Annotated in this window: 58 protein-coding genes, 3 tRNA genes and 1 pseudogene; 23 read left to right on the forward strand and 39 right to left on the reverse strand. The window is 64.7% G+C overall.

The features are described from left to right. Positions 1–302, forward strand: a pseudogene (locus AC0L3A_RS08310) (serine hydrolase); the annotation flags it as partial. Positions 303–466: 164 nt separating this feature from the next. Here the strand turns inward: AC0L3A_RS08310 and AC0L3A_RS08315 are convergent. Together AC0L3A_RS08315 and AC0L3A_RS08320 are read right to left on the reverse strand one after the other, a co-directional pair. Continuing rightward, positions 467–1,234 (reverse strand): SDR family NAD(P)-dependent oxidoreductase, encoded by a 768-nt coding sequence (locus AC0L3A_RS08315; RefSeq protein WP_219683752.1) that lies wholly within the window; start codon positions 1,232–1,234, stop codon positions 467–469. A gap of 74 nt (positions 1,235–1,308) precedes the next feature. Further along, positions 1,309–2,007, reverse strand: coding sequence for a histidine phosphatase family protein (locus AC0L3A_RS08320; protein WP_219683753.1), 699 nt, complete (start codon positions 2,005–2,007; stop codon positions 1,309–1,311). Between the two features lie 134 nt (positions 2,008–2,141). On the opposite strand from AC0L3A_RS08320, the gene AC0L3A_RS08325 reads away from it, so the two are divergent. Next, the gene (locus AC0L3A_RS08325) at positions 2,142–2,927 is read left to right on the forward strand and encodes an SDR family NAD(P)-dependent oxidoreductase (RefSeq protein ID WP_473254072.1); all 786 of its coding nucleotides are present in this window, start codon (positions 2,142–2,144) and stop codon (positions 2,925–2,927) included. A 377-nt stretch (positions 2,928–3,304) separates the two neighbouring features. Beyond that, complete coding sequence (gene argE, locus AC0L3A_RS08330; RefSeq protein ID WP_354128764.1) at positions 3,305–4,477, forward strand: acetylornithine deacetylase; 1,173 nt, start codon at positions 3,305–3,307, stop codon at positions 4,475–4,477. A gap of 140 nt (positions 4,478–4,617) precedes the next feature. Here argE and AC0L3A_RS08335 read toward each other — a convergent pair whose 3' ends face one another. The 3 genes from AC0L3A_RS08335 to AC0L3A_RS08345 all read right to left on the reverse strand — a co-directional run bounded on the left by AC0L3A_RS08335 (position 4,618) and on the right by AC0L3A_RS08345 (position 7,763). Next, positions 4,618–5,244: a LysE family translocator gene (locus AC0L3A_RS08335; RefSeq protein WP_219683760.1), complete on the reverse strand. Its 627-nt coding sequence runs from the start codon at positions 5,242–5,244 to the stop codon at positions 4,618–4,620. Positions 5,245–5,336: 92 nt separating this feature from the next. Beyond that, complete coding sequence (locus tag AC0L3A_RS08340) at positions 5,337–6,395, reverse strand: phosphotransferase family protein (protein ID WP_473254075.1); 1,059 nt, start codon at positions 6,393–6,395, stop codon at positions 5,337–5,339. Positions 6,396–6,527: 132 nt separating this feature from the next. Continuing rightward, a complete protein-coding gene (locus AC0L3A_RS08345; protein WP_219683761.1) occupies positions 6,528–7,763 on the reverse strand; it encodes an acyl-CoA dehydrogenase family protein in 1,236 nt (411 codons plus the stop codon). 223 nt (positions 7,764–7,986) lie between these two features. On the opposite strand from AC0L3A_RS08345, the gene AC0L3A_RS08350 reads away from it, so the two are divergent. Then, positions 7,987–8,649 (forward strand): TetR/AcrR family transcriptional regulator, encoded by a 663-nt coding sequence (locus tag AC0L3A_RS08350; RefSeq protein ID WP_219683762.1) that lies wholly within the window; start codon positions 7,987–7,989, stop codon positions 8,647–8,649. 174 nt (positions 8,650–8,823) lie between these two features. Here AC0L3A_RS08350 and AC0L3A_RS08355 read toward each other — a convergent pair whose 3' ends face one another. The 6 genes from AC0L3A_RS08355 to AC0L3A_RS08380 form a co-directional block, all read right to left on the reverse strand. Beyond that, on the reverse strand, positions 8,824–9,228 hold the full coding sequence (locus AC0L3A_RS08355) for a RidA family protein (RefSeq protein ID WP_219683764.1): 405 nt from the start codon (positions 9,226–9,228) through the stop codon (positions 8,824–8,826). A gap of 96 nt (positions 9,229–9,324) precedes the next feature. Further along, complete coding sequence (locus AC0L3A_RS08360; protein ID WP_007602925.1) at positions 9,325–9,540, reverse strand: hypothetical protein; 216 nt, start codon at positions 9,538–9,540, stop codon at positions 9,325–9,327. Between the two features lie 191 nt (positions 9,541–9,731). Beyond that, positions 9,732–10,961 carry a CaiB/BaiF CoA transferase family protein gene (locus tag AC0L3A_RS08365; RefSeq protein WP_354128763.1) on the reverse strand — a complete coding sequence of 410 codons (1,230 nt, stop codon included), beginning with the start codon at positions 10,959–10,961 and terminating at the stop codon, positions 9,732–9,734. A 170-nt stretch (positions 10,962–11,131) separates the two neighbouring features. Continuing rightward, entirely contained in the window at positions 11,132–12,337 is a 1,206-nt protein-coding gene (locus AC0L3A_RS08370) for an MFS transporter (RefSeq protein ID WP_219683766.1), read from the reverse strand. 114 nt (positions 12,338–12,451) lie between these two features. Then, the gene (locus tag AC0L3A_RS08375; protein ID WP_354128762.1) at positions 12,452–13,300 is read right to left on the reverse strand and encodes a 3-oxoadipate:acetyl-CoA acetyltransferase; all 849 of its coding nucleotides are present in this window, start codon (positions 13,298–13,300) and stop codon (positions 12,452–12,454) included. 122 nt (positions 13,301–13,422) lie between these two features. Next, positions 13,423–14,814 (reverse strand): MFS transporter, encoded by a 1,392-nt coding sequence (locus AC0L3A_RS08380; protein ID WP_473254076.1) that lies wholly within the window; start codon positions 14,812–14,814, stop codon positions 13,423–13,425. 368 nt (positions 14,815–15,182) lie between these two features. On the opposite strand from AC0L3A_RS08380, the gene AC0L3A_RS08385 reads away from it, so the two are divergent. Together AC0L3A_RS08385 and AC0L3A_RS08390 are read left to right on the forward strand one after the other, a co-directional pair. Further along, a complete protein-coding gene (locus tag AC0L3A_RS08385; RefSeq protein ID WP_007602915.1) occupies positions 15,183–15,440 on the forward strand; it encodes a type II toxin-antitoxin system Phd/YefM family antitoxin in 258 nt (85 codons plus the stop codon). Next, positions 15,437–15,820 (forward strand): type II toxin-antitoxin system VapC family toxin, encoded by a 384-nt coding sequence (locus AC0L3A_RS08390; RefSeq protein ID WP_007602914.1) that lies wholly within the window; start codon positions 15,437–15,439, stop codon positions 15,818–15,820. The genes AC0L3A_RS08385 and AC0L3A_RS08390 overlap by 4 nt, the downstream gene beginning before the upstream one ends. Positions 15,821–15,878: 58 nt before the next feature. Here AC0L3A_RS08390 and AC0L3A_RS08395 read toward each other — a convergent pair whose 3' ends face one another. The 6 genes from AC0L3A_RS08395 to AC0L3A_RS08420 all read right to left on the reverse strand — a co-directional run bounded on the left by AC0L3A_RS08395 (position 15,879) and on the right by AC0L3A_RS08420 (position 21,301). Then, positions 15,879–16,049 (reverse strand): hypothetical protein, encoded by a 171-nt coding sequence (locus tag AC0L3A_RS08395; protein ID WP_219683770.1) that lies wholly within the window; start codon positions 16,047–16,049, stop codon positions 15,879–15,881. Between the two features lie 36 nt (positions 16,050–16,085). Beyond that, a complete protein-coding gene (locus tag AC0L3A_RS08400) occupies positions 16,086–16,289 on the reverse strand; it encodes a hypothetical protein (protein ID WP_007611681.1) in 204 nt (67 codons plus the stop codon). A gap of 18 nt (positions 16,290–16,307) precedes the next feature. Beyond that, the gene (locus AC0L3A_RS08405) at positions 16,308–17,642 is read right to left on the reverse strand and encodes a PQQ-dependent sugar dehydrogenase (RefSeq protein ID WP_219683772.1); all 1,335 of its coding nucleotides are present in this window, start codon (positions 17,640–17,642) and stop codon (positions 16,308–16,310) included. Beyond that, positions 17,639–18,091: a DUF2231 domain-containing protein gene (locus AC0L3A_RS08410; RefSeq protein ID WP_219683774.1), complete on the reverse strand. Its 453-nt coding sequence runs from the start codon at positions 18,089–18,091 to the stop codon at positions 17,639–17,641. The genes AC0L3A_RS08405 and AC0L3A_RS08410 overlap by 4 nt, the downstream gene beginning before the upstream one ends. Positions 18,092–18,455: 364 nt before the next feature. After that, positions 18,456–18,529 (reverse strand) — tRNA-Gly (locus AC0L3A_RS08415). Between the two features lie 369 nt (positions 18,530–18,898). Then, positions 18,899–21,301, reverse strand: coding sequence for an ATP-binding protein (locus tag AC0L3A_RS08420; protein ID WP_219683775.1), 2,403 nt, complete (start codon positions 21,299–21,301; stop codon positions 18,899–18,901). Positions 21,302–21,683: 382 nt separating this feature from the next. Here AC0L3A_RS08420 and AC0L3A_RS08425 point away from each other — a divergent pair, with 382 nt between their 5' ends. After that, positions 21,684–22,397 carry a substrate-binding periplasmic protein gene (locus AC0L3A_RS08425; RefSeq protein WP_219683776.1) on the forward strand — a complete coding sequence of 238 codons (714 nt, stop codon included), beginning with the start codon at positions 21,684–21,686 and terminating at the stop codon, positions 22,395–22,397. 50 nt (positions 22,398–22,447) lie between these two features. Here the strand turns inward: AC0L3A_RS08425 and AC0L3A_RS08430 are convergent, their stop codons facing one another. After that, positions 22,448–22,639 (reverse strand): hypothetical protein, encoded by a 192-nt coding sequence (locus AC0L3A_RS08430; RefSeq protein WP_219683778.1) that lies wholly within the window; start codon positions 22,637–22,639, stop codon positions 22,448–22,450. Positions 22,640–22,836: 197 nt separating this feature from the next. Between AC0L3A_RS08430 and AC0L3A_RS08435 the strand changes: the two genes are divergently transcribed. Further along, a complete protein-coding gene (locus tag AC0L3A_RS08435) occupies positions 22,837–23,217 on the forward strand; it encodes a YciI family protein (RefSeq protein WP_007602906.1) in 381 nt (126 codons plus the stop codon). Positions 23,218–23,226: 9 nt separating this feature from the next. Here the strand turns inward: AC0L3A_RS08435 and AC0L3A_RS08440 are convergent, their stop codons facing one another. Continuing rightward, positions 23,227–23,817 (reverse strand): TMEM175 family protein, encoded by a 591-nt coding sequence (locus AC0L3A_RS08440; RefSeq protein ID WP_007602905.1) that lies wholly within the window; start codon positions 23,815–23,817, stop codon positions 23,227–23,229. A gap of 127 nt (positions 23,818–23,944) precedes the next feature. Between AC0L3A_RS08440 and AC0L3A_RS08445 the strand changes: the two genes are divergently transcribed. Then, positions 23,945–26,002: an ATP-dependent helicase gene (locus tag AC0L3A_RS08445; RefSeq protein WP_219683779.1), complete on the forward strand. Its 2,058-nt coding sequence runs from the start codon at positions 23,945–23,947 to the stop codon at positions 26,000–26,002. A gap of 6 nt (positions 26,003–26,008) precedes the next feature. Here AC0L3A_RS08445 and AC0L3A_RS08450 read toward each other — a convergent pair whose 3' ends face one another. The 3 genes from AC0L3A_RS08450 to AC0L3A_RS08460 are packed head-to-tail and all read right to left on the reverse strand — an operon-like array spanning position 26,009 to position 29,126. Next, entirely contained in the window at positions 26,009–27,256 is a 1,248-nt protein-coding gene (locus AC0L3A_RS08450; RefSeq protein WP_219683781.1) for a metal-dependent hydrolase family protein, read from the reverse strand. A 17-nt stretch (positions 27,257–27,273) separates the two neighbouring features. Next, positions 27,274–27,771: a GAF domain-containing protein gene (locus tag AC0L3A_RS08455; RefSeq protein WP_219683782.1), complete on the reverse strand. Its 498-nt coding sequence runs from the start codon at positions 27,769–27,771 to the stop codon at positions 27,274–27,276. Next, positions 27,768–29,126: an MFS transporter gene (locus AC0L3A_RS08460; protein ID WP_219683784.1), complete on the reverse strand. Its 1,359-nt coding sequence runs from the start codon at positions 29,124–29,126 to the stop codon at positions 27,768–27,770. Before AC0L3A_RS08460 ends, AC0L3A_RS08455 begins: the two co-directional genes overlap by 4 nt. A gap of 106 nt (positions 29,127–29,232) precedes the next feature. On the opposite strand from AC0L3A_RS08460, the gene AC0L3A_RS08465 reads away from it, so the two are divergent. Together AC0L3A_RS08465 and AC0L3A_RS08470 are read left to right on the forward strand one after the other, a co-directional pair. Next, positions 29,233–30,162 (forward strand): LysR family transcriptional regulator, encoded by a 930-nt coding sequence (locus AC0L3A_RS08465; RefSeq protein WP_354128758.1) that lies wholly within the window; start codon positions 29,233–29,235, stop codon positions 30,160–30,162. 149 nt (positions 30,163–30,311) lie between these two features. Continuing rightward, the gene (locus tag AC0L3A_RS08470; protein ID WP_354128757.1) at positions 30,312–31,343 is read left to right on the forward strand and encodes an LLM class flavin-dependent oxidoreductase; all 1,032 of its coding nucleotides are present in this window, start codon (positions 30,312–30,314) and stop codon (positions 31,341–31,343) included. Positions 31,344–31,454: 111 nt separating this feature from the next. Here the strand turns inward: AC0L3A_RS08470 and AC0L3A_RS08475 are convergent. Continuing rightward, positions 31,455–31,540, reverse strand: a tRNA-Tyr gene (locus tag AC0L3A_RS08475). 206 nt (positions 31,541–31,746) lie between these two features. On the opposite strand from AC0L3A_RS08475, the gene rlmB reads away from it, so the two are divergent. After that, positions 31,747–32,577, forward strand: a complete 831-nt coding sequence (rlmB, locus tag AC0L3A_RS08480) for a 23S rRNA (guanosine(2251)-2'-O)-methyltransferase RlmB (RefSeq protein ID WP_219683789.1) — start codon at positions 31,747–31,749, stop codon at positions 32,575–32,577. Positions 32,578–32,638: 61 nt separating this feature from the next. Here rlmB and AC0L3A_RS08485 read toward each other — a convergent pair whose 3' ends face one another. Together AC0L3A_RS08485 and AC0L3A_RS08490 are read right to left on the reverse strand one after the other, a co-directional pair. Next, positions 32,639–33,172: a hypothetical protein gene (locus tag AC0L3A_RS08485; protein WP_219683791.1), complete on the reverse strand. Its 534-nt coding sequence runs from the start codon at positions 33,170–33,172 to the stop codon at positions 32,639–32,641. A 43-nt stretch (positions 33,173–33,215) separates the two neighbouring features. Continuing rightward, on the reverse strand, positions 33,216–33,701 hold the full coding sequence (locus AC0L3A_RS08490; protein WP_219683793.1) for a hypothetical protein: 486 nt from the start codon (positions 33,699–33,701) through the stop codon (positions 33,216–33,218). Between the two features lie 283 nt (positions 33,702–33,984). Here AC0L3A_RS08490 and AC0L3A_RS08495 point away from each other — a divergent pair, with 283 nt between their 5' ends. After that, positions 33,985–34,485, forward strand: coding sequence for a hypothetical protein (locus tag AC0L3A_RS08495; RefSeq protein ID WP_007602678.1), 501 nt, complete (start codon positions 33,985–33,987; stop codon positions 34,483–34,485). A 165-nt stretch (positions 34,486–34,650) separates the two neighbouring features. After that, positions 34,651–34,725 (forward strand) — tRNA-Thr (locus tag AC0L3A_RS08500). A gap of 17 nt (positions 34,726–34,742) precedes the next feature. Here AC0L3A_RS08500 and AC0L3A_RS08505 read toward each other — a convergent pair. The 4 genes from AC0L3A_RS08505 to AC0L3A_RS08520 form a co-directional block, all read right to left on the reverse strand. Next, positions 34,743–35,156 (reverse strand): GFA family protein, encoded by a 414-nt coding sequence (locus AC0L3A_RS08505; RefSeq protein ID WP_219683794.1) that lies wholly within the window; start codon positions 35,154–35,156, stop codon positions 34,743–34,745. 59 nt (positions 35,157–35,215) lie between these two features. After that, positions 35,216–35,878, reverse strand: coding sequence for a class I SAM-dependent methyltransferase (locus tag AC0L3A_RS08510; RefSeq protein WP_219683796.1), 663 nt, complete (start codon positions 35,876–35,878; stop codon positions 35,216–35,218). A 100-nt stretch (positions 35,879–35,978) separates the two neighbouring features. After that, positions 35,979–36,698 carry a class I SAM-dependent methyltransferase gene (locus AC0L3A_RS08515; RefSeq protein ID WP_473254079.1) on the reverse strand — a complete coding sequence of 240 codons (720 nt, stop codon included), beginning with the start codon at positions 36,696–36,698 and terminating at the stop codon, positions 35,979–35,981. Positions 36,699–36,945: 247 nt separating this feature from the next. Continuing rightward, positions 36,946–38,643: a methyl-accepting chemotaxis protein gene (locus AC0L3A_RS08520; RefSeq protein WP_219683799.1), complete on the reverse strand. Its 1,698-nt coding sequence runs from the start codon at positions 38,641–38,643 to the stop codon at positions 36,946–36,948. 246 nt (positions 38,644–38,889) lie between these two features. Here AC0L3A_RS08520 and AC0L3A_RS08525 point away from each other — a divergent pair, with 246 nt between their 5' ends. Beyond that, complete coding sequence (locus AC0L3A_RS08525; RefSeq protein WP_198288282.1) at positions 38,890–39,069, forward strand: hypothetical protein; 180 nt, start codon at positions 38,890–38,892, stop codon at positions 39,067–39,069. Between the two features lie 3 nt (positions 39,070–39,072). On the opposite strand, the gene AC0L3A_RS08530 is transcribed toward AC0L3A_RS08525, so the two are convergent. After that, entirely contained in the window at positions 39,073–39,237 is a 165-nt protein-coding gene (locus AC0L3A_RS08530; RefSeq protein WP_007602663.1) for a hypothetical protein, read from the reverse strand. Between the two features lie 102 nt (positions 39,238–39,339). Here AC0L3A_RS08530 and AC0L3A_RS08535 point away from each other — a divergent pair, with 102 nt between their 5' ends. Together AC0L3A_RS08535 and AC0L3A_RS08540 are read left to right on the forward strand one after the other, a co-directional pair. Further along, positions 39,340–39,714 (forward strand): hypothetical protein, encoded by a 375-nt coding sequence (locus AC0L3A_RS08535; RefSeq protein WP_219683801.1) that lies wholly within the window; start codon positions 39,340–39,342, stop codon positions 39,712–39,714. Positions 39,715–40,018: 304 nt separating this feature from the next. After that, a complete protein-coding gene (locus tag AC0L3A_RS08540; RefSeq protein WP_219683802.1) occupies positions 40,019–40,273 on the forward strand; it encodes a hypothetical protein in 255 nt (84 codons plus the stop codon). A 38-nt stretch (positions 40,274–40,311) separates the two neighbouring features. On the opposite strand, the gene AC0L3A_RS08545 is transcribed toward AC0L3A_RS08540, so the two are convergent. From AC0L3A_RS08545 to AC0L3A_RS08555, 3 genes are all read right to left on the reverse strand, one after another. Further along, a complete protein-coding gene (locus AC0L3A_RS08545; RefSeq protein WP_018455389.1) occupies positions 40,312–40,554 on the reverse strand; it encodes a hypothetical protein in 243 nt (80 codons plus the stop codon). 254 nt (positions 40,555–40,808) lie between these two features. Continuing rightward, complete coding sequence (locus AC0L3A_RS08550) at positions 40,809–41,516, reverse strand: outer membrane protein (RefSeq protein ID WP_219683804.1); 708 nt, start codon at positions 41,514–41,516, stop codon at positions 40,809–40,811. Positions 41,517–41,805: 289 nt separating this feature from the next. Beyond that, entirely contained in the window at positions 41,806–42,201 is a 396-nt protein-coding gene (locus AC0L3A_RS08555; protein WP_473254225.1) for a hypothetical protein, read from the reverse strand. Between the two features lie 100 nt (positions 42,202–42,301). Here AC0L3A_RS08555 and AC0L3A_RS08560 point away from each other — a divergent pair, with 100 nt between their 5' ends. Beyond that, positions 42,302–42,517 carry a hypothetical protein gene (locus tag AC0L3A_RS08560; protein ID WP_473254081.1) on the forward strand — a complete coding sequence of 72 codons (216 nt, stop codon included), beginning with the start codon at positions 42,302–42,304 and terminating at the stop codon, positions 42,515–42,517. 73 nt (positions 42,518–42,590) lie between these two features. Here AC0L3A_RS08560 and AC0L3A_RS08565 read toward each other — a convergent pair whose 3' ends face one another. After that, positions 42,591–43,004 carry a His-rich protein BRANT gene (locus tag AC0L3A_RS08565; RefSeq protein WP_473254082.1) on the reverse strand — a complete coding sequence of 138 codons (414 nt, stop codon included), beginning with the start codon at positions 43,002–43,004 and terminating at the stop codon, positions 42,591–42,593. 252 nt (positions 43,005–43,256) lie between these two features. Between AC0L3A_RS08565 and AC0L3A_RS08570 the strand changes: the two genes are divergently transcribed. Next, positions 43,257–43,799: a tetratricopeptide repeat protein gene (locus AC0L3A_RS08570; protein ID WP_219683806.1), complete on the forward strand. Its 543-nt coding sequence runs from the start codon at positions 43,257–43,259 to the stop codon at positions 43,797–43,799. Positions 43,800–43,907: 108 nt separating this feature from the next. Then, a complete protein-coding gene (locus AC0L3A_RS08575) occupies positions 43,908–45,296 on the forward strand; it encodes a serine hydrolase domain-containing protein (protein WP_219683808.1) in 1,389 nt (462 codons plus the stop codon). On the opposite strand, the gene AC0L3A_RS08580 is transcribed toward AC0L3A_RS08575, so the two are convergent. Beyond that, positions 45,283–46,848 (reverse strand): S10 family peptidase, encoded by a 1,566-nt coding sequence (locus AC0L3A_RS08580; RefSeq protein WP_219683810.1) that lies wholly within the window; start codon positions 46,846–46,848, stop codon positions 45,283–45,285. The two genes, AC0L3A_RS08575 and AC0L3A_RS08580, sit on opposite strands and share 14 nt — an antisense overlap. Positions 46,849–47,103: 255 nt before the next feature. Between AC0L3A_RS08580 and AC0L3A_RS08585 the strand changes: the two genes are divergently transcribed. From AC0L3A_RS08585 to AC0L3A_RS08595, 3 genes are all read left to right on the forward strand, one after another. Then, a complete protein-coding gene (locus AC0L3A_RS08585) occupies positions 47,104–47,883 on the forward strand; it encodes an NAD kinase (protein ID WP_007602648.1) in 780 nt (259 codons plus the stop codon). Positions 47,884–47,971: 88 nt separating this feature from the next. Next, positions 47,972–48,517 (forward strand): response regulator, encoded by a 546-nt coding sequence (locus AC0L3A_RS08590; RefSeq protein ID WP_007602647.1) that lies wholly within the window; start codon positions 47,972–47,974, stop codon positions 48,515–48,517. 31 nt (positions 48,518–48,548) lie between these two features. After that, positions 48,549–49,127 carry an Hpt domain-containing protein gene (locus AC0L3A_RS08595; protein ID WP_219683812.1) on the forward strand — a complete coding sequence of 193 codons (579 nt, stop codon included), beginning with the start codon at positions 48,549–48,551 and terminating at the stop codon, positions 49,125–49,127. 122 nt (positions 49,128–49,249) lie between these two features. Here the strand turns inward: AC0L3A_RS08595 and AC0L3A_RS08600 are convergent, their stop codons facing one another. The 4 genes from AC0L3A_RS08600 to folE all read right to left on the reverse strand — a co-directional run bounded on the left by AC0L3A_RS08600 (position 49,250) and on the right by folE (position 52,940). Then, entirely contained in the window at positions 49,250–50,425 is a 1,176-nt protein-coding gene (locus AC0L3A_RS08600) for a DUF2336 domain-containing protein (RefSeq protein WP_219683814.1), read from the reverse strand. Positions 50,426–50,630: 205 nt separating this feature from the next. Further along, positions 50,631–51,710: a lytic transglycosylase domain-containing protein gene (locus tag AC0L3A_RS08605; RefSeq protein ID WP_219683816.1), complete on the reverse strand. Its 1,080-nt coding sequence runs from the start codon at positions 51,708–51,710 to the stop codon at positions 50,631–50,633. An 87-nt stretch (positions 51,711–51,797) separates the two neighbouring features. Then, the gene (hisI, locus tag AC0L3A_RS08610; protein ID WP_219683818.1) at positions 51,798–52,220 is read right to left on the reverse strand and encodes a phosphoribosyl-AMP cyclohydrolase; all 423 of its coding nucleotides are present in this window, start codon (positions 52,218–52,220) and stop codon (positions 51,798–51,800) included. Between the two features lie 27 nt (positions 52,221–52,247). After that, positions 52,248–52,940: a GTP cyclohydrolase I FolE gene (gene folE, locus AC0L3A_RS08615; protein ID WP_007602630.1), complete on the reverse strand. Its 693-nt coding sequence runs from the start codon at positions 52,938–52,940 to the stop codon at positions 52,248–52,250. Positions 52,941–53,158 lie beyond the last annotated feature (218 nt).

The raw sequence follows: 53,158 nt of genomic DNA on the forward strand, positions 1-53,158 counted from the left end.
CCAGCGGCCCAAAGCGGGGGGAGCTTAGGGCCTCCTTACCGCGCGGGCCCCCCGGCGCCACCACCACCACCCCCCCCCCCCCCCCCCGCGGCGCCGGCGGGGGGGGGGGGGGGCGCCGCTACGCCGGCATCGCGCCCTTCCCCGGCAGCGTCGGCCAGTTTTTCTGGAGCGGAATTGCGGGGACGTTCTTCTGGATCGATCCGAAGGAGGATCTGTTCGTCGTGTTCATGAGCCAAGGCCCGGGACAGCGCGATTTTACGCGGACGCTGGTGCGGTATCTGGTGTACGCGGCGGTGGATTGAGGGCTTCGCCTGATCGCAGCGTCGCACCTCCACACTCTCTGTCATGCCCCGCGAAGGCGGGGCATCCGGTACTCCGTGTCGGATGTGGTGAGAGCGAGCTCTCCAACGCAGGCCGCGGAGTACTGGATCGCCCGCCTTCGCGGGCGATGACAGCTACTGGGGCCTCAACTGATCGTCGCGCCGCCGTCGATCACCATGGTCTGGCCGGTCATGAAGTCGCCGGCCTTCGAGCCCAGGAACACCGCAGCGCCCGCGATCTCGTCGGGGATGCCGATGCGCAGCAGCGGCGAACGCGCGGTCGAGGCTTTCAGATTCTCCGGATTGTCCCACAACGCTTTCGCGAAATCGGTCTTGATCAGACCGGGCGCGATGCAGTTCACGCGGATGTTGTGCGGGCCGTATTCGCAGGCCAAATTGCGCGCGAGCTGCATGTCGGCGGCTTTCGAGATCGCGTAGGCGCCGAGGATGGTCGAGCCTTTCAGGCCGCCGATCGAGGAGACGATGATGATCGAGCCGTCCTTGCGCTCGATCATCTGCGGCACCACCATCGAGATCAGCCAGTTGTTGGCGACGATGTTGTTGTCCAGAATCTTCCTGAACTGATCGTCGGAGATGCCGGCGAGCGGTCCGTAATACGGGTTCGACGCGGCGTTGCAGACCAGCACGTCGATCTTGCCGAAGGCGCGGTTGCTCTCGTCGATGAGGTTTTGCAGGTTTTCCTTCGACGAGATGTTGGCGGCAATCGCGACCGCCGTGCCCTTGCCGAACTTGTCGTTGATGCCCTTCGCGACCTGGTCGCAGACGTCGGCCTTGCGCGAGGAGATCACCACCTTGGCGCCGTGCTCGGCCATGCGCTCGGCGATCGCAAGCCCGATGCCGCGCGTCGAGCCGGTGATGACGGCGACTTTCCCCTTCATGTCGAACAAGGTCATGTTTCTCTCCCAGATTGATCTTCGTGTTCATTGTCATTCCGGGCGGCGAGGCCGAACCCGGAATGACTGCTCAGTCAGGCGAGCTTCTTGACTTCCGGTCCCGCGGGTTGATGCATCGCCGCGTGCGCATCGTCCGCGATCCACGGCTGCTGGTTCACCATCGGCAGCCGCCAGACATTGCGCTCGGGGCTTACGAAATAGTCGAGCCGCGTCACCGAGCAATTGTCGATATCGAACGCGAGCCCCCGCTCCGGCTGATTGTCGAGCGCCAGCCCCAGCGCCGCCTTGATGGTGCCGCCATGTGCGACGGCGATCACGTCCTGCCCGGCTGCCTCGAGATTGATCCGATCGATGACGCGGCGGGCCCGGTTGTAGAGATCCATGAAGCTCTCACCGCCGGGCGCGGGCTCGTTGATGTCGGCAAACCAGCTCGATCCAACGGGACGGCTGGCGATGAACTCGGCGCGATTCATGCCCTGCCATCGCCCGAGATTTTGTTCGGCGAGGTCCGCTTCCCATGTCATCGCCGCAGGCCTCGGGAAGCCGGCCGCCCAGATGGCTTCGGCGGTCTGATGCGTGCGCATCAGATTGCTCGAATACCAGACCGCCTTGCGTGGCAGCACCTTGGCAACAGCATTGAAGACGTAGGTATCGCTGGTGTCGCAGGCGAGATCAGACTGACCGTAGATGTTGCCGCCGTCATTGCGCACGGGCGCGTGACGGACCCACCACCAGCGTGTCGTCACCACTTTGGGCTTGTCTGCACCTGCCATCGAAACCCTTCCATCCCGTTTGATGTCGCTGTACGTCAGTAGCGAACGTGTCTCAAGACACTTTACCGTTTGAAATCTTGTTTGAAATTCCGTCGCGCGGCAAGCGTCGCGTGCGAACCAAAGGGAGAAACCGCATGGGCCGTCTGCAAGGCAAATCCGTCATCATCACCGGTGCCGGCAGCGGCATCGGCCGCGCGGCCGCGCTGCTGTTCACCAGAGAAGGCGCCAAGCTGATCGCGGTCGATCGCACCGAGGCGGTGAAGGAGACCGTCGACGAGGTGAAGAAGGCCGGCGGTGTCGCGGAAGCGATGATCGCGGATGCAGGTTTCGAACAGGACGTCATGGCCGTGATCGACAAGGCGGTGAAGACGCACGGCCGGCTCGACGTGATCTGGGCCAATGCCGGCGTCTCCGGCGGACTCGTCCCGCTCGGCGAGCAGACCGTCGAGCAATGGCAGGAGGTCTTGCGCATCAATCTGATCGGGCCGTTTCTCGCGGTGAAGCATGCGATGCCGCACATGGTGAAGCAGCAGTCCGGCGCGATCGTGCTGACCGCGTCCGTGGCGGGCCTCAAGGCTGGCGCCAGCGGTCATCCCTATGCCGCGAGCAAGGCCGGCGTCATCTCCCTGGTGCAGACCACGGCGTATTCGCTCACCGGCACCGGTGTGCGCATCAACGCGGTGTGCCCCGGTCTGATCGAGACCGGCATGACCAAGCCGATCTTCGACCGCGCCAAGGAGCGCGGCACCGCCGACAAGATCGGCCAGCTCAATCCGCTCAAGCGCCCCGGCCAGCCGCACGAGCTCGCCGCGATGGGATTGTTTCTGGCCAGCGACGAGGCGTCGTATGTCAATGGCCAGGCCTTCCCGGTGGACGGCGGACTGACGGCGTCGATGCCCTATACGGGAAAGCCGGTTTAGTTCACGCGCTCTCGCGTCGCGGACGCGCCGCAACGTTCTTGGCGTTGCGCAGCGTCCGCGGCACGAGACAGGAGTTTTGTCGCGCAACTGCTTCAGCACCGTCATTGCGAGCGCAGCGGCGCAGCGAAGCAATCCAGAGTCTTTCCGCGGCCGCCCAGCGTTGACCGACAATTAGGGAGTTTTGCCCGACGGGCAATACAACGTCTCGTAGCCCGGATGAGCGAAGCGACATCCGGGATTCCGACTACGAGCTGTCCCGGGTATCGCTTCGCTCACCCGGGCTACGGGACCGACATGTTGATTTGCTCACAGGAGCACGACGTTGGTATGGTTCGTGCAAGCATCTCAGCTTCCATCCCCCTGACAAGAACGTGAAAATGCCGAGCTCAAGACCCGACCGTATTCGCAAGCTGCTCGCCGACCTCGTCGGCTTCGACACGATCAGCGATCGCTCCAACCTGCCCCTGATCGCGCATATTGAAAGCTATCTCGCCGCGCATGGCGTCAAGGGTGAGCGCATCGTCGACGAGACCGGACAGAAAGCCTCGCTATGGGTCACCATTGGACCCGAGGACCGCCCCGGCCTGGTGCTGTCGGGCCATACCGACGTGGTGCCCGTGGTCGGCCAGGACTGGAGCCACGATCCGTTCAAGCTGGTCGAGCGTGACGGCAGGCTCTATGGCCGCGGCACCACCGACATGAAGGGATTCGTCGCGGTGTGCCTTGCCATGGTGCCCGAGATGCTGGAGGCAAAGCTTGCGACGCCGATTCATCTCGCCATTTCCTATGACGAGGAGATCGGCTGCGTCGGCGTGCGGCCGATGCTGCGCGAGGTCGCAAAAAAACGGATCAAACCGCTCGGCGCCTTCATCGGCGAGCCGACCGAGATGAAGGTCATCATCGGCCACAAGGGCAAGCACGGCGTGCGCGCGACCTTCAAGGGCCTCGCCCGCCACTCCTCGATCGCGCCTGAGGGCGTGAATGCGATCGAATATGCGGCCGAGCTGATCGTCGAAATCCGCCGCCGCGCGCTGCAACTCGCAAGCACGAAAGCAACGAACAGCCTCTACGACGTTCCGCACTCGACGCTGCTCACCAGCATCGTCCATGGCGGCGCCGCGCTGAACATCGTGCCGGATAGCTGCACGGTGGATTTCGAATGCCGCGGCATCGGCATCGCCGAGTCGCGGGAGGTCACGGATGCGATCGTCGCCTGGGCCAAGGCGGAGATTGAGCCGGCGATGAAAAAGCAGAATCCGGAGTGCGGCATCGATTTCGAGGAGATCCTCGACTACCCCGCGCTCGACACGGCGGCCGATGCGACCATCGTCACGCTGGCCAAGAGCCTTGCGGGGCGCAACGACCACGCCAAGGTCGCATTCGGCACGGAGGCAAGCCTGTTCGCCAGCATGGCCGATATCCCGTCCGTCGTGATCGGCCCCGGTTCGATCGCACAGGCTCATACACCGGACGAGTTCGTGGAAATCGCGGAGCTGGAGAAATGTGCAGGCTTCGTGGAGAAGCTGATCGCGCATTGCGCGAAGGGGTAAAGCTTCTCCTCGTCATTGCGAGCGAAGCGAAGCAATCCAGAATGGTTCCGCGGGGGCAGTCTGGATTTGCTTCGTTGCAAGAGCTCCTCGCAATGACGGGAGTATGTGGGGCAGCGCGTATCCCACGTGAGCGGTGCGCCTCATCGCTCCTGCAACGCCAGCCGCACGCCAATCGCGCAGTAGATGGTCCCGACCACCTTGCCCTGCCACTTAACCACGGCTGGATGGCGGCGTAGCAAATTGCCGAGGCGGCCGGCGCCGACGGCGAACACCACCGTGCTGACGAGGCCAAGCAACACGAACACAGCGCCGAGCAGCGCGAGCTGCAGCGTCGTCGAACCATGTTCGGGACGAACGAACTGTGGCAGGAACGCAAGGAAGAACAACGCGGTCTTCGGATTGAGCACCTCGGTCAGCACGGCCTGCCGGAATGCCCGCGCCGCGCTAATCGCGGGCGCGCCGCCATTCACCTCGAGCGGCGTCTTGTCGAGCATGGCGCGAATGCCGAGGTAGATCAGAAAGCCTGCGCCCGCGTATTTGACGACGCTGAACAGCAGCGCTGACGTTGCGATGATCGCAGAGAGGCCGACGATTGCCATGGTGGTGTGGACCACGTCACCGGCCGCAATTCCCGCGCCCGTCGCGATGCCGACCCTGGTGCCCGAGCTCGCGGCACGCGCCATGGTGAGGAGTGTCGCCGGTCCGGGAATGAAGACGAAGCCGAGGACGATGAGGATGTAGGTGATGAGGGTGGCGTGATCAATCATGCGGCCAGCTCTCTCGTCATTCTGTCCCGTGTCCCGGACACGAGAGGAACGCAAGCAAAGGCGCGGCCATCAGCCGCGCCCCTTCGGATTCCTTAAACTGCGCCCGCCTTCTGCGCGTATTCCCATGACGACTTCGACAGCGGCACGGTGCGCTTGGCTGACTCCAGCGCCTTGGCGTTCGCGGCGGTGCCGTCGCGGACCCGGCCGGCGATTCCTTGCGTGATGCCGGCGAGGCGGAACAGGTTGTAAGCAAAATACCAGTTGAGATTAGGCACCGTCATCTTGGTGACGTTGCAATAGATCTGCGCGGCCTCATCCACGCTCGGAATGTTGAGCGCCTTGAGGTCGGCGCCGTCCAGGCCGGGCATGACCCACTGCATCAGCAGATAGGTGAAGTCGGCCATGGGATCGCCGAGGGTCGACAATTCCCAATCGAGCACGGCCTGCACGCGCGGTTCCGTCGCATGGAAAATCATGTTGTCGAGGCGATAGTCGCCGTGGACGATCGAGACGCGGGCCTGCTCCGGCACGGTCTTCGGCAACCATTCGGCGACCTTCTCGAACTCCGGGATGGTCTGGGTCTCGGACGCGCGATACTGCTTCGTCCAACGATCGATCTGGCGCGCGAAATAATTGCCGGGCTTGCCGAAGTCGCCAAGACCGATTGCGACGGGATCGAACATATGGAGCTTGGCCAGCGTCTCGATCTTGCTGGCGAAGATTTTTCGACGATCTTCCGGCGTCTGGCTCGGCAGTGTCGGATCCCAGAACACCCGGCCGTCTTCCATCGACATGATGTAGAAGGCCGAGCCGATGATGCTGTCGTCCTGGCACAGCGCATAGGCCTTCGCGACCGGAAAGCCCTGCTTTCCCAGCGCCGCGATCACCCGATATTCGCGATCGACCGCATGCGCCGACGGCAACAATTTGCCGAACGGTTTTCTGCGCATCACATAGGAGCGGTTCGGCGTGTCCAGCCGATAGGTCGGGTTGGACTGGCCACCCCTAAACTGGAGGACGACCAGCGGTCCCTCATAGCCTTCGACGTTGTCGCGCATCCAGGCTTCGAGCCGCATCTCGTCGATACGATGACGCTCCTCGACGGGCTTGGTACCCGAGAATTCTTCGTCTTTCCTGACGCCGTCAGCCACGATGACGCTCCCTCTTCAGTCCGGACATGATCCTAATCGGTAACCCCCAGCGCACTTGCGTCAAGCGGTCATCCGATCACGGATCATGCCCTGTCGTTTCTTCAAATCGGGAGCGCCAGCATGCTCTCCCGCTTAATGACTGGAAGAGTTTGCATACTTCCGAACCTCGAGCCTGGCAATGGCGCGATTGTGCACCTCGTCCGGGCCGTCGGCGAGACGGAGCGTGCGGATGTGGGCGTAGTCCTTGGCAAGGCCGGCTTCGTCCGAGACGCCTGCACCGCCAAAGGCCTGGATCGCCTCGTCGATGATCTTCAGCGCCATGTTGGGGGCTGCGACCTTGATCATGGCGATCTCGGCCTGCGCGGTCTTGTTGCCGACCTTGTCCATCATGTCGGCGGCCTTGAGGCACAACAGCCGCGTCATCTCGATATTGGTGCGGGCCTCGCCGATGCGCTGCTCCCACACCGAATGCTCGACGATCCGCTTGCCGAAAGCGGTGCGCGAGGTGAGCCGCTTCACCATCTTCTCCAGCGCCTCCTCGGCCTTGCCGATGGTGCGCATGCAGTGATGGATGCGGCCGGGACCGAGGCGGCCCTGTGCGATCTCGAAGCCGCGGCCCTCGCCGAGCAGGATGTTCTCCTTCGGCACCCGCACGTTCTCGAGCAGCACCTGGGCGTGGCCATGCGGCGCGTCGTCGAAGCCGAACACGGGCAGCATCTTCTCGACCTTGATGCCGGGGGTGTCGAGCGGAACCAGAATTTGCGACTGCTGCTGGTGCTTGGCCGCCTTGAAATCGGTCTTGCCCATCAGGATCGCGATCTTGCAGCGGGGATCGCCGACGCCGGACGACCACCATTTGCGGCCGTTGATGACGTAATGGTCGCCGTCCTTTACGATGCTGGTCTCGATGTTGGTGGCGTCAGACGAGGCCACCGCCGGCTCCGTCATCAGAAAGGCGGAGCGGATTTCGCCGTCCATCAGCGGACGCAGCCATTTGCGCTTCTGCTCCTTGGAGCCGTAGCGCATGAACACTTCCATGTTGCCGGTGTCGGGCGCGGAACAGTTGAAGACTTCCGAAGCCCAGGAGATGTGGCCCATCTGCTCCGAGAGCAGCGCGTATTCAAGATTGGTCAGTCCCGCGCCGCGGAATTCGTCGTCCTCATGCTCGTTCGGCGGCATGAACATGTTCCAGAGGCCTTCGGCCTTCGCCTTCTTCTTGAGATCCTCGAGAACCGGGATCACCTTCCAGCGTTCGCCCGTGCGATCCTGCTCATCATAGACCGGCACCGCCGGGCGCACGTGCTTGGTCATGAAAGACCGCACGCGGTCGAGCCATTCCTTCTGCTTCGGCGACAGATCGAAATCCATGGGACGCTCCTCGTCTTTGCCAACTTGTTTTGGCGAACTTGTTTTGCGCCGGACTGTCCACCCGCATTGTGCGACCCGCAAGTGCGAATGCGCGGCTTGCGGATGCTCCGGAACCCACTCGCGCATTTGCGAACGAGTCCCGATTGCGGATTGACTTTGCCGACCTTCAAACGATAGTTTCATACAACTGTTTGAATTGCAACTCCCTCCCCGAGGGGCTCCCATGGCCAGCGATCATACCCGGACTGCCATCCTCGCCGCCGCCGAACGGCTCTATGCCGACCGCGGGTTCGGCGACGTGACGCTGCGCGACATCGTCGCGGAGGCCAACGTCAACCTCGCGGCGGTGAATTATCATTTCGGCTCGAAGGACGAGTTGATCGCGGAGCTGTTCGTGACACGCTCGATCGCCACCAACCGCGAGCGCCTGCGCGAATTGAAGGCGGCGGAAGAACAAGGCGGCGGCCGCGCGCCGATCGAGGTGATCCTGCATGCCCTGGTCGGCCCGACGCTGCGCGGCTGCCTTGGCCCCGAGAACCAGCGCTCGACCGCGGCGCGCTTCATGATCCGCGCCTCGATCGAATCCGTGCCGCCGATCCGCCGCATCAAGAATCGCGAGATCGACCATTTGCGCAAGTTCGCCGGCGCGATGCGAAGGTCCCTACCCGACCGCAGCGACATCGATATCTACTGGGGTCTGAATTTCGCGCTCGCCATGGCGCACCACACTATACGCGAGAGCGAGCGGCTGACGAAACTGTCGGAAGGCAAATGCGATCTCGACGATGTCGAGGACGTGGTCGCGCGCGTCGTCAGCGTGGCGACGATGGCGCTGACGGCGGGACGGACGGAGGCGAAGGCACCGTCACGGCTGGCTGCGCGTTAGCGCAACTCGTTGCCGCACTAACGGTGCGCTCCCTCGCCCCGTTCTTACGGGGAGAGGGTTGGGTGAGGGGCCTCTCTCCGCGCATGAGATCGTCGAGGGACCTGCACCCCCTCACCCGGATCGCTGACGCGATCCGACCTCTCCCCGCGAGCGGGGCGAGGTAAGTAAGCGCGGTCACATCATCGCGATGCAGTCGATCTCGACGTCGAAGGGGCCGAACCATTCCGGCGTGCAGAGGAAGATCCGCGCCGGCGGATCGCGCGGGAAATAGCGCGCATAGACGGCGTTGAACGCGGCCAAGTGTTTGGTCGAGGTGCAGTAGACGTTGCACTTCATGACATTGTCGAGGCTCGCGCCCGCCGTCTGAAGGCACAGCTTCATCTGCTCCATGATCAGTTCGCTCTGCCGCTCGATCGGCACGTCCGCGATCTCTCCCGTCTCGGGGTCGAATGGCGGCAGGCCGGCGACGAAGATCATGTTGCCGGCGCGCGTGACCGGCGAGACCGGGGCTTTCCAGCGGTCAAGGAACGTCGAGATCGGGTCGACGTGGAGCGCTTCGCGTTTAATTTCGAGATTCATGCGCGGTCACCTTCGGTGCAAGCGAGATGACGGCTTGCTACATCATCATGCAGCCGTCATGCTTCGCTTCTGATCGAAGTTTGCCCGCCGAGCCGCCTAGGCGTGCTGCGGCATCTCCTCGGCCTCTTCCTTGGCGAGCAGCAGCAGCATCTCGATGCCCATGTCGCCTTCCTGCGGCGAGCGGATGAACTTTATTTCGTCGGCGCTTTGCCGCAATGCGGCAACGATCGCGACGGCTTGGTTGGCCGTTGCCGCCTCGGTCGCCAGAATTGCCTTCTGGTTCTTGGCCTGAAACCCGATCGTGTAGGACATGCGTTCCCTCCCGGACTGAGTGGACCGATCGAATCTGAGTCGCGCGCCAAGCGGAAGCCTGTGTGAGTACGGACCGGGATTATCTGGGGATTGCGCGCAAGGCTCGCACAAGGCCGCAGGCGCGTCATGCTGACGTCACTTTTTTATCCAAATGGCGATCAGGCCAAACTGCGAGGGCCGCTTCGCCGAAGCTAGATAATGCCCTGCTGCTTCAGTGCCTCGATCTTGCCGGCATCGTAGCCGAGCTTGCCGGCGAGCACCTCCTGGGTGTGCTCACCCAGCAGCGGCGGGGCGCGGTAATCCTTGATCGGGGTTTCCGAGAGCGTCAGGGCGTTGCGGATCAGCGAGAGATCGGGCTGGAAGGGATGGTCGACCTTCACCCGCATGCCGCGCGACTGGACGTGCGGATCCGAAAACACCTGCTCGAAATTGTTGATCGGGCCCGAGGGAACGCCGGCCTCCTCCAGCCTGTCCAGCCAGTAGGCGACCGGCTGCTTCAGGAACAGGCCGGCGAAGATCGCCATGATCTCCTTGCCGTGTACGACACGGTCGTTGTTCTTGAGGAAGCGCTTGTCATTGGCGAGCTCGGGCTCGCCGAGCACGGCGCAGGTGCGCTGGAACTGGCCGTCATTGCCGACCACCAGCATCAGCTCGCCGTCGGTGCAGCGGAACACGCCGGCCGGCATGCCGCCATTGCCCCAGGTGCCGCGGCGCGGCGGCGTCTTGCCGTTGACGAGGTAGATCTGCAGCCAGTGCGACAACGATGCGATGACGGTGTCGAACAGGCAAACGTCGATATGCTGTCCCACGCCGTCATTGGCGTCGCGATGGTAGAGCGCCGAGAGAATCCCGATCGAGGTGTTCATGCCGGTCATGTAGTCGACGATCGAGGGGCCGACCTTCATCGGGCCCTCGCCGGGCTCGCCGTCGATATGGCCGGTGACGCTCATCAGGCCGCCCATCGCCTGCAGGATGGCGTCGTAGCCGGCGCGCGGCGCATAGGGGCCGGTCTGGCCGAAGCCGGTCACCGAGCAATAGATAATGCCGGGATTGATCGCCTTGATGGTCTCGTAGTCGAGGCCGTAGCGCTTGAGATCGCCGACCTTGTAGTTCTCCATGAAGACGTCGACGTCCTTGGCGAGCTCACGGATGATCGCCTGCCCCTCGGGCTTGGCGATGTTGACCGTGACCGACTTCTTGTTGCGGTTGGCGCAGAGGTAAAACGAGTTGTTGTTGTTGGCTCCGCCATCAGGGTCGGTCAGATAGGGCGGGCCGAAGGCCCGCGCGTCGTCGCCGGTGCCCGGCCGCTCGATCTTGATCACCTCCGCGCCCAAATCGCCCAGCATCTGGGCCGACAAAGGCCCGGCAAGCACGCGGGTGAGGTCAAGGATCTTGATGCCTGAGAGCGGCAGGGCCGACATGTCGAATTCCTCCGGGAACTGGATCTTGGCGCGGCCGCGAGATCGCGGGCCGCGCTCCCTGCGGATACACCATTTTGGCGGCCCGAGCACTGCACTGTGGGCATACGGCCATCCGCCCGCCCGCCCGGCGCAGGTCATCCGCCCGGTGAATTTCCGCCGCGCGAATATTCTCAGGTTACGGCCGCTGCGGCCACCTGCGGCCGTCGGCGGCCGAGCAGGACCAGGATCAGCACAGTGGCGCAGGAGCAGACCAAGGTGAGACCGAGCGCGCCGCGGCTGCCGAACTGGGTGAGCAGGCCGACAAGGAGCGGCGGCGAGAGCGCGGAGGCGAGATTGAGCGGCAGTGCGATCATCGACATGGCCTTGGCGAACTCGGTCTGATCGTAGAACACGAGCGGGATCGTCGCCCGCGCCACCGCCATCGCGCCGCTGCCGGCGCCATAGAGCAGGATGAAGGCCGCAACCGCCCAGGTCGCGCCCTCGCTCGTCATCAGCAGCAGCATGGCGACCGGGAGCGCCGTGCCGGCGACGAGCCCGGTCGTGATTCCGTCCCACCGCCCTCCGCCGAGAAAATCGAGCCCGCGGGCGCTGACCTGGATCACGCCCAGCATTGAACCGAACGCAAGCGCCTGCGCCGGGGGAAGCCCCTCCGCCCGGAGCAACTCGATCATGATGGCGCCGATGCCGAAATTGACGAAGGCGTTCAGTGTGATCGCGGCGGCGACGAGGCTGAAGGTGCTCCTGGGAATCGCAGGCGGCGGCGAGGATTTCACCGGCTCACCGCCATGATCACCGGCGATTTTCCGGCGCGGTGCGAGGAATGCGTAGAGCGGAAGGTTGATGACGATCATCATCGCCGCGTAGACGAGGCACGTCCCGCGCCAGCCGAGCAGACCGCTGAGGAACGACGTCGTCGGCCAGAAGATGCTGCTCGACAAGCCCGTCACCAGCATCAGCGCGCCGATGGCATTCTTGGCCTGCCGCCCGGCGACCTCGTTCAGCATGATATAGGCGCCGGTCGAAAGCGTGGCGCTGCCGGCGATGCCGAGGACGATCCACGCCGCGAAATACAGCAACGGCTCGCGCGCGAGGGACAGCAGGATGAAGCCCGGCACGGTGAGGACCGTACCTGAGATCATCACCTTTCGTGCGCCGTGCCGCGCAAACGACTTGGCGAGCCAGGGCGCGCACAGCCCCATCGACCCATAGAGAACGGACGTCCCGGCGAACACCGCCGGCAGGCTCATGCCGAGATCGGCCGCGAGATCGCGTCCGACAATGGCGGGAAGGCCGATCGTCCCCCACCCGACAAGCTGGGAGACCGCGAGCACCAGCAGGACCCCGATGAGCCTGCTGTCAGATTTCAGAAACCGCATTCCAACTGTCGCCTGCCCGGCAGGCGCAGATCACGCCTGTGACGGCAGTCTTACCCGGAGACTCAGCGCACGGAAACGCCGGCCGACGAATGGCAGCAGGCGGCCGGGAGCATGTCAGGAGGCGGCAGGAGCTCCCTGCCCCGCGAGCCCGAGCAGGGATCGCGCCTCGGCCGCAGTCGCCACGCGCCGGCCGTGGCGCGCGACAGCCTCACCGGCGATGGCCACGAGCTCCGCGTTGCTGGCCGCAAGGCGTGCCTTGTCGATCCTGATATTGTCCTCGAGTCCGGTGCGGACCGCATCGGCGCCCCGCGCCAGCGCCCAGCCCATGACCTCGGCCTGGTGGCGTCCGATCCCGGCTGCCGTCCACGTCGCCTTCGGGATCAGGCGCCTGAGCTCTCCCAGCAGGATGTCGAGGACATGCTCGTCCGCAGGCATGGCGTTCTTGACGCCCATGACGAACTGCACGTGCGGATGCTGGTCGATCAGCCCCGCCTCGATCAGACGGCGAGCGCCATGCAGATGCGACAGATCGAAGATCTCGATTTCCGGCCGGATGCCATTCGCCTTCATCCCGGTGGCGAGCGTCTCGACCAGCGCGGCACTGTTCTCGTAGACGATGGTCGGAAAGTTCACCGATCCCGTGGACAGCGAGGCCATGTCCGGCTTCAGGTAGAGCGACGATCCGCGCGCCGAGGGATCGCGGCCCCGCCCGCCGGTCGAGAACTGAACGATCATGTCAGGACAGTGCTTCTTGATCCCCGCCTGCACCAGGGCGAAACGTTCGGGATCGGAGGACGGCGTCTCGTCATCGTTGCGCACATGGATATGGGCGAGCGTGGCACCGGCTTCGAACGCCTGGTGCGTCGACTCGATCTGCTCGGACGGCAGGATCGGGACGGCGGGATTGTCCTTCTTGCGCGGAACGGAGCCGGTGATTGCGACGGCAATGACAGCAGGGTTCATCTTGCAACCTCATATTGATTGCGCTCACGCGCACAAATTCGGATCGGCAGCCTGACTATGCAGTGAGGCCCTGCCGCCGCGAACATCATCGATCGCGGCGGCAGTTGCCTCTATCATACGCGTCAGGTCCGAACCGTGGCAGCCCCGCTCACCGCATCGCCGGCGCGCTGACGGTCATAATCTGCCCGCGGCATCGGAACAGCATTGGGATTGCCGAGATCGTCGATCCTGATCCGATAGGTTTCCCGCGCGGTCAGGGCCGCCAGCGCGGCGATGATCGTGATAGCGAAGGCAATCGCCCCCACCGTCAACGGAATGTTGGTCGAGCCGGGAGGCGCGACGGTCGCAAACAGGGCGGGAAGCAATGCAGTGATTGTCGTGCCGATGTTCTGCGAGATCGCCATGGCCGACACGCGGGTGCGGGTCGGAAACAGTTCGGGGTAGAAGCTCGGGAAAATCGCGTTGTAGCCCTGATAGACGACGCCCCACATCAGCAGCGACACCAATATTGCGAGCGGCACATTCCTGATGCTGATGGCATAGAGATAACAAAAGGCGAGCAAACCGGAGAGAAGCGCGCCGACGATGATCGGAGGCTTGCGGCCGACCTTGTCGGAGAGATTGCCGACGAAGGGAATGACGAACACGGCCAGCATGTTTCCGAGGACCGGGATCCACAGATAGACGTCCTTGGCAAAACCGATCCCGTAGGCCGGCTGCACCGCATAGGCCGCGCCGAAGATGGTTGCAACGACAGGAATGACATTCATCAGCGCCATGCAGATGACCCTGAGCATGTCGCGCCAGCTCAGCTTGATAGCCTGAACGATGGGCGCGCGCGGAGCTTCTCCCCGCTCGCCCTCGCGGGCAAAAGCAGGGGTCTCGTCGACTTCGCGACGAATGATGTAGCCCGCGACGATGACGAAGAAGCTGAGGAGGAAGGGAATCCGCCAGCCCCAGCTGTTGAAGGCCTCGGTCGGCATATAGGCCGCCAACGGCAGGAAGATTGCTGCGGCGAGGATCTGTCCGGCCTGCACCCCCTGAAGGGCGAAGCTGGCATAGAAGCCCCGCCGACCGAACGGCGCGTGCTCCAAGATCATCGAGCTTGCGCCTGAGATTTCGCCGGCAACGGCAAATCCCTGCACGAGGCGCAGAATGACGAGCAGAATTGGCGCCAGGATGCCAACCTGCTGGTAGGTCGGCAGGATACCCACGGCCATCGTCGAGATGCCCATCAGGAACATGCAGATGATGAGAACCGTCTTGCGGCCATGGATGTCGCCCCAATGTCCGAGCACGAAGGCACCGATGGGACGAGCCACATAGCCGACGCCATAGGTCGCCAGCGACGCAACGATCGCGACGGTGGGATTCTCCGACGGGAAGAAGATTTGCGGGAAGATCAGCGACGCGGCGGTCGCGTAGATGAAGAAGTCATAATATTCGAGAGCCGACCCGATCCAGCCGCTGGCAGCGGCTTTCCTGGACTGACTCATCTGATGGATCGCGGTCATCTCAAGATTCCTCCCTTGGGTTTTGCTGACGTCCCGTTGACGGGCTTCGCTCAAAATTGGGCAGCACTCTCCGGCCGCTCTGCGGAGTTTCGCGAGCGCTTGTCATTGCCGATGGGTGTCTGCTTGGTGGCGACGATAGGCTTTCGCCGGGCTAACACAATTACCCAGTTATGCGACAAACCTAACATGATGTTATTTGCGCGCCAGGCGCAGATCACGCCTCTAAGGTCCTCTTAGCTGCAAATCGCAGAATAGAGGAATGTCGGTTCCGAATGGTGTGGAGCGCTCTTCGCAGAACAGCGGGGTGAGGCGGTTGACATTGGACCATTGCATGGTCCATTTTATGAAACTTGAGGAAGGACAATGAGATGCGGGTCTCCGTCACCGACGCAAAAGGACAATTGACCGATCTTGTCCGCCGCGCAGAGGCCGGCGACGAGGTGATCCTGACGCGGCATGGACATCCCGCGGTGCGGCTCGTCCCGGTCAGGCTTCCGCCGGACCGCGCCGCCCGCCGGACCGTGCTCGAGGCGGCGCGAAGGACCGGCGGGGCCAAAGCTATCCCCGGACCGAGCGCCGCGCGCAGTCAGGACTTTCTTTTCGGCGATGACGGACTGCCGGAATGATCGCGCTCGATACCTCCGCGCTGATGGCGATCGTGCTCGACGAACCGCAGGCCGATGCTTGCATCACCGCGTTGGAAACCGCCGACGAAATCCTGATCTCGGCGGCCTCCATTGCAGAAAGCCTGATCGTCGCGGCACGGCGGGGCGTCGACGAAGAAATGAACAAGCTGATCAACGATCTCGGTTTGAACGTGATCTCGGTGACCCAAGCATCGGCCGAACGCGTGGCGCAGATCTACTCGCGTTGGGGCAAAGGCATTCGTCCTGCCGGTCTCAACTTTGGTGACTGCTTCGCCTACGATGTCGCCAAGGAGCATGGCTGCGCACTTCTTTACGTCGGCGACGACTTTGCCAAGACGGATATCGTTGCGGCGGCGTAAGTCGACGACTGCCGCGGCGGCGACTTACCGGCCGAACAGAAAAGCCGCGGGGCACCCGTCAGGCTGTATGGCCGGGATCGACGTGCTTCGGCGTTTTCTTGTCGCGTTGGGGCGTCATCTTGGCCGGATCCGGCGCATCCGGCACGCCACGCGGCCCGAGCTGGTCGCGCTGAATGTCGTCTTCGGAGCGGGAGGGTTCAATGCCGTTCGGCTCACGGGGCTTGGTCATCGCAGCCTCCTGAAGTGTTCTGCTCGGAGTGTCCGGTCAAATTCCCAGCGCGTTCTCGCCGGCTTCGCGGCCGGGCACGCTGACATGGACTTCGTGTCCCTCGCGAAGCGCCAGCGATGCTGCGGCAACCGCCGACTCGAAAGCCGCCTCCTTGGTGCTGTATCTGTTCTTGACGTCGCCGTCGTGCAGCACGCCCCATTCGTCCTGCACCGGCACGATCGTGTATTGCGCGAGGCCCATGGTGTAACTCCTCGAGATCTATCGCTGCGTGAGCTGCGGGTGCGCGGCGGTCACGCGCCAAACCGTGTTGCCGCTGTCGTCGGCGACCAGCAGCGCGCCGGTCTTGTCGATGGCGACACCGACGGGCCGCCCGCGCGCGTGGTTGTCGCTGTTGAGGAAGCCGGTGACGACATCCTGCGGCGGGCCGCTCGGCTTGCCGTCCGTGAACGGCACGAACACGACCTTGTAGCCGTTCAAGACCTGCCTGTTCCAACTGCCGTGCTCGCCGACGAAGGCGCCGCCGCGATAGGCGGGCGGCAAACTCGCGCTCGTGTTGAAAGCCATTCCAAGCGGCGCGACATGCGAGCTCAGCGCGTAGTCAGGCACGATCGCTTTGGCAACGAGGTCGGGTCGCTCCGGCTTGACGCGAGGATCGACGTGCTGGCCGTAATAGCTGTAGGGCCAGCCATAGAAGCCGCCGTCCTTCACCGATGTCATGTAGTCCGGCACGAGATCGGGACCGAGCTCGTCGCGCTCGTTCACCACCGTCCATAGCGACCCGGTCTGCGGCTCGAAGCTGAGACCGTTGGGATTGCGCAAGCCGCTCGCGAAGATGCGCCAGCGGCCGCTGGCACGGTCGACCTCGAGGATCGCGGCGCGATTGTGCTCGGCCTCCATGCCGTTCTCGGTGATGTTGCTGTTGGAGCCGACGCCGGCATACAACTTTGAACCGTCGGGGCTCGCGACCAGGCTCTTGGTCCAGTGATGGTCAATCGGTCCGCCCGGCAGCGGCGTCAGTACCGTGCCCGGCGCGGTGATCTTGGTATCGCCTTCGGTGTAGGGATATCTGACGATCGCATCGGTGTTGGCGACATAGAGATCGTTGCCGACCAGCGCGACGCCGAACGGCGAGTTGAGATGGTCGAGGAAGACGCTTTGCGTATCCGGGACGCCGTCGCCGTTGCTGTCGCGCAGCAGCGTGATGCGGTTGCTCTCGCCGGTGTCGCCGCCGGATGTCGCCCAGGACTCGACATATCCCATCACGATTTCCTTGGGCCGCTTGATCGGAGCACCCTTCGGCGCCTTGGATTCCACCACCAGCACGTCGCCGTTGGGAAGCACGTAGAGAAATCGGGGGTGCTGCAAGCCGGTCGCGAAGGCCTTGGCCTGCAAGCCCTGCGCAACGGCCGGGGTCTCGTCCTTTTTCCAGCCGACGATGCGGGCGATGTGCATCGGGGGCAGCCAATATTGCTGGATGTCGGGCAGCGTCGGGTTGGCGCCGGTTTGCGCCTTGGGATCGCCACTGCCGTCATTGCAGCCGGCGAGACACAGCAGCGAGGCGCACAACAGCGCCCTAGCGATTGCGGAGTTCATCGCGCAACTCCTACACCGTGGCGATACACCATGGCCCAGCCGAGCCAGCCGGTGACCGGCAGGATCAATACGGTGATGGCTGAAAGAATGAGCCCGGTCGGCCACACCGAGGTCCAGGCATCGCGCGTGTGGATCAACGCATTGATGGTTGCCAGGATCAGCGCCAGCGCGTTGCCGATCAGATGCGGCCAGGCTGGCGCCTGTGCCCGCACCAGGCGGTTGCCGAGGAAATCGGTCAGGCCGGCGATGGCGGCCAGCACGCCGAAGATGACGCCGACGACCAGAAGCCAGGCCGAAAAATCCGCCCACATGATCTCGGCACTGACGACATAGGCGATGTCGGTCAGCAGCGCCCCGATGAAGCACGCGATTGGGATCGGCACCAGCATCGGATGAATCGGATGGCCTGCGATTTGCGCGGTCGAGCGCACACGCAAATTGTCTTGCACGATTGACCTCGTGTGACTTTCGCCCCGCCCGACGGCCAACTCATGCTGGCGGTGAAGGTTCCTACGCTTGCGCAGTCACCGGCGTGCCGCCTGATACGCCGCGGACGCCCGCTTCCCCGGGCTAACCGACGATTTGCATCAGATGCACGCAGGCATCCGCCATGTCGTCGCGAGCTCGTGCCCTCGAAAAACGCAACGCAATTTGAACTCAGTGATCCCCGATCCCCGCAACGCCGATACCGGTTATCGCAATGCCGCCCACACCGTCACCGGCCGTCCTGTCGAAATGCCAAGCTCCAGCCGACATTGGGACTGACCTGCCCCCGGAGAGGGTCGGTCCATCGAGATGCAACAATTGTTGGGATGGAGCGGGTGAAGGGAATCGAACCCTCGTATTCAGCTTGGAAGGCTGCTGCTCTACCATTGAGCTACACCCGCGACAGGGGCTCCCTAACACGGCCGGGCGGCGGTCTCAACTGCCCAAGATCAACGGCCCAACACAAGATCAACTGCCCAAGAGTCGGCTTTCCAGCGCCTTCCCGGCCCTGCGAACAGCCGCTGGTTCCTCCCGACCCGCCTCCCCTTAACAACACCGGAATTGCTGCCTATATTGAAATCTTCCGCAACCAACGAAAGGAGGTGATCCAGTGTCTTTTACCAAGCGCTGTCACCTCGCTGGGATCGCCCGCTAAGCTTTGAATAAAGGCTTGGCATCGGGGCGCTCTCAGCCCTGGACCAGCGAGCAACAAATCGGGCGCGACGGGGGCCTCTCCGCCGCGCCTTTTTCGTTGGCATCGCGCCTGCTGTTCAGGGGAGCGCCTCGCCGGCGAGCACCTCGCGGATCCTCAGTGACAGGTCCGCCTTCCGGTACGGCTTCCTCAGCAACGCAACGCCGGAACCGAGATGACCCTCGTGGTCGAGGGCGTTGTCGGTATAGCCGGACGTATAGAGCACTCTCATCCCCGGGCGGAGGCGCCGCACGGCCTCGGCCAATTCCTGCCCGTTCATGCCGCCGGGCATGATGATGTCGGTGAACAGCAGATCGAATTGGGCGCCCTGCTGCACCAGCGCAAGCGCGGTTGCGCCGTCGCCGGCCGCGAGGGTGCGATAGCCGAGGCTGCCAAGCTGGGCGATGACATAGCCCTGCACCAGCGGATCGTCCTCGACGACGAGAATCGTCTCGTGCCCGCGTGCCGCCGCGGGCGCCTGCAGTGGCCCGGTCCTCGTCTGCGCTCCGCCCGCAGATCGCGGCAGAAACAGCCGAATCACGGTGCCGCGGCCTTCCTCACTCTCGATCGCAACGCTGCCGCCGCTCTGCTTGGCGAAGCCGTAGACCATGCTGAGGCCGAGCCCGGTGCCGCGACCGACCCCTTTGGTGGTAAAGAACGGCTCGAACACGCGGTCGCGGAGGTCGGCGGGGATGCCATGACCGGTGTCGGCCACCGCGACCATGATGAAGGCGCCGCACGTAGCGTCGCCGTCACCAGCACCATCCAATTCGCGGTTTGCCGTCTCGAGCGTCAGCGTGCCGCCGCCAGCCATCGCATCGCGCGCATTGACGGCGAGATTGATGATCGCCGACGACAGCTGCGACGGATCGGCCATCGCCGCCCAGGCGTCGTCCGCGAGGCGGGTGACGATTTCGACGTTTCCGCCCAGGATCGGCTTCAACAGCTTCGCCGTCTCGAGCACGAGGCCGTTGACGTCAAGCTCGCGCGGCTCCAGCGGCTGGCGACGCGCAAAGGTCAGGAGCTGTGAGGTGATCTCCGCGCCTCGCGCCGCCGCATCGTCGATGAGCTGGGCGATCGCGGCGAGGTCGGGCTTGTCCGCCAGCCCCTCACGGATGATCTCGATGGTGCCGGTGATGACAGTGAGCACGTTGTTGAAGTCATGCGCGACGCCGCCGGTGAGCTGGCCGATCGCATCCATCTTCTGCGACTGGCGAAGCCGCTCCTCGGTCTCGTGCTGCTCGGTCAGATCGGTGGCCGAACCACGATACCCCATGAAGCGTCCGTCGGCGCTGAACACCGGCCGGCCGTTGACGCTGAAATGGCGCGCGCGGCCAGCCGCATCGCGGCCGCGATATTCGAACTTGCGGAACGGCTCGTGGCGATCCAGCGTCGCCAAGTGAGCGCGCCATTTCTGGGGCTCGGCATCGCGGTCGAAGGCGGCGTCTGAACGGCGCCTCCCGATCAGCGCCTTGTGGTCCATGCCGAAAGCATCGGCCCGATCTGAAATGTAGGTGAACACGTGATCCGGGCCGGTCTCCCAGAACCAGTCGGATGCGGTCTCGGCATAATCACGGAAGCGCTGCTCGCTCGCGCGGGCGTTCTCCTCGGCGCGCTGCCGGATCTTCAGGTCACGCTCGAGATTCCCATTGGCCTCGCGCAGCTCGCCATAGGCATGTTCGAGGTTGGCGCACATGGCGTTGAAAGCAACGACCACCTTGTCCAGCTCGTCGGCCTCGTAAGGCGACCGGCGCTCCAGGCGCAGCGGCGGCGGCGGCCGTCCGAGGCTGTATTTGCCGACGTACTCGGCGATGGCGACGAGATGCCGGGTCACCAGCAGATGAAACATGTAGATGATGAACAACGAGACGAGGAACGTCTTTGCCGCCTGGCTTGCCAGAATGACGAGGGCCCTGTTCAGCAATTGCTGATAGACGTCGGTCAGCGTCGCCTCGACCCGCAGCGTGCCGATGGCGCGCGAGGTCCCCTGCACCATGGTGCTCAGCGGAAATTCCCGGGTCATGATCGAACGGGTGTTTCGCTCGCCGACTTCGACACGGATCGGATTGGGCCGATCGACGATCTCGCGGACCTCCGCCGCACGGATGTCAGGCAGCCGCAGAATGCCATCGAGCTGGAGCTTGAGCTGGTTCTGGTCGAGATTCCATAGGCTCTCTCCGAGGCTGCCCGTGGTGCTGCGGCCGATCTCGTCTAGCCGCGTCTCGATCAGTCCGACCTCACGATTGTAATCCAGATAGAGCTGGAGCGCAGTCAGGGTCAGCGTCACGACCGATGAGAACAGCAGCACGGCGGCAAGCAGCCGGGGCCCGACGCCGCTGCGCGACCAGTTGAAGATCCGCGACAGGAGCGCCGCGAACATCGGAGGCGCGAGCGCGGCGCCGATGCCGGTCAAATCCTGCTTCGCAGCCACCGGCGCAATGGCGCGGCGGCGCTTGGTATCATCGTCACCTGCGTTGCCCATGCACCACGTCCCCGAAAATGGCGGCACCTGCTCAGCCGGCCGACCGCAACCGCGAGCAAAGTGAACGGTTGAGGCCCTGCCTCAGCACGCGGTGCGCGTGGCGATCCTGTCGGCCGATGATCCTATCGGCCCTTGATCCTGTCGGCCCTTGGGCGGCCTGAGTTCGACGGGGTCATATCTTGCGCCCAGCAGCAGGATTCCCGGGCAAAGTACCACCTCGCGTGCTAGAATGACATCGGTGAAAGTCCGGAGCTCGCCCGCACAGCGGGAACGTGCTGTCAACGTTGCGGACTGGCGCAGCTGCCATCTCCGGTAGATCGCGCGGCCCCGGAATCCGATGTTAGCAGGGCACGCCCAAAAGGCATGGCCAGGGAGATGCGTCATGAGGCGGATAGTCGTGGTCTGCCTGTTGCTGCTCGCGGCAGGCCCGTCGCAGGCGCAAGAAGTCATCCGGCTCGCACGCATCGCCGATATTCCCGACCAATATGTCGGCGGCGAGATGCTCCGCGCGGTTTATGCCAGGCTGAACATCAAGCTCAAATTCGAGGATGTCCCCGGCAAGCGCGCGCTCGCGCTGTCGAGCACCGGCCAGGTCGACGGCGAGGTCCAGCGGATCGGAACGCTCTCTCGCGACTACCCGACGCTGATCCAGGTGACACCTGCGATCAATTACATCGAGCCCGCTGTCTTCACCACGAAACTGCAGTTCGACGTCGCCGGCTGGAATTCAATCAGGGACTACAGCATCGGCATCGTACGCGGCGTCGGCTCGTCGGAAGCCGGTACGCGCGGCATGACCCGGGTCACGGCGACGACAAGCCTCGACAACATGGTCAAGATGCTCGATGCCGACCGCTTCGACGTGATGGTCACCGACCTCTTCAGCGGGTTGGCTGCGGTGAAGAAACTCAATCTCCAGGCCAGGATCCATCCGCTCTCGCCGCCACTCGAGCGCATCAGCATCTACCACCATCTGCATGAACGGCATCGCGATCTCGTGCCGAAGGTCGGAAGGATGATCGAGCAGATGGAGACGAGCGGCGAACTCGCCCGGTTGCGGGAAACCCTGATCAAGCAGGTGCTGAGCGGGATGTGAGACGCGGTCAGTTCGTGCGAGTCTGCTCCCGCACCGCAACCGCGTCGGGTCTAGAAGCCGCAAACGCTCATTGCGCGCGGGCGCTTGCCGCGCCGGCTTTCGAGGATGCGCTCGCCGCCGCTCTCGGCCGAGCTGCCGTAATAGCGGTGGTGGCCGCTCTGGTCGTGCAGATCCGCGGCGTCCGACTTTCCCGCCCGACGCGCGTCGCAGATGATCTTGCAGATGATCTTGATGGTCGACATGGCCGCCTCCGAAGTGTTCTTAGTGGCCATCAGTCGCGCCGATTTCGAGCGGCGTTCACACCTTTCGGCCGCAATCGGGTTTCGGGAAGGTTTCGTCGCCGCACCCCGCGACGCAATATTTTCCTCAAGCCCATTGTCGGCTGCGACGGTGGTGATACGTCCTTCGGACGCGCGCAGCGAAAATCAACGAGGTGACGATGCTTTACGCCATCCTGGCCTATCACGTGGAAGACGAGATCTTGTCCTGGACGCCCGAGAAGGACGCCGCGGTCGTGGCCAAAGTCATCGAGGTTCAGGCACCGCTGCGGGCAAGCGGGCATTTTGGCCCGGCCGCCCGCCTGGATGAGACCCGAAAGGCCCGCACCTTGCGTGGCCCCGGCGCGGGCGTCGTGCTGGACGGCCCGTTTGCCGAGACCAAGGAGCAGCTTCTGGGCTTCCACCTCGTCGAATACGACACGGACGAGGAGGCGATCGCGGCCGCGCGGACGCTGCGTCAGGTCAATCCGTCAGCGGTCTACGAAATTCGCCCGGTCAAGCTTTACGTGCCGGCCGACGGGTTCGGCACGACGCAAGGCTGAGCCGCGGCCCTACGCGTCCGTCCCGGTCGGCCCGACATAGAAGCGCTGGATCAGCAGGCCGCCGAAGGCGATGAACCACACGAACGGCGCGACCTGCGGCGCGAACGCCGCAACGACCGTGCCCGGAATAAACACCAGCAGCGGAAACAGCGAGGCCATGATCTCGTGGCGCCAGCCGCCCAGGATCCTCCACCACAGCCAGGCATTGAGGCCGGCGATGGTGGTCAGGTGCAGGCCGTAGAGCACGGCGACCGCACTGCTCGTGGGGTAGTTGGTGTAGAGGCCGTTGGTCACCGGCAGCAGCACGATCGACAGCAGGAAAAACAGATTGAGGATCACCGCGCCGCGGCTGCCGACGGGCTGGCGCGCCAGCCGGCGGTGATGGCTGATCCAGAACACGCCGGCGATGATGAAGCTGAGCGCAAGACCCGCGAGCTTGCCGGAATAGACCCGGGCCAGATCGTTCCAGTCGGGCGCGCTTGTGAAGACCGCGGCCCTGGGCAGATCGTAGGCGAGCAGCGTCATGGCAACGCCAAAAATGGTGTTGCTGAGCGATTCCAGCCGTCGCATCTCGAACTGGTCGGATTTGAGCTCGGTCATGCCGGGTGGCGCTTTTCGGAATGGAACCTTGGGCCGTCTTGTCCCTAGGTCTTAACATCGGTCCCGTCCAGACGCATTGCGATTCGCAGCGGGATCGCCGAGTCTGGCTGTTTCACCGGGGCGATTCGTGGCGACATATCTGGACACGCTCAATGCGGAGCAGCGCCGCGCCGTGGAGCATGGTGTGGCCGATGGTGCGACCGTGGGCGCGCCCCTGCTCGTCATCGCCGGTGCAGGCTCCGGCAAAACCAACACGCTGGCCCATCGCGTCGCGCACCTGATCGTCGCGGGCAGCGATCCGCGCCGCATCCTCCTGATGACGTTCTCGCGGCGCGCCGCGGCCGAGATGGCCGGCCGGGTCGAGCGCATCGCCCGAAAAGTGCTTGGCGAGAACAACGCCGCGATCATGCGCGACGCGCTCAGCTGGGCCGGCACGTTCCACGGCATCGGCGCACGGTTGCTGCGCGAATATGCCGAGCGGATCGGCGTCGATCCTGCCTTCACCATCCACGACCGCGAGGATTCCGCCGATCTGATGAATCTGGTCCGGCACGAGCGCGGATTGTCGAAGACAGAGAGCCGCTTTCCCGCCAAAGGCACCTGCCTGTCGATCTACTCCCGCTGCGTCAATGCCGAGATGGAGATCGAGAAGGTTTTGGGGGCGCATTATCCCTGGTGCGCAGGCTGGGCGCCCGAGCTGAAGGGCCTGTTCGCGGCCTATGTCGAGGCCAAGCAGGCCCAGCACGTGCTCGATTACGACGACCTCCTGCTCTACTGGTCGCAGATGATGAGCGATGCGACGATCGCGGAAGAAATCGGCGGCCGCTTCGATCACGTCTTGGTCGACGAATATCAGGACACCAACCGCCTGCAATCCTCGATCCTGCTGGCGCTGAAGCCGGACGGGCGCGGCCTCACCGTCGTCGGCGACGACGCGCAGTCGATCTATTCGTTCCGCGCCGCCACTGTCCGCAACATCCTGGATTTTCCGCAGAGCTTCTCGCCGCGCGCCGAGATGATCACGCTCGACCGCAATTACCGCTCGACGCAACCCGTGCTGGCAGCGGCCAACGGCGTCATTGGCCTGGCGCGCGAGCGCTTTACAAAGAACCTCTGGACCGACCGCGCCGGCACGCAAAAACCACAGCTCGTCACCGTGCACGACGAGGCCGACCAGGCCCGCTACATCGTCGAGCAAGTGCTGGCCACTCGCGAGCAAGGCGCGCTGTTGAAGCACCAGGCGGTGCTGTTCCGAACGTCCTCGCATTCGGGCCCGCTGGAGATCGAGCTCACCCGCCGCAACATTCCCTTCGTCAAGTTCGGAGGGCTCAAGTTTCTCGATGCCGCGCATGTCAAGGACGTGCTGGCACTGCTGCGCTTCGCTGAGAATCCGCGCGACCGCGTCGCCGGCTTTCGCATCCTGCATCTGTTGCCGGGCATCGGACCTGCGACGGCGCAGCGTGTGCTCGACCAGATGGCGGAGAGCTCCGATCCGCTCGCCGCGCTCGGCCAGCTCCCGGTGCCGCCGCGCACCGGCGCGGACTGGACCGGCTTCGTCCGCACCATCGAAAATTTGCGCTATTCGGAATGGCCGGCTGACCTCGAACGCGTGCGGCTCTGGTACGAACCGCATCTCGATCGCCTGCACGAGGATTCCGAGACGCGCCGCGCCGATCTGATGCAGCTCGAGCAGATCGCGAGCGGCTATGCCTCGCGCGAGAAATTCCTGACCGAGCTCACGCTCGATCCACCGGATGCGACCAGCGACAAATCCGGGCCACCCTTGCGCGACGAGGATTATCTGATCCTCTCCACCATCCACTCCGCCAAGGGCCAGGAGTGGAAATCGGTGTTCGTGCTCAACGTCGTCGACGGCTGCATGCCGTCGGATCTCGGCGCCGGCACCAGCGCCGAGCTCGAGGAGGAACGCCGCCTGCTCTATGTCGCGATGACGCGCGCCAAGGACGACCTGCACCTCGTGGTGCCGCAGCGCTTCTTCACCCACGGCCAGGCAGCCAAGGGCGACCGCCACGTCTACGCCTCGCGCACCCGCTTCATCCCGGAGCAGCTGGTCTATCTGTTCGAGCGCACTGCCTGGCCGAAGGCCGGGGCAAGCGCAGCGCGCACCGCCGCGCAAGGCCCGAAGGTCGACATCGGCGCTCGAATGCGCGGAATGTGGCGGTAACGCCGGCTACGCGCCCAGCCGGTCGAACTGGACCTTGCCTGCCTTCATCACCATCGGGATGTGCTCGCCCTGGCCGAGCAGGCAGGCAACATCGCGCAGCGGATTGCCGTCGACCACCAGCAGGTCCGCAATGGCTTCGGGCATGATGCGCCCGAGCTTGCCCTCCATGCCGAGCACCTCGGCGCCGACCAATGTCGCGCTGGCGATGACGGCGCGCGGACCGAGAATCTCGGCGCGGATGCGGAATTCGTCGCTCTGCAGACGCTGCGACGGTCCGAGCAGGTCGCTGCCGAACCCCATCTTCACGCCGGCATCGCGATAGATCGTGAGCGAACGCAGGCCGGCGTCGCGGACATCGGCGATCTTGGCCACGCTTTCGGGCGGCAGGCCGTATTGGGCGCCCTCGTTGGCCAGCGCCTCGTAGGTGACGAGCGTCGGCACCACATAGGCGCCCTTCTCGGCCATCAGTTGCGCGGTCGGAGCATCGACCAGATTGCCGTGCTCGATGGTGCGCACGCCGCAGCGAATGGCGCGTTCGATCGCAGCAGCGGTGTAGGCGTGGGCGAGCACATAGGTCTGACGCCCGCGCGCCTCCTCGACGATGGCGCGGATCTCGTCCTCGGAGTAGCCGAAGGCGCCGACCGGGTCGGTCGGTGAGGCGACGCCGCCGGAGGCCATGATCTTGATCTGGTCGGCGCCCATCTGGAGCTCTTCGCGGGCCGCCCTTCGCACGCCATCGACACCGTCGGCAACGCGCGCCAGCGCGCCGACACGCACGCAGCACGGGCACGGTGCGTCGCTGGCGAGGTAGTCCGAGCGGGCCCGCATGTCGCCGTGGCCGCCGGTCTGGCTGAGCGCACGTCCCGAGACGAACAGCCGCGGTCCGTCGGTGAGCCCGGTCTCGATCGCCTGCTTCAGCGCATGGCCGGCACCGCCGGCGTCGCGCACGGTGGTGAAGCCCCGCCGCAGCATGCCGCGCAGCAGCAGCGTCGAGCGTAGCGTCACCAGCACGTTGGGCATGTGCACCTGCTGCGCCAGATTGAGTTCGACGGCGATCGCATGCACATGCAGGTCGATCAGGCCGGGCATCAGCGTCTTGCCCTTCAGATCGATCGTGCGGTCGGCTTCCACCTGGAGCGGCCGATCGGAGACCTCCTTGATCAGACTGTCCTCGACCAGCACGTGATGTCCCTCCAGGAGGTCCGGCTGGAGCGGATCGAGCAGAGCGGCGTTCTTGAAGAGCACACGGGACATGACGACTTCCTGTCTGATCAGGACTGGATGAGCAGCGCGGGCAGAGCGAGCTGGGCGAATGGAAGACACGCAGCGACATCGTCCTCGCCGTACCAGCCTGCTTCATGGAGCAGATTGAGCGAGCCGAGCGTGCGCCCGCGCCAGCGCACGGGCATGTTGAGCACGCTCGCGCAGCCGAGCGAAGCAATCAGCTCGTGATCGGAAAACACCTCGCGCAGATCGTCCCGGGTGCGGCCGATATAGGCCTCGCCGCGGTCCAGCACAGCCTCGGTCCACGGCCCCGGCGCCAGGCGTTTGCGTCCGCCCGCCGGGTAAGGTCCGGGGAGATTGGAATACACCCGCGCTGCTTCCCTCGTGTCGTCGTCATAGGTCAGGATCGTGAACAGCTTGTGGCCGATCGCCGATTTCAAGGCGTCGTCCAGCGCCGAGTACAGGGCATCCGGCTGATCCGCCCTGCCCTGCGCGGCCGCCACGGCGCAGAGCAGCGGATCGGACCGGCGTTTTGTTTCCCTCACGCGACTTCACCCGCCGCAATCTCTTCCAGCGAACGGCCGCGCGTCGGCACCCCCATCAGCACCACGGTGAGCGCGCCTAACAGCAGCACGCTTGTGGTGAGGCCGAAGACGCCGGCGAAGCCGAAATTGGGATAGAGATAGCCGACCAGGATCGGCGAGACGATCGCACCGATGCGGCCGATCGCGGAAGCGAGCCCGGCGCCGGTGGTTCTGACCGCCGTCGGAAATACCTCGGCGGTATAGGCATAGACGCCCGCATAGGTGCCGTTCATGAAGAAGGACAGTAGAATTCCCGCCACCATGATGTGCTGGTCGCTCTGCGCGAAGGCGAGGCCGAGCGCGCTTGCGCCGCCAAGCACCATGTAGGAGGCGATGGTCGCCTGCCGGCCGATGCGCTCGTTGAAATACGCGGCACTGAAATAGCCGGGAATCTGCGCGCAATAGATCGCGATCGAATAGGCGAAGCTCTTGGTGATGCTCATGCCGTTCTGGACCAGAAGGCCGGGGATCCAGACGAAGAAGGAATAGTAGCTGAACGTGATCGCAAGCCACATGATCCAGGTCATGATGGTGATGCGCGCCTGGCGGCCGGCGAGGAGCGCGGCGAAATTGGCAAGCAGCGTCCCACCAGTCACGGCAGGCGCCGCGGCTTCGACGACCGGTTGTGGCAGGACATGGCCTTGGCTCGCAAAGCCGGCCTCAATCCTGTCGAGCACGGCTGCGGCTTCCTTCTCACGGCCCCGGCTTTCCAGCCAGCGCGGCGATTCCGGCAGCGCCCTGCGCCACCACAGCAGCATGACGACCGGCACCGCGGTGATCACCAGAACGATGCGCCAGCCGTTCTCATAGGCTGGCACGATGAAATAGCCGAGCAAGGCCGACGCCACGAAACCGAAGGAGAAGAATCCGGCCAGCGCGCCGGTAAAGCTGCCGCGGTAACGCCGTGCGACGAACTCCGCCAGATAGGGCGCAATGATTGCGCTCTCCGCGCCGGTGCCCATGCCCGCGACGACCCGGGCGGCGAAGAAGGACGACCAGTCGTTCACCGCCGCGCTGACGATGGATGCGACGCAATAGAGCGCCAGCGCCGACATCATCACCGCACGACGGCCGATCAGGTCACCCAGCGTGCCCGCCAGCAGCGCGCCGAACAGGAAGCCGATATAGGTGCTGCTGCCGAGCACGCCGATCTGCACGCTCGACAGATTCCAGGTCGTGCGCAACACCGGCAGGATGAACGCCAGCACCGCTGCATCCATCGCGTCGAATGTATAGCCGAGCCCGCCCATCAGCAGCAGATGCTTATGGAAACGCGCGAATGGAAGGCGCTCGATGCGCGCCGAAATCATCGACATGAAAGTCCCCCTCTGTCTGGCGGCCGGCACTCCGCTCATCCCTGGGGGAACCATAGACAAGGAGATATTATCGTCATAATTTATAATCATGATCTAGTACATTACTGTGGTGAATGTTCTGTCGTTCCGAAAGCTCGACCTCAACCTGCTGAAAGTCTTCGAGGCCCTGATGACCGAGGGCAGCGTCACGCGCGCCGCCAACGCGCTTCTGATGACGCAGCCTGCGGTCAGCAACGCGCTCGCACGCCTGCGGGACGCGCTCGGCGATCCCCTGTTCGTCAGGTCCGGCACCGGCATCCGTCCGACCCAACGCGCCGTGGTGCTGTGGGAGCCGATCGGCGAAGCGCTCGAAACCGTCCGCGGCGCGCTCGACGAGCAGGTGTTCGACCCGCACCGTGCGCAGACAGAGTTCAGCCTGTCGATGTCGGATTACGTCGCCTCGCTGGTGATGCCGAACCTGCTGAACCATTTCGGCAAGGTCGCGCCCAAGGCGCGAATCCACACCGTTCCCAACACCGTCGTGGAGATCGCCGACCAGCTCGAGGACAATCGCGTTGATTGCGTGCTCAGCGTCTATGTCAACGAGGCGCAGCAACCGGCCGCCATCCGCTCGCGCTCGCTGTGGACCGTCGACTACGCCTGTTTCATGCGGCGCGGCCATCCGGTCGCGGCGATGAAGCGGCTGAGCACGCGCAGCTTCCTCAACGCGGGGCATGTCGATGTGAGCCTCGCCGGCAAGACCTTGCCGTCCTACGACCTCTTCCTCGCCTCGCGCGGGCTATCGCGCAACCTGGTCGCGACCGTCAATCACTACAGCGCCGCCTACGAGGTGGTGCGCCAGTCCGACCTGATTGCGGTGCTGCCGAGCGATTTGCGCTCGCAATCCCGGCACGCGCCGTTCCTGCACGCCATGCCGCTTCCGCTCAAGGCGCCGCCGCGCATCGTCAGCCTGTTCTGGCACCAGCGCAACGACACCGTGCCGGCGCAGCGCTGGCTGCGCGAGACCCTGGTCGAGATGTTCGCCAGGTCCGACTGAAGCCGCGGCCCCCCCGACACCAAGAAGAAAGGGAAACAATGGGTTTCTCGAAGCAGCATTGCGCATCAGACCCGGCTGCTTAGCTCCAACCAAACCAATCCCCTCCCCCAGTGACAGGCGCGCAAGCCGCGCCCGCAGAGACCTCATCAATGACCGCACCGCTTGAATTCGGACTGGACACCTTTGGCGACGTCACCACAGATACCTCCGGCGCGATGCTTCCGCACGCGCAGGTGATCCGCAACGTCGTCGACGAAGCGGTGCTGGCCGACGAGCTCGGCCTCGACTTCATCGGCCTCGGCGAACATCACCGCGCCGACTTCGCGATCTCCTCCCCTGAGACCGTGCTGGCCGCCATCGCGTCGCGGACCAGGCGCATCCATCTCGGTTCGGCCGTGACGGTGCTGAGCTCGGATGATCCGATCCGCGTCTTCCAGCGCTTTGCCACGCTGGACGCGCTCTCGAACGGGCGCGCCGAGGTGATCCTCGGCCGCGGCTCATTCACCGAATCCTTTCCGCTGTTCGGTTTCGACCTGCGGGCTTACGAAGCGCTGTTCGAAGAGAAGCTCGATCTGTTCGCAGCGCTGCTGTCGCAGAAGCCGGTGACCTGGGAAGGCAAGCTGCGTCCGCCGCTCAAGGGACAGCTGGTCTATCCCCCGGTCGCGAACGGCACGCTCAAGACCTGGATCGGCGTCGGCGGCAGTCCGCAATCGGTGGTGCGCGCCGCGCATTACGACCTGCCCTTGATGCTCGCGATCATCGGCGGCGATCCCGCGCGCTTCGCGCCCTTCGTCGATCTCTATCACCGCGCGTTCAGGGAGTTCGGCCGCCCGGCCCAGCCGATCGGCGTGCATTCGCCCGGCTATGTCGCCGAGACCGACGAACAGGCGCGCGAGGAGCTGTGGCCCGACTACAAGGCGATGCGCGACCGCATCGGCAAGGAACGCGGCTGGCCACCGATGGGCCGCGACGAGTTCGTCAATGAGGCCGAGCACGGTTCGCTCTATGTCGGCTCGCCGGAGACGGTCGCGCGCAAGATCGCCAAGACCGCCAAGGCACTCGGCATTTCGCGGTTTCAGCTGAAGTATTCAGCGGGCCCGCTGCCGCATGGGAAGCTGATGAAGAGCATTGAGCTCTACGGCCGGAAGGTGGTGCCGATGGTGCGCGAGATGATGGGGTAAGGCGATCGGATCCGCTCAGTCCGTCTTCGCCCTACGGGCTTCGCCGGACACCACGCTCCGTCCTTCGCGCATCACGTTGGCTGCGCCACGCGAAGCCCGAAGGGCGAAGCGTGGTGGGGGAGGCAGGACTCGAACCTGCGAAGCCATAAGGCGGCTGATTTACAGTCAGCTCCCTTTGCCACTCGGGACACTCCCCCGCTCGACGGCAGCACAATCGGGCCGGACCTTGCCGGCGACCGAAGACGGCCATGGAACGTGAAGGCCGCGACAGCCCGGATGGGGGCGCGACCGGGCGCGGTTATCGGCGAAGCGATGGGGTAAAGTCAACCGAGGCGAACAGCTAAAATCGCCCCCGACACCACCCAAATTGCCATATTCCGGGACCCGTGACACAAGCGAGCCCATGAAGGATCGAAAATTCAACCCGAGGGGCCCCCGCGGCGGGTCTAAGCCCTTCAACAGGCCCGGAAAATCGGCCGGTCGCCCGGCCCGGCGCGATCGCGATTCGGACACCGACGGTCCCGTCATCCTCTATGGCTGGCACACCGTCACCATGGCGCTCGCCAACCCCCAGCGGCAGATCCGCAAGCTGACGCTGACCGAGAATGCCGCAAGGCGTCTGGCGGACGAGAACATCGCAACCCGCATCACGCCCGAGATCGTCCGGCCCCAGGAGATCGACCGCCTGCTGTCGCCCGACGCCGTGCACCAGGGCCTGCTCGCCGAGGCCGATCCCCTGCCCTCTCCCGACATCGAGGATTTAGAGCAGGACGGCATCGTGCTGGTGCTCGACCAGATCACCGATCCGCACAATGTCGGCGCCATCCTGCGCTCGGCTGCGGCGTTCGCCGTGAAGGCGATCGTCACCACCGCGCGCCACAGTCCGGAAGCGACCGGCGTGCTGGCCAAGGCCGCCTCCGGCGCACTGGAGCTGGTGCCGATGGTGACGGTGCAAAACCTCGCCCGCGCACTGACCACGCTGAACGAGCTCGGCTTCCAGACCGTCGGGCTGGACAGTGAAGGCAGCGCGGATCTCTCCGAGGTCACCCTGCGCGAGCCGCTCGCCCTGGTGCTGGGTGCCGAAGGCAAGGGCCTGCGGCAATTGACGCGCGAGACCTGCAGCGTCGTGGCGCGGCTCGACATGCCCGGCGAGATCAAGAGCCTCAACGTCTCGAATGCCGCCGTGCTCTCGCTCTATGTCGGCGCCAGCCGGCTCGGGCTGATGAAGCGGTGACAAAACAAAACGCCCGTCCGCATCGCGGACGGGCGTCTCGTTGGTTTAACCGATCAAGCGATCAGTAATAGCGACGCAGCACGCGGTGGCCGCCGTAGTACGGCACATGGCGCGGGGCGTAGCCGTAGCGCGGACCGTAGCCGTAATGCGTGCGCGGCAGATAGCCGGCGCGCGGGCCGTAGCCGTAGCGATACGGACGGTAATACGGGCGGCGGTAGGGATAGGCGGCCGGGGCTTCGACCGCGGCGGCGCGATAGCCATAGCCGTGCCCATAGCCATAGCCACGGCCGTAGCCGTAATTGGCGGGCGCAACCACCGCGTCCTCACGGTAGGTCGGATACGGCGCGAAGGTGCCCGGACCGGTGTAGGTCGGGCCCTGGTTGACGTGATAATATTGCGTGGTGGGCTCGGCGAGACGCTCATAGGCGCCGTAGCCGTAGCCGTAGCCGGCCCCATAACCGCCGCAGCCGGTGTTGCAGCCGGAATAGACCGGCGCGACCGGCTGGCACGGATCGAAGCCGCAGGCCGCGGCGGGCGCGGTGGCGGCGAACATCACGGCAGCCGCCGCGACCAGTCCCGAAATCATCTGACGCATTACTCTCTCCTGTTGATTTCCGTTTTTTGGATTTTGTCGTTTCTTAACCCGGCGGTCTGCCGGGCATCTCTGTACGCGGCCGCGGCCGAGGACGCCGCGGATAGTCGTTGATCTCAGGCGCGAGGATCACCGGCGGCGGATTGACGGGCACGTCCATCTGCGGCGGCAGCGGCGCCGATTGCGCGCCCCAGCTCTGGTGATAGCTCTCGGCCGGCTTGGGCATTTTGCGGTTCGCGGGCGGCTCGACCTCGAGCCGGCCATAGCCGGGCCGCAGGCCCAGCGTCGGGTAATAATGGCCGACGTCCTCAGGCTGGCGCTCGGCGATATAGCGGCCGCCATAGATCGTGGGCTGCACCTGCACGTTCTTCCCCAGGCCCCAGGTCCCCTCGACCACGGCATAGGACGCGTCGATGTTGTTGATGATGATGGGCACGCCGGGGCGACCGGGAACGACGATATCGAAGCCGCCGCCGGCAAACGCCGACGCGGGCAGTCCGATCAGAAAGGCGGCGAGCGCAGATGCGCGCATGAGAGGATCCCATTTATCCGGCGACAACCTACCCGATGGCGACGCAGAGAGGGTTAAGGCCCTCTCTCCAATTGCCGGTAAGCCTAATGTGTAAGGATTGCGCGCCGCTCAAATGCTGCAAAGCGAACTAGTGAAGCATTAACGCCGCCGGACCCTGCAGTCCGGAACCATCGCGCGTGCTCACTTCCGTTTGACTGCCGCTCACGAAAATCCGCCGGTTTCAGCGGAACGTCCGGCGTCTTCGGCGTTTAGCCCCCGTCAACAAAACGGGAGCCAAACAATCATGAACGTCAAACTTCTCGGAGCCACGGCGATTGCGGCGACCCTCGTGACGGGCTCTGCCATGGCGCAGGCCGTGATCACCAATCCCGGCCGCTGCGCGGCGCAATTCCCCAACGCCAACTGCCAGAACGTCGGACCGGGAAATCCGTACACCGACAGCGGCTATCGGCATCGTCGCGTGTCCTATCGCCAGACCAACAACGGCGACTGGAATAACGACTGGAACAGGAGCCGCACCGGCTTCTGGCCGACCGACGTCGCCGCCGGCGCGGTCGGAACAGCCGCTGGCGTGGCCGGCGCAGCCATCGGGACTGCAGGCGCAATCGCAACCGCCCCGTTCCGTGCCACGAACGACGCCTACGCCTACGACAATGGCTGGGATAACCGCGGCTGGGACAATCGCGGTTGGGACACCCGCACCTACGCCCAGCGCAACGGCTTCGTCTGCACGCCCGGCACCTGGTTCAAGGGCGAAGACGGCCGCCGGCACATCTGCCAATAAGGCGATTCAACCGAACGCGACAGATCAGGCGGCCTTCGGGCCGCCTGATTCGTGTCTGCATCGGGCATCGCGGGTTCTGGCACTTTCCGGTCAAGTCTGGTATTGCGGCGCGCACGGGTGGACGGCTCCGGCGTATGCTGGTCCCTGCCCGCTTCTCCAGGCGTCGCCGGCTTAGCTCAGCGGTAGAGCAGCGGTTTTGTAAACCGAAGGTCGGGGGTTCAATCCCCTCAGCCGGCACCAGCCTTTGAGCGCAACGCTCACTTCGAATGCTTCGGTGCGCTGCTTTGCTGGAAGTGCTCAGCGCCTGATATTTCCACCCAGGCATGTTTCGACTGTTCGAAAACCGAGCGGATGGGCGCCGGGTAGTTCGGATCCGCGGTAGCGCCGACGGCAACGCCGACCATCGCAGGCAGATTGTCCGCCTTCCAATAGACCGTCGAACCGCACTCGGGGCAAAAATAGCTGCGGACCTTGCCGCCGCTTGCGGCTGTCCGGACGTATTCGTTCGACGTCCCCGAGATCGTGACGCCCTCCGCCGGATAGAACGCACCGACCCCGAACGGCGCGCCGGTTCGACGCTGGCAGTCAATGCAGTGGCAGGCGACGACGAGGCTGGACGGTCCCGGAAGCGACAGCGTGAGCGCGCCGCACCTGCATTGGGCATCGATCATCGGAATTCACTCCACTCTCGTTGGTCCTGTGGTTCGGATGGAGCGCAGCGCGAGCCGGGCTACAATTGATCCAGCGCCCACAGCCCGAGGCTCTTGTCGCGCCAGCCGCCACCGCCCTCCTCGCAATGCTCCTTGATCAGCTCGCGCGGTGCCGGCCAGTCGAACGGCGCCTTCTCCATGTTCAGCGCGCGCCAGTCGCCGTCCTCGCAATCGCGATTGTCGTCCCATTCGGGAAACGTCGTGACCAGCAGGAAATGCGCGCCGCTGGCGCGAAAGTTCGCGACGGCGCGGGCGATATTGCCGAAACTCAAATGCACCAGGCAGTCCCGGCACAGAACGACATCCGCGCGCGGCAGTGCATCGCGCGTGATGTCGGCAACGAGAAACCGGCCGGACAACTCGCCGCCCGCCACGCGCTGGCGATTGGCCGCGATCAGCGACGGAACGATGTCGATGCCGGTGTAGTCGAGATCCAGCCTCACGCGGCCGATCCAGCCCGCGTCCCCGCAGGGCGCATCGAGCAGCGAGCGCGCGCCGAGCCGTTGCAGCAGTGGAGGAAGCACCTCGCGGACCGCTGCGGTCGCGGGGTCCTCCGAGCCGAGGCCCGACACCGAACTAGCCGCGCCCCACAGGTTGGTCTGCTCGATCCGCTCGAACCGCGCGGCGAGGCCGAGGCCCGCGAAATTGTCGCGGTCGGCGGCGAACCGCTCATGGGCGAGCACGGGTGGACGATTGGCGGTCGTCGGGCGGACCTCAAATCAAGATTCCGTCGCGAACACACTAGCAGTTCAACTGCGCGTCCGAAATCGCAGGCCTCGTCCCTCAAGCCGGCTTCTGCCACTCCATGATGTGGAAAAAGGACACCCGGCGATGACGGGCAATTCTGTCGGGATCACCGCCCGTAGGCTGCGGCTCAACGAACAGGCGCAACTGGAGTCCGTGATCGAGCAGCAGCGTCATGTAGGTGGAGAGCGGACGATGCCAGTTCTGGACGCGAATGCCGCGCCATGTCACCCAGGTCGGCCGCTCGTCCATGTAATGATCGATGACGAAGCGCAAGACGCCCTCGCCGTCACGTGTCCAGCCCTCGGACGGACCGGCGGTGTTGAAGCTGGTCAGGTTGGCGAACAAGAGCGTACCGCCCGGCCGCAGCGCCGCCACCATCCTCGCGACAGATCCAGCGAGATCGGGCATGTCTATCAAACTGAGATAGCTGACGACCAGATCGAACTCCGCGCCGAAATCCATCGTCTCGGCTCGGCCGAGCCGATAGTCGCCCTGCGGGTCTAACTCCATGGCACGCGCGAGCAGCGCTTCGGTTGGATCGACGCCAGTGGTGCGGATACCGGCGCGCTGCATGATGCGACAGAAGCGCCCCTCGCCGCAGCCGACGTCGAGCGCATTGCGGAAGCCTCGCCCTTCGATCCGCGCCCGCATCGGCGCGTCCAGCACGAAGCGTCGGCCATAGTCGCCGTCCTCGCCCTGCTCGACGATCCAGGCGACCGCGGCCGCGGCCCAGCCGTCGCTGACATCCTCGTTCATGGATCGACCTTCCGGAATGCATGTTGGCCGCGCGTGTCGCGGGCGCGGCTACTGACCATAGATTGGATCAGAGTTCAACATGAGGTAGATTGCAGGACCGATGCGCCCCACCGTCAAAGAGAAGGCCAGGATCGCCGCCGGCGCGACGGCGGCCGTCGTCATGACGGCCGTGCTGTTCGCATTCGCAATGGGATTTCTGCTGGCGCGATGAGTGCGCAGCGCGGCGGACGAAGCCGCCGCGCCGGACTCAGGCGGCGCGCACCGTGTGGAGGAATTTCCCGACCTCATCCTTCAGCCGGTTGCTGTCGGTCGCCAGCATCTTGGCGGTGGAAAGCACCTGCGAGGAGGCCGAGCCGGTCTCGGCTGCACCGCGCTGCACGTCGGCGATGTTGGTGGAGACCTGCTGGGTGCCGTGGGCGGCCTGCTGCACGTTGCGCGAGATCTCCTGGGTCGCGGCGCCCTGCTCCTCGACGGCCGCGGCAATGGTCGACGACACTTCCGAGAGCCGCTCGATCGTCGCGGAGATGTCGCGGATCGCGTTGACGGATTCCTGGGTCGCGGTCTGGATACCGGAAATCTGCTGGCTGATCTCGCCGGTCGCTTTCGCGGTCTGCTCGGCCAGCGTCTTCACCTCGGCGGCGACGACGGCGAAGCCGCGGCCGGCCTCGCCGGCACGTGCCGCCTCGATCGTGGCGTTGAGCGCCAGGAGGTTGGTCTGGCCGGCAATGGTGTTGATCAGCTCGACGACGTCGCCGATGCGCGTCGCCGCAACCGAGAGCTCGCTGACGCGCACCGTCGTGGTGCGAGCCTGGGTGACGGCCTCGCCCGCCATCCGCGCCGATTCCTGCACCTGGCGGCTGATCTCGTTGACCGAGGAGGACAGCTCCTCCGTGGCCGTCGCAACCGACTGCACGTTGCTGGTCGCTTCACCCGACGCGACCGCGACGACCGAAGTGAGCTCCTGCGCACGCTGCGCGGTGGTGGCCAACGTCGAGGACGACGCTTCGAGCTCGGTGGACGCCGAGCCCACCGTCTCGATGATCTCGCCGACCGCGCGCTCAAAGCCGTCGGCAAGGTTGACCATGTCGCGCTTACGCTGATCGGCGGCCTGCTTCTCCACTTCAACCTGCGAAGCCTTGAGGCGCTCGACCTCGATCCCGTTGGTCTTGAAGATTTCGACCGTCCTGGCCATGTCGCCGATCTCGTCGCGGCGGTCCTTCTCGGGCACTTCGGTCTTGAGATCGTTGCGGGCAAGGCCCTCCATGGCGAGCTTGAGGCGGGCAATCGGCCGTGACATCGCATTGAGGCCGATGAACAGCGCGATCGCGATACCCATGATCAGGCCGCCGGCGCTGACGCCGATCACCGTCCAGGTCGCGGATCTGGCGTCGCGGTTGATGGCGTCCTTGCTCTTGGCGACCGCCTCTGCGGTCTCGCCCACGAACTTGGCAACGCGCCCCAAGGCCGCATCCATCACCGGATCGCACTCCTTGTGCGCACGCTCGGCCGCCTTGGCATTCTCTTCCGGGCTGCTCGCGAGCGAGCCTGCCTTCAGCACCGGATCGCAGCCGGCGAACACGGCTTTCAATTGGTCGCCGATACTCTTGATCTGGCTCGCGCGCGCGGGATCGTCCTGTTCGGCTGCCTCGAGGTATTGGCGGATCTCGTCGCGGTTCTGGGTCGCGGTCTTGAGGCGGTTGGCGTTGCCCGCCTCCGTCGCCTCGGTGAAGACCGCATAGAGCGCGGCATGATAGGTCTCGGCGCGGCGCTGGGCCCGCGTCAGGTTGAGCGCCGAGGATTGCGCGGCGGAAAGCTCGGCGAAGCCGTCGACAGTTGCCGAGAGTTCGCGCGTGCCGAAGCCGGCGACGGCGACCATGGCAAAGCCCATCACGGCGACGATCAGCGCGACCTTCCACACGATTTTCAGATTGTTCAAAACGCTCATTGCAGCCGCCCCAGTGATTTTCTGCCGATGCATATTCCCAGCACCGTGCATTGGAACCAGCTGACGTTAAGATTTGATGCCAAATGTCCCGGGTAGTCTTACGGAAAACTAACTATTTTGGCTTCCGCCGTAAGCTTCGCGTAAGCTTCGGCCTATTCCGGGGCGCGAGCCGGGCGTGGAATGCCGGAACCGGTCGCCGGTGTCCTCCGTTGTCGGCCCATGCGGATCAGGGAAGAAAACCGAAACATGTTTCTGCTGGCCACCGTGACGCTGTGCTGTAGCGCCTTGGCCGCGGCAATTGCGCTGTTCGAACCGGCTCCGGCAAAGCGGCAGGCTGAAACGGCGGCGATCGACGTGCCCGCTTCGACGCCGGTTCGGGTGGTCGGGGCTCCGTTCCGGCCCAACCTCAATCCGCGGGAGCGCTAGCCCTCACCCCGGCGAGACGTCGGCGCCTTCCTCGGGACGGCGTTTGGCGCGGGCCAACTCCTCAACGAACGCGATCACCTCCGCCCGTTTGTCGGGCGGCAGCGAGAGGAACGCGCGGACGAGCCTCAAGCCCTCGGCTTCGGCTGAATGGTCTGCTTTGGCATCCATTCCCCACTGTCGGGCGGCCGGGAAAAATATGCAATCCCCCACGCAACAGCTTCTTGATTCGGCCGGCCAGCTTTGCTGGAATAGCCCCGACAGGGGTGCACCATGAAGTGGATCACGGAACGCGACGCGCTGATCGCGCAGACAATGGCCTTCGTCCAATCGGTCACCGGCAAAAAGGATGACTTGCATCCACCGGAGATCCCGATGGCGACAGTGGCCGCGTCGGTGCAGATCGTCCCCGCCAACACCGTCGTCGAGACCGAGCCACTTCAGGCCGCTCCGCCGCAGCCCTTGCCTCTCCCGCCGCCGCGGGTGGCGAGCCACGACGTCCGCACCGAGATGCAGGCCCGCATCGCCAATTTCCGCAAGCATCAGGAGCGGTTCGAGCGCGAGCGCGAGGAATATTGCGCGGCCACTTTGACCAAACTGCGCGCCGCCATCCGCGACCCCTCCTCCCGTCCACCGGCTGACAAGTAAAGCCGGATCTCCCGTCGCTGGCCTAAAGCCAGGACCACACCAGCCAGAGATTGGCCGCGCAGGCGCCGAACAGGGCCAGCGTGAGGGGCAGCAGCATGCGCCCGCAAGAGGTTTTCAGGTCCGTCGTCATGGCCGAAAACATCCGCTGATTCCGCCAAACGAGTCCCGGGGATTCTTTTTTTCGGGATTCAGGACTCGTTAAGGACTCAGGACCCGACGACCCCGATCACGGCCGCGTGATCGACCGTCCGACCGGAACCCCTCCCCCGCAAAGTCGTTAATGCGCTTTCCGGGAGCGGGAAGAATGCCCTACGCCCTGTTCTGCAACGACGCCCAGATCAGCAAGGCCTATCCTGACGAGTCCGACGTCTGGAGCCTCGCGCAGCGAAGTGGCCTCGTCGTGGACGTAACCGCGGATGACGACCGCCCCGGGCCACGCCGGGTGCTCGACAACGATTACGAGATCAAGCCGTGCCAGGCCGCACAGGGCGAGGACCCCGCGAGGAACAAGGCGGAGGCCGATCGCCAGGCGAGGATGGAGCTCGAGCTGAATTCGTAAAGACGGATCGAAGCTGGGAAGCCGGAGCTCAGGAAAGCTCAGGGCGTCGCGGTGGCCAGCGAGGCCTGCTCGCCCGCCAGAGCCACGCAGGCCTTCCGGCGATGCAGCCCGCGGATCGCGCCGGTGACCTTCAGCACCTTGCCGGAGGAGCACGAGGCGTCCTTGACGAAGGCCACCTCATAGGGTGCCAGCATCAGAGGCTCGGATTTGAGGATTGTTTGGGCAGCGCACGGCAAACTGACGAAGCACGAGAGCACCACAGCCGACACCAAGATACGCATGTCCGTCGTCCCACCAGCCCGGTAATTCTCATATAACGCGTTCCGGCGCGCGAGTTCCGTAAGCTGCAAAAATTATTTTTGCTTTACCCGAGCTCCATGACGCGCGTGAGAAAGCGCGCGCCAAAACGTTTGCTTGCAAATGACGCGCCAGATGGTTGACGCAATGCAAACGACAGGAGGTGGCAACCGGAGCCCGGCAAACGAAAGGCCGGCGGGAGCCGGCCTTTCGTCAGATCGTGGTTGTTGGTGGCGCGTCAGTAGCGCGAGGCTGCCGGACCGCCCCAGCCAAAGCGGTAGTTCACGCCGACCTTGACGGTATGCTCGTCCTCCCGGCCGCGGACGCCGACAACGTCGACCGGACCGGAGGTGATCGTCGTGCTGCCGAAGTTGTAATACTGGTACTCGGCCTTGGCGGACCAGTTCGGCGCGAACATGTATTCGAGGCCAGCGCCAACGGTATAGCCATCCTTGCTGTTGCCGGTGGCGGTGAAGGGCTGCGGCACCCCGGCAATATTGACGCCGAGGCCGCCATTGCGCCAGGCATAACCGCCCTTGGCGTAAAGCAGCGCCGGACCCCAGGTGTAGCCGATGCGGCCGGTCACCGAGCCGAGCTGGTCGGTATTGGAGGTCACCTGCGTGCCCAGCGGGAACGTGGCACCGCCGTTGTTGGTCGGCAGCCAGGAGTACTGGGCCTCGACACCCATGACCCAATTGGGCGCGAACTGGTAGTCGAAGCCGCCCTGGACACCGCCGAGGAAGCGCGCGTCGCTCGACTGGAAGCTGCTGTCGCCCGCAAAGGCGCCGCCGACATGGCCGCCGATGTAGAAGCCGGTCCAATTGTAGATCACCTGCGGCGGCGTGTAGGCCGGAGCCTTGGTGTAGGTGCGCGCCTGCATGTCGGCTGCTGCAGCCGGCGCGGCCAGCGCAAGCAGGGCAACTGCACCCAGCAAAATCCTTTTCATGATCATCCCCGTTCTTTCAAATTCGACACTCAGGAAACAACGTGGCGTGAATTGGGTTGCTTCGAGGCGATGCCGGAACGTTGATCGTTCGTGACTGTGACGGAGCGGCAACAACGCGATTTTGTTCCGTCCCGCAGGCGCGTGCCGACGGTTTTTTTCCGTCGGAAGCAGAACCCGCCGTAACGATTAGTCGCAACGCAAAACCACTCCGTTCAAAGCTCCCCGAAATGTGATCCGGCAGCTCCGGCGGGCTCTGTCCTATCACCAAGCGATGAAGGTGGGCTTTGCGCTACCGCGTCATCTTTTCAAGTTCCGGAAAGGGTACGTAAACCGCGCCCGCGCACAGCTCGCTGGCACGATCAACGACGCGGTCCGCCCGGCCGTTGACGAAGATCACGGCGCGCTCCCTCATGGCCTTGTAGGTGCCGTCGGTCTCGCGTGGGGTGAAGTGCAGGCAGCTGACATAGAACTGCCGGCCTCCGACCTCGCGCTGCACCGGCTCAGCCATGCTGGCGTCACGCACGCCGACAGGATTGTTCAAATAGCTGCGCATCAAGGCCAGCGTGTCGCCACGGAAATTATCCGGGAACGGTTGTGGACCTCCGGCCTGAATCCCGTCCATCAGAGTTGGACGGTCACCATCGCTGCCGAAACATCCCGTGAGCGCCAGCGGCAGTGCCAGCATCAACGCCAAGCTCACTGCGCGTTCCGCTAGTCGCCGCACCGCTTACGCTCTCCGCTCGATCAGTCTCGGAGACGTTCCAGCCCCAAGGTTGCAATGATGCATGTCTACAGGTGTTTTGCCCGACGAGTCAAACGGCTTCGTAAAATCCGCAGATGAGCCACCCGTCAAACCATTGATTTATCTACGACCCGCTACTGTGCATGGGGTTGTTTTCGAGGTTTTGTTTGCGGCCGCCAAACCTGGGACGTTGCTTGCGGGCTTCAGCATGGTGGTACCGGCCCGCCGCCAGCACCTCGAGCTTTCGCCCAAGGCGTGACGAACGGGCCGGTCCTGAATTCCTCACGCGGCGGTTGGGGCAATGCTAGGACGCCGCCGCGCAGGATCAGTCGTTAGCTGCGCTTCTCCATCGTCGCCGGCTTGGTCACGTCCGGCTGCGTCTTCAGCGACTTCTTCGCTGAGAGATGCTTGTGGTGGTGGCGATGCGTGCGCACGGTCTTGTGCTCGTCGGGAGTGACCGCGGCGTTGGCGTTCATCGCCTTCGACTTGGTGTCCACCTTGGCGTCCGCCTTGACGTCCGAAGCCTTGACGACTGAAGCCTTGACGTCTGAAGTCTTGACGTCCGAAGCCTTGGCACCGGCCTTGAGGCCGGCATCCGGTTTCGCGGCGGTGGTCGACACCTTGGTCTGGCTCTGGTCTGCCTTGATCACCGGCGTGGTCGTGGTGGTCTTGCCGGCCTCGGCTGCGAAGGCCGGGGCTGCGATCACGGAAGCTGCGAGCAAGGCTGCGGAAATGGTCTTCAACATGGTTGGTCTCCTCTTGGAAGGATCTTGAGGCGGGCGCCCTCTCGCCAACCCTTTGATCGTAGGTTGGAGCCTAGGGGGCACGCACTGAACCCAATCTGAAGCCCGCAGCAGGCTTCCGTTCATCTGGATGACAAGTTTGTCATCCGCCCGCAGGGCGAATAGGCCAGGATGCCGGGAATGTTTTTGCCTGATGGGTGTTCCGGTCTTTGGGCAATCGTGTAGGATCGCCACGTTCCATACCGGAGAACTTAGATGCGCAAACTCTCAACGCTTCTTGTGCCGGGACTTGTCGCCATGACATTGGCGGCCGGGCCGGCTCTGACCAGCGCTTATGCCGCAGGTGGCGACACCCCCTCGTCGCCGCCATCGTCGGACACCTCGACCAAGAAGGGCAAGAAGAAGAGCTCCTCCATCAGCGATCCGAAATTCCTTGCTGCCTATCGCACCGCCTACACCACGATCTATGACAATCACGACTACACCGGCGCGATCGGCCAGCTGAAGTCGCTCAAGCGCGACGACGTCGCCGACGTCGCCAATCTGATCGGCTACTCCTATCGTAAGCTCGGCGATTACCAGTCGTCGAAGATCTATTACGAGCTGGCACTGAAGGACGATCCGAACCACGTCCGCACCTGGCAGTATTACGGCCTCTGGCAGCTCGAACAGGGCAATCGCGAGCAGGCGCAGTATCACCTGAACAAGCTCGCCTCGCTCGCCGGCACCGACAGCTCCGAGTATCGCTCGCTCGCCGCCGCGCTCGACAAGCCGACCGGGGCGACCCTCGTCTATTAAACGCATCGCATCTGCGCACGAGGCGAACGGGCACAACCGCAGGGTTGTGCCCGTTCTGCGTTCTCGGCTAGCTTGCCCACCAAACCTCCCCTCGCAAACCGGTGCGCAATGGACAATTGGCTGCGATCCGCGATCGACTACATCGGCTTCTGGATCGAATTCCAGCACACCACAATCCAGCAGCCCGGCGTCGTCATCGCATTCGCCCATCGCGGCGAAATCGTCGCCGAGCACGCGTTCGGCCTCGCCAATCTCGACACCGGCGAGAAGCTCACCCCGCGCCACCGTTTCCGCATCGCCTCGCACTCGAAGAGCTTTACCTCGGCCGGCATCATGAAGCTGCGCGAGCAGCGCAAGCTCCGGCTCGACGATCCCATTGGCCAATATGTCGGAGGCCTGCATCCGCGCGTCGCGGAAACGACGATTGCGCAAGTGCTGTCGCACAGCGCGGGACTGACGCGCGACGGCGCCGATTCCGGTCAGTTCATCGACAGCCGTCCCTATCTCGACGCGAGCGAGCTGCTCGCGGAATTGAAGCTGCCGACCGTAATCGAGCCGGGCACACGCTTCAAATATTCCAATCACGGCTTTGGGCTGATTGGTCTCATCATCGAGGCCGTGACGAAGGAGCCCTACCGGGTTTGGATGAAGCGCGAGATCATCGAACCTGCGGGCCTGCGCGAGACCGAGCCGGACGCGCCGCTTCCCAAGGGGGCGCCGTTCGCGCGCGGCCACACACGAAGGGTGCCCTACGGAGAGCGATGCGTGATCCCCGGCGACAATCCCACCCACGCGATGGCTTCCGCCACGGGCTTTGCCGCTACCGCCGCCGACACCGCCCGCTTCTTCGCGCAGCTCGCGCCCAACGCAAGAAAGAGCCTGCTGTCGGTCGCAAGCCGCCGCGAGATGACGCGACATCATTGGCGCATACCGCAGAGTTTCGAGGCCTATTACGGCTTGGGTATCGGCGCCGGCAGGCTCGACGGCTGGGACTGGTTTGGCCACGGCGGCCATTTCCAGGGCTATATCTCGCGGACCTGCGCCATTCCCGCCTGCGAACTCGCGATCAGCATCATCAGCAACTCCATCGACGGCGCAGCGCCGTTCTGGATGGACGGCGCGATGCAGATCCTGCGCGTTTTCCAGACCCGTGGCGCACCCGACCGCCGCGTGAGCGACTGGACCGGCCGCTGGTGGACGATCTGGGGCGCGACCGATCTGGTACCCGTGGGCAACCGCGTGCTGGTCGCCAATCCTCAGTTCAACAACCCGTTCATGGATGCCGGCGAGATCGAGGTCACCGGCCGCGATACCGGCAAGCTCGCCTGGGCCGCCGGCTACTCCAGCCACAGCGAGCCGGTGCGCCGCGTCCGCGACAAGCGCGGCAAGGTTAGTGACGTCTGGATCGCTGGCGCCAACATCAAGCCTGCGGCCGCCGTCGCCCGCGAGATCGCGCGGAGATACAAGCCGCGCAAGCGCCCGCCTACTCCCGAATGAGAGTCTCGACCTCGCTCCGAAGGGCCTGCCGCGAGCCGTCGCGCGAATAGAACATGTGGCCGCCGGGATAGACCACGAACTTGACCCGCTGCGTTGCGAAGGCCGGCAACTGGTCGAGCACCCGCTTCGATCCGAAATAGGGCGTGGCGAGATCGAACAGGCCGTGCGCGACCAGCACGTTCAGCTTCGCATCCGTGGCGAGGATCTGGCGCAGCTCGGAGACCGACTGCGGCGGGTTGATGCCGCGGCCGAAATCCCAGTGGCCTTCGATGGCGCCGTTCAACACCTCGTAGGAGCCATCGGGCCGCCAGTTGAGCTTGTGCGTCAACAGGTCAACCGCAGCACTCGTTAGCGGCGCCTGCAGCGCATCGCCGGAGGGATCACCGAACCGCGAGCTGCTGGAATCCGGATAGGGATCGAAGCCGCGCACCGAGGCGTCGTAGCGCCCCGTCACCTTGCCGTTCTTGCGGTCGAATTCGCGGCGGAATTCGCCGACGTCGAAGCGGCCCGCAAGCCGACGGCTCACCGACTGGTCGATGCCGGTGAGCTCGGCGACCTTGTCGGCAAGACGATTGGTCGCTTCCTTGTCCGCCTCACCCTTGACGAGGTCGGCCAGGAATTCGCCGCGCGCGTAAGCCTCTGCGTCGGCGAGATCGGCGCGTTTGACCGGACCTTTCGCCTCACGCGCCACCGCGACATAGCTCGGCAGCGTCGCGACATATTGCAGGAGGCTGGTGCCGGTGAACTCACGGAAGTCCAGGAGCGGCGACACCAGAATCAATCCCCTGACCCCGACGCCGTGCTGGAGCTGCAACTGGCGCACCACCTTCGGCCCGCGAATGCCGCCATAGCTTTCGCCGGCGACGTATTTCGGCGAGGTCAGCCGGTCGTGCTTCTCGAGCCAGCGGCGGATCACGAGCGCGATCGAATTGACGTCACCATCAACGGAGTAGAACGATTTGCGCGCGTCATCGCCGGTCGCGACGAACCGGCTATAGCCAGTGCTGACGGGATCGATGAAGACGAGATCGGTGAAGTCGAGCCAGGTCTCCGCGTTCGGCTTCACCTCGGGCGAGGCGGACGGCGACAGCGCTTCGCCATCGAGCGGCAGCCGCCAAGGCCCGGCCGCGCCGAACTGGAGCCATGCCGAGGACGCACCGGGCCCGCCGTTGAACAGGAACGTCACGGGGCGCGTCGCACGGTCGGCGCCGTCGAGCTCATAGGACGTATAGGCGATGTCGGCCACAGGCTCGCCCTTGCCGTCGAACACGCGGATCGATCCGGCGGTCGCTGCGAAATTGAGGGTGCGGCCGGGAAGATCGAGCGTCTGCTTCGTGGTCGAATCCGACGGAAGACGGTGCGGCTCGGCGGATGACGATGAATTTTGCGATGCGCCTTGTGCACCGCCGCGTCCGCCCTTCTGTCCGGCTGGTGCCGCCGCCTCGGCGCGCGGCTGCGGCGGATCGTCGGCGCGCGCCAATCCTGCAAGCGCGAAGGCCGACACCGCCAGCACCAGGGTCGCGCGGCGGAGCGCCGGCATATTCGTGGCCATGATCGTTCTCCCTGTCCGGCGACGACCGCCGGTGCGGACCGTAAGGGTAGCGCGGAATTGCGACGGTTTGGGGGATCATGGCTCCGGTGGTGCCTGAAGAGCCCGGTTGGGCACAAACCGACCCGGTTTCGTGCTCAAATCGGAATCGGCAGTTGCCGGTCTGCTGTGAAGGGCGGTCATCCTCGACAATCGGGGGCGAGATCGTTAGACGAGCCCGGCGGAACTTTCTCCAGCCAGCGGCCCTGCCCGGAAGCCATGACCAAGCCAGCGCGATACGACCGGATCGCCTTCGTCGCCAGCCCGAGCAGCGAGGCGCAAGCCGCCTTCGGCCAGCTCACCAGGGACTTCGGCAATTGCGATCCGAAGGACGCCGACATCGTGGTCGCACTCGGCGGCGACGGGCTCATGCTCCAGACGCTTCATCAGCACATGCATACGGGCAAGCCGATCTACGGCATGCACCGCGGCACCGTCGGCTTCCTGATGAACGAGTACTCGACCGTCGATCTTCGAGCCCGTCTCGAGGCGGCGCAGGAATCCGAAATCCACCCCCTCCTGATGCGCGCGACCGACGCCAACGACCGCGTCCACCTGCATCACGCCATCAACGAGGTCGCCCTGTTCCGGCAGACCTACCAGGCCGCGCGCCTGCGGATCCTGATCGACGAGCGCGAGCGCATGTCCGAGCTGATCGCCGACGGCATCATGGTGGCAACGCCGGCCGGCTCGACCGCCTACAATCTGTCCGCCCAGGGACCGATCCTGCCGATCAACGCCGCGCTCCTGGCGCTGACGCCGATCAGCGCCTTCCGCCCGCGACGCTGGCGCGGCGCGCTGCTGCCGAACACGGCTTATGTCGTGATCGAGGTGCTGGAGGGCGACAAGCGCCCCGTGGCGGCGGTCGCCGACCACGACGAGGTCCGCGACGTTCGCCGCGTCGAGGTGCTGTCCGACAGGACCATCTCGATGCGCATGCTGTTCGACCCCGGTCACAGCCTGGAAGAGCGCATTTTGCGCGAGCAGTTCGGCTCCTGAGCCGCCTCGCCGGACTGCCGATCGCAACCCTTCATTAACCCCCGGCGAGATATGGTTAACGAAAGTTGACCGCTCCGGCCCGGGCTCCATGTTCCGCATCGATTTCAACAAGCTGCGTTTCCTCGTCTGCGACGACAATCCGCACATGCGCCGCATCCTGCGGACGCTGCTGCATTCGTTTGGCGCGCGTGAAGTCTACGAGGCCGAGGACGGCGCCACGGCGCTGGAAATGTACAGCCATTACGTGCCCGACATCGTCATCACCGACTGGGCGATGCCGATCTTCGACGGGCTCGAGCTGGCGCAGATGATCCGGCAGCCGGAATCCAAGGGCAATCCCTACGCGCCGATCATCATGCTGACCGGCCATTCCGAGAAGCGCCGCGTCACGGTGGCGCGCGATGCCGGCGTCACCGAATTCCTGGCCAAGCCGATCTCGGCCAAGGGGCTCTACCAGCGCATCCTCAACGTGGTCGCCAGTCCCCGCCCCTTCATCAAAACCAAGACCTATTTCGGCCCGGACCGGCGCCGCAACATCAACTCCGCCTATATGGGCCCCGAGCGCCGCGTCGGCGAAAAGCACGAGGTGCTGCAGCAGCCCTCGCTGCTCGACAAGGCCCGCTCCACCATCTAGCGCAACGTCTCTCACGATCGAGGCCGATATCATGGCGAAGAACAGCGCAAGAGACATCGAGATCAAGGCCTTCGCCACGCATCAAATCATCACGCAGCCCAACCCGCTGCGGTCGGTCCTGCGCCGCGTCGAAGACAAGGACATGGACGATCCGGTCGGCCGCGCCGAACAGGCGCTCGCGGGCCTTGCCGGCGAGTTCAAGGACTGGATGGCGACCGAGATCAACCGGCTGTCGGCGGCCTACGTCGCCATCCGGCACGACGGCTTCACCAAGGACAGGCGCGACGAGTTGTTTCGCGCCGCGCACGACATCAAGGGCGATGCCGCGACTTTCGGCTATCCGGCGGCGGCGGGCGTAGCCGAGAGCCTGTGCCGCGTCATCGAGCACGCGCCCGATCTCGAAAAGGTGCCGGCCGAGCTGTTCACGCACCACATCAACGCCATCCTCGCCATCGTGCACGAGAACACCAAGCTCGACAGCATCAGCGTCTCCGCCGAGCTCAGCCGGCGCCTGCGCAAGGTCGCCGACGATTATCTCGCCGACGCCAACCGCGATCGCCCCGAGCATCTCGAGGTGATCCTGGCGCCGAGCATCGCGCCGGCGGGGTAGCTTCGCCGTTCGCGAGGTGTGGTAGGGTGGGCAAAGCGAAGCGTGCCCACCAGTCGCCATGAATTGTGCGGAGAGACGGTGGGCACGGCGCAATGCGCCTTTGCCCACCCTACGTCGTCTCGTTACGCTGCAATCAGCTCGCCATACACCGGATCAACCATCTCCTCCGCGACCAGCTCGTCGCAGAACAGCCTTGCCTCTTCGCGTGCGGATTCGGTGGCGAAGCGGCGCAGCAGGACCATCAGCGGCTCGGTCGCGCCGCGGTCGGTCTCGCAATGGGTGAGCACGCGCTCGACCATGCGGCGGCGCAGCCTCGCCGCATTGTCATCGCTGTCGACGAAGCCCTGCTCGTGGCAGGCATCGAGCGCGACCTGGAAGGCCGCAAACGTCGCCTCGGGAAGCCCGGCGCGGCGGAGCAGCGCGTGCAGGCTATTGCCGCCGCGATCGTGCAGCAGCGCGGACACGCGCGCCAGCGGCAGCTCGGCGAGCTCAGCCAGCGCCGCATGGAAGAGATCCAGATTGCTCGACAGCAGCGCGCGCAGAATGAGACCCGCGGTGAGCTGGCCGGTGATGCGCAGGTGCCGAACAAGCCCTTCCATGTCTTCGCCGCGCGAGCGCGCCGCGATGTTCATGGTGGAGCGATCGCGGGCCTCGGTCGCGATGCGCTCGGCGCGGTCGGCAGTCAGCCAGTTCCGGGCGACGACGAATTGAGCCAGCGTCTCCGAGAGTTTTGCCACCAGCGCGGCGCGCGTTGCGGACGGCAGATCCTCCAGCACCAGCATCGCCTCGCGGATCGCGGCGAGATGGCCGTGACGCTCGACGATGCGATCCCAGGAGAACGGCGCAAGCTCGGCATGAGGATTTTCGATCAGCTCGAGCGCTGCCGCCGCGCAGCCGACTTCGGCAATGGCGGCGCAGACCGATACCGGCAGCGCGATGCGGCGCGCGACTGCGCACTGCACCTCGTCGTTGCCGGTCGCGACGATGTCGACGAGATCGGCGTCGATCAGCAGCGGAGAATGTTCGAGCACGGGCAACGCGACGGTCGGCTGGTCCCCCGACAGCGCCCGCACGATCGACGCGGGCGCCTCGGTACTGCGCGCAAACGCCTCGGCCATCGCCTGCCGCACCAGCGGCGAGGGATCGTCGAGCAGCATCAGAAGCGCGCCTTCAGCGGCAACACGGTCATCATGGGAAAGGTCTGAGATCAGCCAGGCCCGGGCCAGCGCCCGCGTTGCCTCGGCCCGCTCGCCAGCGGGCGCCGTCCTGATCCAATTGATGAACTGCCGAACAATCATGGTGCTTCCGGCTTACGCAACGAAGACGAAGCGGTGACGGCTTGTCACCTGCAACACAAAATAAACCACGACGCTTAACAAAGCGTTCACCATAACTGGCTGGTTTTATTGACGTTTTGTTAAGGGAACAAAGGCGGCCCGTTCACGCACCGGGACCTGCGCGCAGCGTTCACGCTGCGACGTATCCGAGACACGGGCGCGCGAATTAGCTTGAGAACGTGCCGCTGCGATCGCTGAAGAGATCAAGAGGCTGCGGCGGCCGGACGTCGGGCGTTGCCGACGCGGCCGAGGTCGCGGGTGCGACCGAAGTGAGCGAGGCATTGTTGCCCCACAATTTCTGCACGGTCGTCGAGACCGGCTGGGTGGTGTCGCCGGGCTGATAGATCGAGCGAAACACCGGCGTGCTCGGTGCATTGTCCGCGACCGTCGTCGGCGCCGTCGCGCTGACCGGCGTCACCGCGCGTGTGTTCGGAAAGGACTGGAGATACGCGGCATTGTCGATCAGCGGCGCGGCAGGCTGTACGCCGTTGGCGCTCGCGACCTGCGTGGTCGACGGCGTGCCGCCATACATCGCCATCGCGCTGCGGGTGGTTTTCGAATTTGCCGCGCCGGCGTAGCGTGCATCCAGCACCGAATAGACCTCGGAAACGCTGCGCGCGCGGCCGTCCTTGGCGTAGAAGATAGAGCGATTGGCGGACGCCGCGTTGGGAAACAAACGCGCGCCGACCGCTTGCGGATTGTCCTCGGCATTGGCGATCAGTTTCGCGGCGCCGCCGACGCCCATGAAATGCGCCATGTAGAGTTCGCTGTCGGACGGCCTGCGGCCGAGCAGGCCGGTGAGCTTGAAGCTGTTCGACTGCGTCAGCGCCGCCGCCATGCTGGAGGCGGCCTCCGGATCGTCGCGCAGCTTCATGATCGACCGCTTCATCGCGGGATCATCGACGGTGTAGGTGCCCGACGACGTCCTGGTGATGGCGTCGGAATAATTGCCATAGCCGAGCTGGGTGCCGGCTTCCTTCACCGTGCCGAGCCAGGTCTGGTCGATGAACTGGTAGAGCCCGTGCGCGGATGACGTAGTCGCCGCCGCCGTGGGATCGAAATCCGATTCCATCTTGGCGGTGGTCAGCATGTACTGGAAGCTGATGCCGGTCCGGTTGGAGACCTGATTGATCGCACCGGCGACGCGTGCCCGCGACGGATCGAGAACCGCCGTCTGAGAGGCACTGGAGTTGTCGACCGACATAATGAAGTGCCCGCACCGCACGGCGTTGAGTGGCGCCGGCAATTCGGCGCCCTGTCGTCTCACCGTGGGACAGGTATGGTTAATGCGGGGTTAATTCGGCCGTCAGCCCTACCCTCAATGACGGCAGGATTATTTCTTGTACACCGCGTCCGGATCGAACAGCCTGTCCGCATCGACAAAGACGAGCCTGGCGCCGCCGCCTTCGGCCTCGACCTTGCGGTAGAAGCAGGACCGGCGGCCGGTGTGACACGCCGCGCCGATCTGCTCGACACGGAGCCAGACCGCATCCTGATCGCAATCGGTGCGGATCTCGACCACGCGCTGGGTCTGACCTGAGGTCTCACCTTTTCGCCACAAGGCATTGCGCGAGCGGCTGAAGTACCAGGCCTCGCCGGTCGCGATGGTCTTGCGCAGCGCCTCGTCATTCATGTGCGCGACCATCAGCACGTCGCCAGTGGCGACGTCGGTCGCGACGACGGTCACGAGGCCGGCCGCGTCGAACCTGGGAAGGAAGGCGAGACCTTCCTCGGTTTCATGGGAGTGAGCAGACACAACGCCCTCGCCGGTCTATTCGCGAGGTCAGCGCTGCAGACCTCGCACCAGGGACAGAAAACGAGCCTGCTCCGCCGGATTGTCGCGGAACATGCCGGTGAAGCGGCTGGTGAAGGTGGAGGCGCCATGCTTGGCGACGCCGCGCACCGACATGCAGGTATGCTCGGCCTCGATCAGCACGGCGACGCCGCGCGGCTTGAGGATCTCGTCGATCGCCGCCGCGATCTGCGCGGTCATGTGCTCCTGGGTCTGGAGCCTGCGGGCGAAGATGTCGGTGAGGCGCGCAAGCTTCGACAGCCCGACCACGCGTTCCACCGGCGTGTAGGCGATGTGCGCCTTGCCGTAGAACGGCATCATGTGATGCTCGCATTGCGAGGTGAACTCGATGTCGCGCACAAGCACGAAATCATCATAGCCGGCGGTCTCGCCGAAGGTGCGATCGAGCACTTCGGCCGGGCACTGGTGATAGCCCTGATAGAGTTCGTCGAAAGCCTCGACCACGCGGCGCGGCGTGTCGAGCAGGCCCTCGCGGTTGGTGTTCTCGCCGATATAGGCGAGCAGCGTCTTCACTGCCTGCTCGGCCTCGGCGCGCGCGGGGCGCGGCTGGTCGGCCCGGACGGCGGCGGCGAGGAATTCGGAAGGATCAAGCTCCGCCGGACGGCTCTCGGGCTGCCGGTCGGAGGGCTTGTTGGGGCGGATGGATTTGATGGTAGCGTCCATGTCGACTCCGTTCGACGGCCTTGCGGCCGGAGTGTCACCGGCAGACGGGGCGGCGAACCGCCGGACGCCTGAGAGAACAGTTTCGGCGAAAAAATCTGCAAGCTGTAACGCCGGCAGCAGGGTTCTGCATCACACCACTGCTGCAGCGCTGGACTGTTTTTCCGCCAGTTCCGACCCTATATAAGGCCGTGGACGGCGCACGCCAAGGCCGATCCTGC

This window comes from Bradyrhizobium sp. MI1.3 (genome assembly GCF_055811695.1).

Bases quoted from the DNA above. Each gene is read 5' to 3' on its own strand.
- AC0L3A_RS08545 (WP_018455389.1), bottom strand. From the start codon at position 40,554: ATGCGTATCTTGGTGTCGGCTGTGGTGCTCTCGTGCTTCGTCAGTTTG.
- AC0L3A_RS08400 (WP_007611681.1), bottom strand. From the start codon at position 16,289: ATGGGCCTCGCGCAATACACGATCGTGCCGGTGCAGGACGAATGGGGC.
- AC0L3A_RS08530 (WP_007602663.1), bottom strand. From the start codon at position 39,237: ATGGATGCCAAAGCAGACCATTCAGCCGAAGCCGAGGGCTTGAGGCTC.
- AC0L3A_RS08565 (WP_473254082.1), bottom strand. From the start codon at position 43,004: ATGTTGAAGACCATTTCCGCAGCCTTGCTCGCAGCTTCCGTGATCGCA.
- AC0L3A_RS08325 (WP_473254072.1), top strand. From the start codon at position 2,142: ATGGGCCGTCTGCAAGGCAAATCCGTCATCATCACCGGTGCCGGCAGC.
- AC0L3A_RS08575 (WP_219683808.1), top strand. From the start codon at position 43,908: ATGGACAATTGGCTGCGATCCGCGATCGACTACATCGGCTTCTGGATC.
- AC0L3A_RS08375 (WP_354128762.1), bottom strand. From the start codon at position 13,300: ATGAACCCTGCTGTCATTGCCGTCGCAATCACCGGCTCCGTTCCGCGC.
- AC0L3A_RS08550 (WP_219683804.1), bottom strand. From the start codon at position 41,516: ATGAAAAGGATTTTGCTGGGTGCAGTTGCCCTGCTTGCGCTGGCCGCG.
- AC0L3A_RS08520 (WP_219683799.1), bottom strand. From the start codon at position 38,643: ATGAGCGTTTTGAACAATCTGAAAATCGTGTGGAAGGTCGCGCTGATC.
- AC0L3A_RS08590 (WP_007602647.1), top strand. From the start codon at position 47,972: ATGTTCCGCATCGATTTCAACAAGCTGCGTTTCCTCGTCTGCGACGAC.
- AC0L3A_RS08335 (WP_219683760.1), bottom strand. From the start codon at position 5,244: ATGATTGATCACGCCACCCTCATCACCTACATCCTCATCGTCCTCGGC.
- AC0L3A_RS08395 (WP_219683770.1), bottom strand. From the start codon at position 16,049: ATGACCAAGCCCCGTGAGCCGAACGGCATTGAACCCTCCCGCTCCGAA.
- AC0L3A_RS08350 (WP_219683762.1), top strand. From the start codon at position 7,987: ATGGCCAGCGATCATACCCGGACTGCCATCCTCGCCGCCGCCGAACGG.
- AC0L3A_RS08430 (WP_219683778.1), bottom strand. From the start codon at position 22,639: ATGTCGACCATCAAGATCATCTGCAAGATCATCTGCGACGCGCGTCGG.
- AC0L3A_RS08535 (WP_219683801.1), top strand. From the start codon at position 39,340: ATGAAGTGGATCACGGAACGCGACGCGCTGATCGCGCAGACAATGGCC.
- AC0L3A_RS08370 (WP_219683766.1), bottom strand. From the start codon at position 12,337: ATGCGGTTTCTGAAATCTGACAGCAGGCTCATCGGGGTCCTGCTGGTG.
- rlmB (WP_219683789.1), top strand. From the start codon at position 31,747: ATGAAGGATCGAAAATTCAACCCGAGGGGCCCCCGCGGCGGGTCTAAG.
- AC0L3A_RS08380 (WP_473254076.1), bottom strand. From the start codon at position 14,814: ATGACCGCGATCCATCAGATGAGTCAGTCCAGGAAAGCCGCTGCCAGC.
- AC0L3A_RS08505 (WP_219683794.1), bottom strand. From the start codon at position 35,156: ATGATCGATGCCCAATGCAGGTGCGGCGCGCTCACGCTGTCGCTTCCG.
- AC0L3A_RS08360 (WP_007602925.1), bottom strand. From the start codon at position 9,540: ATGTCCTACACGATCGGGTTTCAGGCCAAGAACCAGAAGGCAATTCTG.
- AC0L3A_RS08600 (WP_219683814.1), bottom strand. From the start codon at position 50,425: ATGATTGTTCGGCAGTTCATCAATTGGATCAGGACGGCGCCCGCTGGC.
- AC0L3A_RS08385 (WP_007602915.1), top strand. From the start codon at position 15,183: ATGCGGGTCTCCGTCACCGACGCAAAAGGACAATTGACCGATCTTGTC.
- AC0L3A_RS08560 (WP_473254081.1), top strand. From the start codon at position 42,302: ATGTCTACAGGTGTTTTGCCCGACGAGTCAAACGGCTTCGTAAAATCC.
- AC0L3A_RS08470 (WP_354128757.1), top strand. From the start codon at position 30,312: ATGACCGCACCGCTTGAATTCGGACTGGACACCTTTGGCGACGTCACC.
- AC0L3A_RS08580 (WP_219683810.1), bottom strand. From the start codon at position 46,848: ATGGCCACGAATATGCCGGCGCTCCGCCGCGCGACCCTGGTGCTGGCG.
- AC0L3A_RS08595 (WP_219683812.1), top strand. From the start codon at position 48,549: ATGGCGAAGAACAGCGCAAGAGACATCGAGATCAAGGCCTTCGCCACG.
- AC0L3A_RS08355 (WP_219683764.1), bottom strand. From the start codon at position 9,228: ATGAATCTCGAAATTAAACGCGAAGCGCTCCACGTCGACCCGATCTCG.
- AC0L3A_RS08440 (WP_007602905.1), bottom strand. From the start codon at position 23,817: ATGACCGAGCTCAAATCCGACCAGTTCGAGATGCGACGGCTGGAATCG.
- AC0L3A_RS08490 (WP_219683793.1), bottom strand. From the start codon at position 33,701: ATGCGCGCATCTGCGCTCGCCGCCTTTCTGATCGGACTGCCCGCGTCG.
- AC0L3A_RS08315 (WP_219683752.1), bottom strand. From the start codon at position 1,234: ATGACCTTGTTCGACATGAAGGGGAAAGTCGCCGTCATCACCGGCTCG.
- AC0L3A_RS08320 (WP_219683753.1), bottom strand. From the start codon at position 2,007: ATGGCAGGTGCAGACAAGCCCAAAGTGGTGACGACACGCTGGTGGTGG.
- AC0L3A_RS08485 (WP_219683791.1), bottom strand. From the start codon at position 33,172: ATGCGTCAGATGATTTCGGGACTGGTCGCGGCGGCTGCCGTGATGTTC.
- AC0L3A_RS08525 (WP_198288282.1), top strand. From the start codon at position 38,890: ATGTTTCTGCTGGCCACCGTGACGCTGTGCTGTAGCGCCTTGGCCGCG.
- AC0L3A_RS08585 (WP_007602648.1), top strand. From the start codon at position 47,104: ATGACCAAGCCAGCGCGATACGACCGGATCGCCTTCGTCGCCAGCCCG.
- AC0L3A_RS08425 (WP_219683776.1), top strand. From the start codon at position 21,684: ATGAGGCGGATAGTCGTGGTCTGCCTGTTGCTGCTCGCGGCAGGCCCG.
- AC0L3A_RS08540 (WP_219683802.1), top strand. From the start codon at position 40,019: ATGCCCTACGCCCTGTTCTGCAACGACGCCCAGATCAGCAAGGCCTAT.
- AC0L3A_RS08420 (WP_219683775.1), bottom strand. From the start codon at position 21,301: ATGGGCAACGCAGGTGACGATGATACCAAGCGCCGCCGCGCCATTGCG.
- AC0L3A_RS08555 (WP_473254225.1), bottom strand. From the start codon at position 42,201: ATGCTGGCACTGCCGCTGGCGCTCACGGGATGTTTCGGCAGCGATGGT.
- AC0L3A_RS08405 (WP_219683772.1), bottom strand. From the start codon at position 17,642: ATGAACTCCGCAATCGCTAGGGCGCTGTTGTGCGCCTCGCTGCTGTGT.
- AC0L3A_RS08495 (WP_007602678.1), top strand. From the start codon at position 33,985: ATGAACGTCAAACTTCTCGGAGCCACGGCGATTGCGGCGACCCTCGTG.
- AC0L3A_RS08365 (WP_354128763.1), bottom strand. From the start codon at position 10,961: ATGTCGGCCCTGCCGCTCTCAGGCATCAAGATCCTTGACCTCACCCGC.
- AC0L3A_RS08435 (WP_007602906.1), top strand. From the start codon at position 22,837: ATGCTTTACGCCATCCTGGCCTATCACGTGGAAGACGAGATCTTGTCC.
- AC0L3A_RS08570 (WP_219683806.1), top strand. From the start codon at position 43,257: ATGCGCAAACTCTCAACGCTTCTTGTGCCGGGACTTGTCGCCATGACA.
- AC0L3A_RS08460 (WP_219683784.1), bottom strand. From the start codon at position 29,126: ATGTCGATGATTTCGGCGCGCATCGAGCGCCTTCCATTCGCGCGTTTC.
- AC0L3A_RS08450 (WP_219683781.1), bottom strand. From the start codon at position 27,256: ATGTCCCGTGTGCTCTTCAAGAACGCCGCTCTGCTCGATCCGCTCCAG.
- AC0L3A_RS08345 (WP_219683761.1), bottom strand. From the start codon at position 7,763: ATGGATTTCGATCTGTCGCCGAAGCAGAAGGAATGGCTCGACCGCGTG.
- folE (WP_007602630.1), bottom strand. From the start codon at position 52,940: ATGGACGCTACCATCAAATCCATCCGCCCCAACAAGCCCTCCGACCGG.
- AC0L3A_RS08390 (WP_007602914.1), top strand. From the start codon at position 15,437: ATGATCGCGCTCGATACCTCCGCGCTGATGGCGATCGTGCTCGACGAA.
- argE (WP_354128764.1), top strand. From the start codon at position 3,305: ATGCCGAGCTCAAGACCCGACCGTATTCGCAAGCTGCTCGCCGACCTC.
- AC0L3A_RS08515 (WP_473254079.1), bottom strand. From the start codon at position 36,698: ATGAACGAGGATGTCAGCGACGGCTGGGCCGCGGCCGCGGTCGCCTGG.